We start from the raw sequence: 54,973 nt of genomic DNA, 5'->3' as shown, positions 1-54,973 counted from the left end.
GCCCGGTCGGCGCCGCGATGGTCGGCGGTGGGCACCAGTCCCGTCAGGTCGGGCCAGTAGCGGGCCATGACCTCGGTGGGCATCATCCGCCCGTTGTGCACGCCCTGCGCGCCGGCGGCGGCGGTGACCATGCCGACCACCTCGCCGGTGTCCACCAGGGTGACCGCAGCGCCGCTGAACCCGGGCGCGAGCGGCTGGCCGCCCGGCTGCCACGCCTCCAGCTGGATCCACTCGCGGTTCAGCAACTGCGTGGCGGTGATGCGGTACTCGGCGAGCGTGCCCTCGTCGAAGCCGACCGGGAAGCCGTACACGACGAGTTTGCGGGGCCGGTCGGGGCGGGGTGCGTGCGCCGCTCCGACGGGCGCGAGCGCGGCCGGCGCGACCGGCACCTCCTGCTCCAGCTCCAGTACGGCGAGGTCGCCCAGGTCGGTGGGGCCGCCGGCCCAGCCCCCGTCGGCGACCACCCGTGCCGGTACGGCGGGGGAGCCGGGCCGCTCGGTGAACGTCACCGTCAGCTCCCCGTCCCCTTCGCCCACGACATGCGCGCAGGTCAGCACCCTGCGCGGGGTGACCAGAAACCCCGCCCCGACGACCTGACCGCCACACTCAACCCGGGCATGCCACTCGGCACTCATCATGAGACAGCGGACCCCGCCTCCCTGACGGGGGCCTGTCTGACGGCGGCCTCTGCGTTGGCGACCTGCCCGGCGGGGGCCTCTGCGGCGCTGGCCTGCCCGGCGGCGGCTTCTCCGGCGGGGGCGTGCCCGGCGGTGGCTTCTCCGGTGGCGGCCCTCCCGGCAGCGCCCTGCCCGGCGGTGGCCTCTCCGGCGGGAGCCCACCCGGTGGCGGCCTGCCCAGCGGCGGCTCTCCCAGCAGCGCCCGGCCCGGCAGTGGCTTCTCCGGCCGGGGCCTGCCCGGCGGGGGCCTGCCCAGCGGGGGCCTGCCCGGCGGTGGCCTCTCCGGCGGGAGCCCACCCGGTGGCGGCCTGCCCAGCGGCGGCTCTCCCAGCAGCGCCCGGCCCGGCAGTGGCTTCTCCGGCCGGGTCCTGCCCGGCGGGGGCCTGCCCGGCGGCTGCCTGCCCGACGGCTGCCTGCCCTGCGGCGGCTGTCCCGGTGGCTGGCTCCCCGTTGGTCGGAGGTGACCAGGTCAGTCTCACCACGAGGTGGCCCTCCGCCGTGCCCTTGGCGATGATCGCGCCCGTCTCCGCCGAGAGCTTCACCCCGAACTCGATCTCCACCCCGTCGGGCCGCAGCGACCCGTCCCGGAACACCCGCAGCGCGGACTCGGCAGCCGCGCGCACCCCCTCCAGGGCGCCCTCGAAGGTACGGGCCGCCTGTACCGTGCCGTCGCCGCGGGCCACCAGCCGCGACCCGGGCCGGCGCTGCTCACCCGCCTCGACGGAGACGACGGCCCCGTCGTCGGTCCTGAACTCCACCAGACCTTCCACGCGCCCCTGTAGCCCCTCTCGTCGCCGCTGCGCCTCTGCGCATCCTCATTGTCACGGACGGTACGTGGGGTTGTCCTGTCCCGCCCGCCGTTTTCACCGCTCCGGCCCCTCCCCTGCCCGGATCACCCCCAGTTCGGCCAAGTCCTGTGGCCGGATCCGCAGTTGGCCGGCGGTCAGTTCCACCTCGTCCTCCGGGCGCTTGAGGATCGCGGCGGCCAGCTCCGGGGCGATGACGGAGAAGTAGCTGTCCGGCGCGGCCCAGGTACGGCCCGGCGCGGCGAGCGCCAGCGCACCGCCGGAGCCGCCCTCGCCGATCACCAGCGTGGTGATCGGCGTACGGGCGATGGCGACCGCCCCGAACAGCTCGGCGATCGACGCGCCCACCCCCTCCCGCTCGGCCTCCGCGTCATTGGCCGCGCCCGGCGTGTCCACCAGGGTCAGCACCGGGATGCCCAGCCGGTCCGCGAGCCCGATCAGCCGGGTGGCGGTGCGGTATCCGGCGGGCCGGGTGGCCGCCCCGGTCTGCGCGGCGTACGCGACCGTACGGCCGTCCCGCGCGCCGAACCCGCAGAGCATCCCGTCGGGGTCGGTACCGCCGCAGCGGTCGCCGGAGATCGCGAGACGGCCGTCGAAGTAGGCGTCCAAGTAGCGTGCGGCACGCGGCCGTTCGGGCGCCCGCGCCCGCTGTACGGCGTCCCAGCCGGAGGCCGGCAGATCCCGCGCCCCCAGCGCCTCCGGGACCGGCGCGGGCTCGCCCGACACCCCGGTCAGCAGCCGCAGCCACCGCCCCAGCGTCTCCCGCAGCTCCTCCTGCGCCACGACCGCGTCCGCCGACCCCGCCGCGACCTGCGCCTCCGCGGTGTACGCGGCCGGGTCGGCGTCCGGGGGCCGGACCCGTGACCCCGCGAAACCGACCTGGGCGCCCGGCAGCGCGAGCACCACGTCGGCGCCCGCCCCCAGGGTGGCCCAGCCGCCGCCGGTCGTCGGGTCCCGCAGGACCGCGATCTGCGCCAGCCCGGCCGCCCGCGTCAGCGCCGACTGCCGGGCGACCCGCTGGAGTTGGGTGAGGGCGAGCATGCCCTCCTGCATCCGGCTGCCCCCGGTGGCGACCAACGGCACGACGGGCAGCCGGTGTTCACGGGCGTAGACGTACGCCGCCTCCAGCCGGTCCCCGGTGCGCTCGCCCAGCGAACCGCCCAGGAAGCCGAACTCGAAGGCGATCAGCACGGCTTGGGTGCCCCCGACGCTCGCGGTACCGCAGACGACGGACTCCGTCTCGCCGGTGCGCTGGGCGGCGCGGGCGCGGGAGAGGTCGTAGCCGGGCCAGCCGAGGGGCCCGTCGGGCCGGAAGTCCCTTACCGGACGGGGGAGTTCGTGGAAGCCGTCGGCGACGAGGGCGATGATCTCCCGCGCGCTCGGGCGGCGGCCCTCCGTCATGTCGGCAGCGCCCGCTTCATGATCTTCCCCATGTCGTTGCGGGGCAGGGCGTCGAGGTACCGGACCACCCGGGGCCGCTTGTGGGGAGCGAGCCGCAGGGCCACATGGTCGGCCAACTCATCACTGCCCGGCGGCACTTGTGGATCCACGGGCACCACCCAGGCGACGATCCGCTCCCCGAGATCCGGGTCCGGCTCCCCGGTGACGGCGGCCTCGCGCACTCCCGGATGTTCCAGCAGCGCGTTCTCGATCTCGCCGGCGCCGATCTTGTAGCCGCCGCTCTTGATGAGATCGGTGGCCTTGCGCCCCACGATCCGTACATACCCGTCCGGATCCCGCACGGCCACGTCGCCCGTGCGGAACCAGCCGTCGGCGGTGAAGGCGGCGGCGGTGGCGTCGGGCCGGTTGAGGTACTCGGTGAACAGGTTGGGCCCGCGTACCTGGATCTCGCCGACGGTCTCCCCGTCGTACGCCGCCACGGCCGCCCCCTCCTCGTCGACGAGCCGCAGTTCGACCCCCGGCAGCGGCAGCCCGACCGTCCCCGCGCGGGCCTCCCCGTCCGCCCGCACGGAGGTGTTCATCAGCGTCTCCGTCATGCCGTACCGCTCGACGACCCGGCGCCCGGTCGCCGCCGCGATCCGCTCGTGGTCGTGCACGGGCAGCGCGGCCGAACCGGACACCAGCAGCCGCGCCCCCGCCAGCGCCTTGACCAACTCGGGTTCGTCGGGCAGGGCTTCGGCGATGCGGTGGTACATCGTCGGCACCCCGAACAACATGCTCGCGCCGCTGTTCAGCTCCCGGGCGACGCCCTCGGTGTCGAACCGCCCGAGATGCCGTACGGCACCGCCCCGGCGCAGTGGGCCGAGGATCCCCAGCACCAGCCCGTGCACATGGAACAGGGGCAGCCCGTGCACGAGGACGTCCTCCCCGGTCCACCGCCAGGCGTCGGCCAGCGCGTCCAGGGTGGTCGCGACGGCCCGCCGCGGGATGACGGCGCCCTTGGGCGGGCCGGTGGTGCCGGAGGTGTAGACGACGAGCGCGGGATCCTCGTCGCCGGCCAGGCGGTCGTCCGGCGGGGCGCCGGCACCGTAGGCGTCGACATCGACCCGCTCGATGCCCGCCAGTGCGCCCGGCAACTCCACCCCCGGAGCGGCGAGCACCGCACCCGGGGCGCTGTCCCCCAGGATGTGCCCGAGTTCCTTCTCCCCCGACTTCGGGTTCAGCGGCACGGCGGCGCCCCCGGCGAGCAGCACCCCCACCACGGCGACGGCGGTCTCCAGCGAGGGCGTCGCCCACACGGCCACCCTCCCCACCCCCCGGACCCGCTCCCCGACGGCCCCGGCCGCCGCCGCGAGCTCCGCGTACGTCAGAGCACGCGCACCGAACCGCAGGGCGACCCGCCCCGGGAGTTCGCCCGTCAGGGCGGGAAAGAGAGAAGACACGGGACACTCCTAGTCACTCGTTCGGCCCACCAGAACCCGACACGTCCGCCACCACGCAGGCGATGTTGTCCGGCCCACCGGCGTCGTTCGCGGCACCCACCAGCGCCTCTACGGCCTCGCCGGGCCCGGCCGCACCGGCGAGAAGAGCACGGACGGTGTCGTCGGGAGTGACGACCGGAAGACCGCCGGAACACAGAAGGTAGCGGTCCCCCGCCCGGACGTCGTGCAGCGGAGGTCGGGAATGCCCGGGGTGCCGCCGGAGAGTGCCTTGAGCAGAAGCGTGCGCTGCGGGTGCGCGACGGCCTCCTCGGGGGTGAGGCGCCCCTCGTCGAGGAGGGACTGCACGAGGGTGTGGTCCTGGGTGATGCGGAACAGGGCGCCGTCGCGGAGCAGGTACGCGCGTGTGTCGCCGATGTGGACCAGGGCCAGTTGCGAGCCCGTCCACAGCAGCGCCGTGAGCGTGGTGCCGATGCCGTCCGTGCCGGCGGCCACGTCCCGCACGGCGTCCGCCGCGGCCCGCACCGCGTCCTCCAGCAGCCCGAGCACCCCACCCGCCGGCACCTCCGCCGCGTCGAGAAACTTCAGCGCCTCCACAGCAGCGCCACTCGCGGACCCGCCCGCCTCGCCGTACCCGTCGGCCACGGCGAGCAGCCGGCGACCCGCGTGCACGGTGTCCTGGTTGGCGGGGCGCACCCGGCCCCGGTCGGAGTGGGCGGCGCAGGTGAGTTCCAGCATGGTGGGTTCCCTTTCGCTCGTGCCTGGAGTCGTGCCTGACAGGTGGTCAATCAGGAACGCGGCGAGATCCCGCCGCACAGCCGTCTCCGCCTCCACCCGAGCCCAGAAGGCGCGGATCTCGCGGGCCGCAGTCGCCGGGTCGTCGAGGGCGCAGACCTCGCGGATCCGGGCCGGCGGCATCCCCAGCCGCCGCAGCCACGCCACGAGCCGCGCCTGCTCCAGCTGCTCGGTCGCGTCGTAGCGGTACCCCGTCTCCGGGTCGACCCGGGCGGGCCGCAGCAGCGCCAGCTCGTCGTAGGGGCGCAGTGCCTTCGGCGAGAGCCGGCAGGCCCGGGCGAAGGCCCCGATCGTGAGCATGGACATGGGCTCCTCGGTCTCGTCTCGTTCCCGCCGTCGATGCTGGGGCTTGCCCGAAGGGGAAGGTCAAGCGGCCTGTCGGGGCTCCGGCGGAGATTGTTAGCCTTCCGGGTGATCGGACAGTCGTACGAAGAGGGAGTCCCCCGTGCCCCGAGTCGCGCTCGCCACCTACGACCCCCGGCCGGCCCCCAGCAAGGACGACGATCTTCCGGTGCTGGTGCGGGCGCTGAAGGAGGCAGGGGCCGAGGCGGAGGCCGTGTTCTGGGACGACGCCGAGGCCGACTGGGGGGCGTACGACCTGGTCGTGATCCGGTCGACCTGGGACTACAGCTGGCGCCCGGCGGAGTTCCTGGCGTGGGCGCGGAAGGTCGCGGCGGTGACGCGGCTGGCCAATCCGGTCGAGGTGGTCCGGTGGAACGCCGACAAGCGGTATCTCGGGGAACTCGCGGCGGCCGGGGTGCCGGCCGTGCCCACGCGGTACCTCGCCCCGGAGGGCCCGGTGGATCTGCCCGAGGACCACGAGTACGTCGTCAAGCCGACCTCCGGGGCCGGTGCCCGGTACGCCGCCCGGTACACGCCCGACCGGCGCGAGACGGCCGTACGGCATCTGGCGCGGATGCACGCCGAGGGGCTGACGGCGATGGTGCAGCCGTATGTGCGCGGTATCGACACCGGGGGTGAGCGGGCGCTGCAGTTCTTCGGCGGACGCCTGCTGCACGCCAGCCGAAAGCGCGCCGTGCTGGCTCCCGACACCGCCTTCGACGCGGACAAGGTCGCCCATCCCGGCCTGGAGCCCTGGACCGCGACCCCGGCGGAACTGGCCGTCGCCGAGCGCGCCCTGGCCGCCGTACCGGACCCGTCCGCACTGCTGTACGCCCGGGTCGACCTGGTGGACGGGGACGACGGGCAGCCGAGGGTGATGGAACTGGAGCTGGTCGAGCCGAACCTGTTCCTTTTTCTGCACCCGGGCTCGGTGCCCGCCGTGGTCGCGGCGATCCTGGCGGCCGCCGCTCCGGCAGGCCCTCCCGCTACCCCCTGACCTGCGTCCGCTGGAGCAGGCCCCAGGTGAACTCGGAGACCGCCTCCCGGCCGTCCGGGCTGGTGAAGGCGAGGCCCCAGCGGGTGGGCGCGGTGCCCTCCAGCGGACGAGCGGGGGCGAAGGCGCGGGCGACCTCGTCGACCGTGCAGGACCAGGGCGTGAGATCGGCCAGGGTGCGCAATTCCGGGGCGGGGTGGCCGGGGGCACGCACCAGCCACTCGTTCCATACGGCGCCGTTCCCGGCGACCAGCACCTCGAAGCGCAGATCCGTCCAGAACGGCAACGGCCACAGCCAGGCCTCGCAGTCGAGGTCGCCCACGCGGCGCGGAGTCCTGAACTCCGGCTCGCCCAGGACGGCCCGGTAGCGGGAGAGCGAGCCACGGGAGTGCGGGGAGCGGACCATGGCCTGCCAACGCTTGTTGGCCTCCCTCATCTCCACGAGTGACACGTTCATTTCATGGCGGGCGTCCTCCACCAGCTCGGGGTTGTGGTCGGCCATGCGGCGCAGCAGCACCAGCTGGAAATCCGCAGCGGTGAAGGTGCCGGCGAGGCGTTTGGGGGTCGGCATACCTCCATCCTGGCCCACCACCGGGGCCCGCTGTGCGTTTCACGGCCATTGCCCCCCGATGACGACGGATGCCCGACCGATGCCCGACCATTGCCCGGTGCGACGCCTTATGACTAGCCTGTGTTCGCCATGCCGATCGCCTGTTGAAATTTCGAACACAGGCCAGGGACGAACAGGGAGGGGGCCGGTCGTGGGACGTCTCGTACCAGCCGTGACCCGAGCTCTCGACATACTCGAGCTCTTCCTCGACGGGGACGGGTCGCTCTCCGCCCCCGACATCGTGCGCAGGCTGCAGCTGCCGCGCACCACCGTGCACGAGCTGGTCACCACGCTCGCCGCGCGCTCCTACATCGTCCCCGTACCGGGACAACCCGGACGGTACCGCCTCGGTGTACGTCCCTACCAGCTCGGCAGCCGTTACGCCGAGCAGCTCGACCTCGCCGCCGAGGGCCAGCAGGTCGCCCGCACCGTCGCCGAGACCTGCGACGAGACCGTCCACGTGGCGATCCTCGAGGGCACCGACGTGATCTACATCGCCAAGGTCGACTCCACGCACGCGGTCCGCATGGTCTCCGCCGCGGGCCGCCGCCTCCCGGCGCACTGCACCTCCGTCGGCAAGATGCTGCTCGCCTCCCTCCCGGCGGGCGAGCTCAGCGCCCGGATCCCGGACGACGCCGACCTGATCCGGATGACCCCGAACAGCATCACCGAGCCCGCCGCCCTGCGCGAGGCCCTCGCGGAGATCCGGGAGCGGGGCGTCGCGGTCGAGAGCCGTGAGTCGAACCCCGACGTCAGCTGTGTGGCGGCCCCGGTCCGTGACCGCACCGGCCAGGTCGTCGCGGCCCTCTCCATCTCCGTCCCGATGATCCGCTGGAGCGACGAGCGCCGCACCGAACTGGAACAGCTCGCCGCGAAGGGCGCCGCCGAACTGTCCGAGCTGCTGGGCTACCGGAGCGTGGCATGACGAGCGTGACGACGACGACGTACGACGTGGCGGTGCGGGCCGAGGCCACCCTCGGCGAAGGCCCCACCTGGGACCCGGCCACCGGCCGCCTCCTGTGGATCGACATCCTCGGCGCGCGCCTCCACTCGTACGACCCCTCGACCGGCCGGCGCACGGTCCGCGTCACCGACCAGCACGTGGGCGCGGCCAAACCCCGCGCGGGCGGCGGCCTGGTCCTGAACCTCCGCGACGGCGTCGGCCTCCTCGACCCCGACGACAGCTTCCGCTGGCTCCACCACGAGCCGGTCCCCGGCCGCCGCGCCAACGACGCCGCCGTCGCCCCCGACGGCTCCCTCTGGGCCGGCACCATGCGCTACGACGAGGCCCCGGGCGGCGGCACCCTGTCCCGCCTCACCGCCGACGGCACGGTGCACGTCGTCCTCGACGACGTGGCGGTCAGCAACGGCACGGGCTGGAGCCCCGACAGCTCCCTCATGTACTACGTCGACTCACCGACCCGCCGAGTGGACGTGTTCGACTACGACCCCGCTTCGGCCGGTATCTCCGGCCGCCGCGCCTTCGTCGAGATCGAGGAGGGCGCCGGCTTCCCCGACGGCCTCACGGTCGACGCGGAGGGCTGCGTCTGGGTGGCCCTGTGGGACGGCGGAGCGGTCCGCCGATACACCCCAACGGGCGACCTCGACCGCGTCATCACCCTCCCCACCCCAAGAGTGACGGCCTGCGCTTTCGGCGGCCCCGACCTGACGGACCTCTACATCACCACAGCGAGGATCGGCCTGACCGCTCCCCACCCGGTAGCGGGCTCACTCCTGGTGGTCCCGGGCGCAGGAAAGGGCGTACCCCAACCGGCCTTTCCGGCCTGACTGCGGGCAGTCGTGCCTCCCCCAGTGCCTCAAGGGCCTGGGGGGACCCCCAGGGCGGCACGGGTGGGCGCAGGCTGCACCCCGCAAGCGCGGGCAAGCACCCCCACCCCCGCCCAGCCCCAGCAGACAGCGCCTACCGAACCCCCGTCCGATCAAGCCCCCGCAGAACCTCCCGCTCGGACGGAGTCAACGGCGCCCCCACAGCCGGAGGCAACGGCGGCCCCCCGAGCGTCGCCAACACCGCCCCCGGCCGCAACAACCGCTCCGGCCCCGAGTTCAGACTCGTGACGTCCCACAGCGCCGAGGCCGCCCGGTAGGACCCGGTGGCCGTACGGATCAGCCGCCGCGTGTACTTCGTGACCAGCCGGTCGGCCGCGGTCGGCGCCCCACCCCGAGTCCCGGGGAACCAGACGTCCTGGCTGACCGCCATCGTCCAGGCCGCGTTGACCGAAGCGGCGGCGCCCCGCTGGACCCGCCGAGCCAGCCCCGGCGCGGTGACCCCGGTACCGGCGGCCAGCTCCCGGCCCAGTACCCCCGCCCCCAGCGCCGCCACCGCCATGCCCTGCCCGTACGCCGGGTTGAAGGTGGCCAGCGCGTCGCCGAGGACGACGAAACGTTCCGGCCACTGCCGGGACTTCTCCAGATAGCGCCGGTGGTTGCTGGTGGAGCGGCTGACGTGGATGTCGGTGAGCGGCTCGGCGCCGGAGATCAGCCGGCCGACGATGGGGTCGGGCAGGTCGAGGGTGTACTGGAGGAAGCCCTCGGGGTCCGACGGGGGTTCGCCGCCGCCCCGGGTCCCGGCCAGGCTCACCATCCAGCGGTCGCCCTCGATGGGCATGACCATGCCGCTGCGCCCCGGACGCGACAGATACGGATTGGCCTGCACGATGGTCAGCGGAAAGCGGTCCGCGCCTTCCGGAGTCCGGTAGACACGCGTGGCGTTGACCAGCCCCGCGTCCACCGACTTCTCCTCGATACCGGAAATCCCCAACCCCGCCAGCCACGTGACGACCCGTGAGCCACGTCCGCTCGCGTCGACCACGAAATCGGCGGTAAGTTCCTCGTCCCCGGCGGCCGTTGAGACCCGTACGCCCTCGACTCGTGCCGCGCCGCCGGTGAGTTCGGCCACCCGCCCCTGGCGCACGGTCACGTCCGTGTGCGTCAGCACCGCGTCCCGGACCGCCCAGTCGAGGAGCGCCCGGCTGCACGTCAGCATCTGCGGACCCTCGTGGCGCCAGCGCCGGAACCAGCCCTCGGGCGTCAGGGCGATCATGCCCGAACTGAGCGAGACCTCCCGGGCGCCCGCGGCGAGCAGATGCTTGCGCATGCCCACCCCCGGCACCAGGTCCTCCATGGCGGCCAGCCCGCCGGCCATCAGGAGGTGGGCGTGGCGTCCCTGCGGCAGGCCCTTGCGGTGCTCCGGCCCGCCGGGCAGCTCGTCGGACTCCAGGACGACCACCTCGTCCACGACGGTGGACAGGGCCGCCGCGGCCAGCATGCCGGCCAGCCCGGCACCGATGACGACAGCTCTACGCGACATGGGGCTCCTCGGACGGCTGTTCAGCCATGAAAGTCAGCAGGCGGAATCGGGTGGGATCACACAGGAAAGACCTTCACCGTACCTTCACGCGCCGTGTCCGAGGCGGGAGTTCGGGCCAGAGCCTGCGCAAGCTCGACCAGGCCACCGGCCCCGGAGACCTCCGTCGCGTGCATCCGGTACGTGCTCGGCTTCGCCTGCGGCTCCTCCCGCGCCGCGGCCCGCCGGGCGGCCTCGGCCAGCATCGCCGCCTCCGAGGCGACCCGTGCCTCGTGGCCGGTACGCCCCTCCCGCAGGGCCGCCGCCCGCGCCCCCTCCCGCACCTTGTCGTCGAAGTACGGCGCGAGCGCGAGCAGCGCGTCGTGGATGGCGACCTCACGCCAGTGCAGCCGTTCGTCCGGCAGCCGCCACCAGGACGCGGGCGGCTTCGGGGCCGTCGACACGAACCGCACCCGGGACCACAGCGGCCCCAGCCGCCGGTGGTCGCGCAGCCCCTGCCAGTGCGCCCCGGCCGCCGGCACCAGCCGGGGCAGCACGAACCCGGCGGAGCAGACCAGCGCGGCCAGCGAGGCCATCGGCGGGGCGACGGTCGTGGACAGGAAGTCCAGGTCGTGGCCCGTCCAACGGGCCGTGATCGCCGTGTACTTGGTCATCTGGAAGCCCACCAGGTCCAGCAGCGCGCCGACGACGATCAGCCGCAGCCCGGTCCGCAGCAGCCCGGTGACCTCGCGTCCCCAGCGCACGCACACCACGGACGTCGCGACGATCACGGCGGTGTGCCCGAGCAGATAGAGCAGGATCATCTCCCGCATGTACGGCGTGTTCGCGTAGTACGTGTCGAGGTCGGTGAGCCGCTCGACGGGCGCGTCGGCCAGCGCGAACAGCACCACCACGGCCACCACCAGCGGCCCGTAGACGGCGATCGAGCGCAGTACCGTCCGCCGCACCAGATCGGGCGGCCCGCCCCGCCAGTTGATCAGCAGGATCAGCAGCGAGCAGGAGTACGCGGTGAGCATCCCGTACGTCAGCGGCGCCCCGAAGTTCGGTATGCCGGTGAGGGAGTTGACGGCCGACAGGGTCATCGGCGCCGAGCAGGCGAAGACCACCGCGCCGAGCAGGATCGCCACGCAGGTCGACACGGTCAGCGGGTTGCGGACGGCCGTACGGGGGCGCCGGAAGAGCAGGGCGGAGGACAGCGCGAGCACCCCGGCCGCGAGATAGACGACGGCGCTCATGCCCAGGAGCTCCGTCCGGCCGGTGCGGTCCGGGCGCCGCTCGCGGCGGCGCGGACCAGCGGGGAGTCGGCCAGCGCGTCGGCGATCCGCTCCAGCGCCGCCGGTTCGGGCGCCCGCTCCAGGAACCACTCGGCGTCACCGGAACGCCGCACGGCCGGCCGGCCGGTCTCACGCCGGGCCGCCGTCGCGATGACCGCCGCCCACGCGGTGGCCGAGGCCCGCTGCGGATCACCCGTCAGCCGCAGCGCGGCCCGCAGGATCCGGTCGTACAACTCCCGGTCGGCGTAGGCGTCCAGATGACTCAGCGCGTTGTGGATGCTCGTACGGCGCCACACCAGCCGGGTGACGGGGGAGGCCCAGCGCGGCCGGGGCAGGCGCAGGGCACGGCGGGCGAGGACGTCGTCCAGTTCGCGCTCCAGGGGTTCGAGACGGACGTACGTCCGCCAGGCCCGCCACCACTCCGTCAGCCGGGGTCCGGCGAGCGGGACCAGGACGCCGGCGACCGTCAGCAGCGCGCCCGCCCCGGCCGCCGTCGCGGAGAAGTCCGCGCCGAGCGCCGACCAGTCGCGGCCGCACCAGTGGGCGACCACCGCGGCGAGCTTGGCCGAGCTGAACCCGGCCCCGCACAGGGTGCCCAGGCCCAGCGCGGTCAGCCCCGCCCGCAGCCAGCCGCGCACCTGGCGGGCCCAGCGCAGCGCCGACACCGTGGCGGAGCCGACGGCGACGAGGTGCGCGAGCAGGTAGAGCAGGATCATCTCCCGGATGTACGGGGTGCTCGCGTAGTAGGTGTCCAGGTCGGTGCGGCGCTCCACCGGGGCGTCGCCCAGCGCGAACGCGACCACGATGCCGACGACGACGCACGCGTACGCCACGATCCAGCGCCGCGCGGTACGGCACATCCGCTCCCCGCCCCGCCAGCGCACGATCAGCACCTGGGAGGCGGCGCCGTACGCGGTGATCGCGGCGTACGTCAGCGGCGCCGCCAGGTTGGGCACCCCGCTGAGGTCGTTGATCGCGCCGACAGTGGGCGGGGCGCCGAGCAGGAAGCACAGGCCGGCCAGGCCGAGGACCGCGCAGATGGCCCGCAGAGAGGGATCGCGGCGGTGGCGCAGCAGTTCGGGGGCGCGGACGGTGAGGCCGAGCCAGAGGACGCCGGCGCTGACGTAGTGGGAGGCCGCGTTCACCGGTGTTTCCCACGGTAGTTGAGCGCGGCGCCGATACGTCCGGCCAGGTCCTGCTCCTCGTCGCCGCGGGCCGCGTACACGGAGTCCGGCGCGGCCTCCAGCCAGGTGCGCAGCCGACGGCCCATCAGAATGCCGAAGCGGTCCGCCTCCTGCTCGTCGGCCAGGGTGAAGTCGGAGCGGGCGGCGGTGTGCAGACCGGTGCCGGCCGGGTCCGCCCGCCGCTGGTGCATGTGCCACACCTCGTGGCAGAAGATGACGATCTGGTGCCAGACGGCGGCCCGCTTGTCCACGATGACGTCGTCGTGGGCCTCGCGCTCCAGCCAGAGCCCGCTCGCGGTGTGCGGCGGGAACACCTCCCGGTGGACCACGATCCGCCGTCCCCGCCACCGCTCGGCCGCCTCGACGACCGCCTCGAACAGAACCTCGGGATCGGCCGGTACCGGCACCTGGACGGCGTCCATGAGCACGTCGGCGAGACGACGCATCTCCCTGTTCGTACGCACGGTCCTCCCCGTGGCCGGCCGACGGGTCTTTCGGTCCCGTGCAGGATGCCAAGACCCCCGCGGCTTCAGCTACCTCGGTCCGGCCCGGCACGGGTCGCCGAAGGGGAGGAAAGGTGTGCAACGGATGAAGTGCGTGCGACGCCCGGCCGAACATGGCCGAAAGCCGCCCGTGACCGGGCGCTCACAGGTCGTCGTCGCCCGTCGGGTTCCGCTCGGTGACCATCTCGGCCCACTCGGCCAGGGCCTGCAGCTTGCGCGGCGACATATGGGGGGCACGGCGGGCCAGCCGGTAGAAGCCGGGGGTGCGCAGCGGGGCCAACGGGTCGGCCTTCGCCTCCAGTTCGCGCAGCACCGGCTGGAGGGCGGTGTGCAACGCCTCGGCGTCGTCCGCGGTGAGGAAGCCGGCCGCCAGTCCGAAGAAGCGGCGGATCCGGTCCGCGTGCTCCAGGCTGGGCAACCCGCTCGTCCGCCACTCGCTCAGCCACTGCCGGCTGGTGCCCGCGATCCGGGCGAGTTCGTCCAGCGAGTACCGCTTGCCGTCGGGCCGACGCCGGGTCTCGCGTATGAAATCCAGCCGTTGTCGCACCCGTTCGCCCAGGTCCGTCTCCCGCACCACCGCGTCGCCCGCCAGCAGTGCGGCGACGGTCTCGGCGGGAACACCGGTGCGGTAGGACAGGTCGGCGACGTCCAGGCTCTCGGCCAGCCGGCCAGGCCGTCCGGTCAGCTCCTCGAGGCGTTCGCGCGCCTCGGAAAGAGCGGTGTGGGTGTCGCTCACAGAGTCCCCCCACTCTCCCCGTGCTTCCTGGTACTTCCTGCCGCACTTCCTGCACCGGCTGACGGGGAGGCTACCGGTTGGCTCCCGCCCGCGACAGTGATCGCAGCTATAACTGCCCTTTTTGGCAGGCATAGTTGACACTCGCAGTGCCCGAAGGAAAGATCGCCCTGCGGCGCGGGGACGTGCCGCGGCCGGGCCCGGTGCCCCGGGCGGTGCCACGGGGGAGTGGCGCGCGGGGCGCCGGGGCCCAATGCCTCTGCCCGGTCGGTCAGTTGGAGATGCGTACGCCGTCGCTCGGGGCGCCCGCACGGTCCCGCACCCGGCGGATGTCGTCGCCGTGCCGGAGCTCCCGGGACACCGCGCCGATCTCCCGCAGCAGATCCGTGGTGTCCGGGACGGTCCCGTCGCTCTCCCGGCCCCGGCCCCTCGCGTCCGCCGCGGCCAGGATGGTCACCGCCGTGGCCAGCCCCTTCGCCCGTTCCGCCGGGAAGCCGAGGCTCGACGCCGCCCGGTACGACCGCCGTTGCAGATCCTCGTCGACGAACCGGGCCAGCGAGAGCAGCGCGTCCCGGATGAACGTCTCCCGGCGGATCAGCCGCAACTCGGCGCCGGTGCGCAGCACGAAGGGCACGCCGCGGCCGTTGACGGACCGCATCAGCAGGTACAGCGGACGCAGTTCGTGATGGGCCAGCTGCACCCGCCAGCGGTCGTGCAGGTACTGGCCGGCGTGCGGCAGGATGAAGCCCACCGCGATCAGGACGGCCGACAGACACGCGAGCGGCGGCGCCACCGCCGTACTCAGCCAGTCCAGGTTCCGCCCGCTCCAACGCGCCCCCACGGCCGTCAGCTTGGCCGCGTCGAACACCAACTGCGCGGTGTAGCCCACGCCCAGGGACTTCAGCCCCCAGCGCAGCCAGGCGTCCAGCCCGTCGGCACGCACCCAGTTCCAGATCAGCCCGTTGGTGATCACCGTGGCCACGGTGTGCGCGAGCAGATAGAGCAGGATCATCTCGCGCGCGTACGGGGTGTTGGCGTAGTAGGTGTCCAGGTCCCGCAGCCGCTCCACCGGCATCTCGGCCAGCGCGAACAGCACCCACAGCGCCACGATCACCGAGGAGTAGATCCCGATCACCCAGCGCATCGCGGAGCGGGTCCGCGCCGAACGGTCGGACAGCCCGGAGCGCCAGGTGATGATCAGCAGCAGACAGGACCCGCAGAACGCCGTCAGCAGCGAGTACACCCAGGGCGCCGAGATGTTCGGCACGCCGGTGATCCGGTTGACCCACGCGATCGTCGACGGCGCCACGAACACGAACACCGCCAGCGCGAGCAGCAGCAGCCCGCCCACGGCGCGCAGCAGCGGGTCCTTCCAGAGCCGGATGACACTGGGCAGCTTGATCGCCAGCGCCGCGGCCAGGATCCCGGCCGGGATCCACCAGAAGGTCGGATAGAACTCGTTGACGAACCCGGCGGGGCTCATCGCGAGCGGCGTCAGCACGGCACGCCACCCCCGCGTCCCTGGTACCCGAGGGACCGCTGTACGCGCTGTACGGGATCCGGCGTCACCCCGGCCGTCCCGGCCGACCCGGTCTTCCGGCCGCCGGACAGCAGCGGCCGGAACGCGGCGGCCAGCCGGTGCCCGAACTCGTCGGCCTCCGCCTCCTCCCGCTCCCGGGAACCGTCGCGGGCGGCCACCGTCAGCACGGCGTCCCGCCACCCCGGCTTACGGACCAGCGCGTCGGCCGCCGCCGCCCGGGCCGTGTGCTGGTCGCGGTGTCCCGCGTGGAGGTGCCACAACTCATGCCCGAGGATGACCAGTTGCTGTACGGCCTCGGCCCGCTCCTCGACGATGACCAGGTCGAAGTCGTGGAACTCCACCCACAGCCCGGTCACTTCGAAGGCGTCGGGAAACCGCTCGAACCGCAACTCGACGGGCCGTCCACCTCGCCGGGCGCCCATCTCCTCGCACAGCGCCGCGCCCAACTCGCGTACCCCGGTGGGCGGGTGGGGCCGCGCCCGGATCGCGGCGGCCAGCTCGACGGCCAGCTCGTGCATACCGGAGGCCGCACGGGGACGGAGCAGCGCCGCAGCGGCCCGGGCCACCTTCCCGCGCACGCCCGCGATGTCCATCAGCCCCTGGCCTCCTTCTCACCGCCGCACGGCAGCGCTTCGAGCGTACGCGGGCGGTCGTGCCCACGTCACCCAAAACCACCACGCCCCCATTGACGAGCAAAGCGCAAGGATCTTACGGTCCGGTTCGAGGAGACGAGCACTATTCGACCCACCGAACGATAGTGAGGTCAGGGGCGCGGGGCTGTACCGAAATGCGGCTCCGCCGCGTGAGCGCGACCAGCCACAACGCACCCGCACCCGAAAGCGCACCGAAAGGCACCCATGCACCCCGCACGTTTCACCCTCGACCCCGCCTTCACCGTCGGCCAGGTCAACCCCCGAATCTTCGGCTCCTTCGTGGAACACCTGGGCCGCTGCGTCTACACCGGCATCCACGAACCCGGCCACCCCACCGCCGACGCCGAAGGCCTCCGCACCGACGTCCTCGACCTCGTCCGCGAACTGGGCGTCACCACCATCCGCTACCCCGGCGGGAACTTCGTGTCCGGCTACAAGTGGGAGGACTCCGTAGGCCCCGCCGAGGACCGCCCCCGCCGCCTCGACCTGGCCTGGCGCTCGACGGAGACGAACCGCTTCGGCCTCTCCGAGTACATCGCCTTCCTCCGCAAGCTCGGCCCCCAGGCCGAACCGATGATGGCGGTCAACCTCGGCACCCGGGGCGTCGCCGAGGCCCTCGAACTCCAGGAGTACGCCAACCACCCGGCCGGCACCACCCGCTCCGACCTCCGCGTCGCGCACGGCGACAAGGACCCCTTCGGCATCCGTCTGTGGTGCCTCGGCAACGAGATGGACGGCCCCTGGCAGACCGGCCACAAGACGGCCGAGGAGTACGGCCGGCTCGCCGCCGAGACGGCCCGCGCGATGCGCCAGATCGACCCGGACGTCGAACTCGTCGCCTGCGGCAGCTCCAGCCAGTCGATGCCGACCTTCGCCGACTGGGAGGCGAAGGTCCTCGCCGAGACCTACGACCTCGTCGACTACATCTCCCTCCACGCCTACTACCAGCCGCACGACGGCGACCTCGACTCCTTCCTCGCCTCGGCCGTCGACATGGAGTCCTTCATCGAGAACGTCGTCGCGACCTGCGACCACATCGGCGCCCGTCTGAAGTCGAAGAAGAAGATCGACCTCTCCTTCGACGAGTGGAACGTCTGGTACACCTCCCACTGGGAGGAGCACACCCGCACCACCGACCCGGGCGAGTGGCCGGAGGCCCCCCGTCTCCTGGAGGACAACTACAGCGTCCTGGACGCCGTCGTCTTCGGTTCCCTCCTCATCGCGCTGCTCCGGCACGCCGACCGCGTGACGGTCGCCTGTCTCGCCCAGCTCGTCAACGTCATCGCGCCGATCCTCACCGAGCCCGGCGGCCCGGCCTGGCGGCAGACCACCTTCTTCCCCTTCGCCCAGGCCTCGAAGCACGGCCGCGGCGAGGTCCTGGACGTACGGGTCGACTCACCGACGTACGAGACGAAGAAGTACGGCGAGGCGGACCTGCTGCACGCCACCGCGGTCCGCGCCGAGGACGGCTCGGTGACCGTCTTCGCCGTGAACCGCAGCCGCACCGAGCCGCTGCCGCTGGAGGTCGCCCTGAGCGGACTGGACCTGACGGCACTCGTCGAGCACAGCGTCCTGGCCGACGCCGACCCGGACGCCCGCAACACCCTCGCCGACCCCGAACGGGTCGCCCCGCACCCGGCCGACGGCACGACGCTGACCGCCGACGGCAGGCTCACCGCCACCCTGGAACCGCTCTCCTGGAACGTGATCCGCCTGGCCTGAGCGGGCCCGATGCGAGGCACGTCACAATGAGGGCATGAGGATCTCGGCACGGGCGGACTACGCGGTGCGGGCGGTACTGGAGCTCGCCGTACGGCAGGGCGGGGACGACCCCGTCAAGGCGGAGACGATCGCCGCCGCGCAGGACATCCCGCACAAGTTCCTGGAGGGGATCCTCGGCGACCTCCGCCGCGCCGGTGTGGTCGACAGCCGGCGCGGCGGCGGGGGCGGCTACCGCCTCGCCCGCGCCGCCGAGTCGATCACGGTCGCGGACGTGATCAGGGCGGTCGACGGCCCGATCGTCTCGGTCCGCGGCGAACGCCCCACCGGCCTCACCTACACCGGCTCGGCCCAGCCCCTCCTTCCCCTCTGGATCGCCCTGCGCGCCAACGTCCGCCGGATCCTGGAGGGCGTCACGGTCGCCGACATCGCGGCCGGCGCCCTCCCGGAGCCGGTGAACGCCCTGGCGGCGGAACCGGCGGCGTGGGAGAACCCGTAGCAAGAATTTCCTCGACCTTGCCGATTCCTGGGTTTCACCGGCCTCGCCGGTAATGGAATCTCTGAGAAGTGACAGAACAGAACAAGCCGACGGCACGGCGCGCGGCGGGCACGGAGACGGCGACGGATGTGCTGCTGCGCTGGACCCGGATTCGGCGGCGTACCCCCGCGCAGGACATCCAGGACTTCCGGGGCGGGCTGCCGCTGAAGGTCGTCGGGTACACACGGAGCATGGGCGGGGCGGCCATGGTCCCGGTCGGGGGCGGCCGGCGGATCGCCAGGCTCAGGATGGGCTATCTGCGCCTCGCCTTCGGAGAGGCCCCCGTGTGGAGCGACCGGCGAGGAAACCGCAGCGCGAGCCTGAGGTCGCCCTTCAGGCTGGAGCCCAGGTCCGAGAAGGTGCGGATGGGGCCGAAGTTCGAGCGCTACGAACTCGTCACGGCCGACGGGACGTACGACCTCGCGGTGCCCAGGAAGGACGGGGAGCTGGTGCGCTATGTCTTCGGGGCGGCGCAGGGCGGAGAGACAGCGCGGTAGCCGCCGCGCGGCGGCGGTCCGAACCACCGTCTGAACTACCCCAGCACGTACACCCCCGCGCGCGCCGCAGTCGCGGCGGCCTCGGCGGCCCGGTCGGCCGCCGCTTCGTCGAGACCGTCGCCGCAGGTCAGCAGGCGGTAGTAGAGGGGGGCGGAGACAGCGCGGATCACCTCGTGGACGTCGGTTCCCGCAGGCACCTCGCCCCGGTCGACGGCCTGCTGGACGCAGGGCGCCCACTCCTTGACGCGCGTGTCGTAGAAGCGGTGCAGGGCCGCGGCCGTCTTCGACTCGCAGGTGGCGGCCGCGATCACCGCCTTGAACAGCGCCCCCTGCCGCGGGTCGGCCAGGGTGCGCTGCACCAGCCGGGCGTTGGCCTTGAGATCGCCGAGCAGGGAACCGGTCTCGGTCCGCGGCAGTGACTGCTCGGCCATGTCCGCCAGCAGGTCGGCCACCAGGCCGGTCACCGTGCCCCAGCGGCGGTAGACGGTCGTCCTGCCCACCTCGGCGCGGCGCGCGATGTCGGCGAGGTCCAGGTGGGCGAAGCCCCGCTCCGCCAGGGTGTCCCCGGCCGCCCGCAACACCGCTGCCCTCACCCGCGCCGTGCGTCCGCCGGGTCGGACGGTTCCCGGGTCCGCAGCCGAAAACTCCATAACGGGACTCCAGTTTCGTTAATCGCTCGCACCTGCTACCTTGACGCATCTTAACGGAACTATGGAACCGTTAGTGACTCGGTCGACGAGAGAGGAACACCGCCATGGAGTACAGGAGGCTGGGCGCATCCGGACTCAAGGTCTCCGCGCTGAGCTTCGGTGCCGGCACCTTCGGAGGCCGAGGACCGCTGTTCGGCGCCTGGGGCACCACCGATGCGCGAGAAGCACGCCGTCTCGTGGACATCTGCCTCGACGCCGGTATCACGATGTTCGACACCGCCGACGTCTACTCCGGCGGCGCGTCCGAGGAGGTGCTGGGCGAGGCGATCAAGGGCCGCAGGGACCAGGTGATCGTGTCCACCAAGACCAGCCTGCCGACAGGGGACGGTCCGGGCGACGCGGGCTCCTCCCGCTCGCGTCTGATCACCGCGTGCGAGGACGCCCTGCGCCGGCTCGGCACCGACCGCATCGACCTGTTCCAGCTGCACGCCTTCGACGCCGGCACGCCGATCGAGGAGGTCACGGCCGCACTCGACGATCTCGTACGCGCGGGAAAGATCCGCTACCTCGGTGTCTCCAACTTCTCCGGCTGGCAGGTGATGAAGTCCCTTGCCATCACGGAGCGGTACGGCCGTACGCGCTACGTCGCGCAGCAGGTCTACTACTCCCTGATCGGCCGCGACTACGAATGGGAACTGATGCCCCTCGGGCTCGATCAGGGACTCGGTGCCGTCGTCTGGAGCCCACTCGGCTGGGGACGGCTCACCGGCAAAGTCCGCCGCGGCCGGCCGCTGCCCGTCGAAAGCCGGCTGCACCACACCGCCGACTACGGGCCGCCGGTCGAGGACGAACACCTCTACCGCGTGGTCGACGCCCTGGACGAGATCGCCCGGGAGACCGGCAGAAGCGTTCCGCAAGTCGCCATCAACTGGCTGTTGGGGCGGCCGACCGTCTCCTCCGTCATCCTCGGTGCCCGCAACGAGGAGCAACTCCGTCAGAACCTCGGCTCCGTCGGCTGGACACTCACACCCGACCAGATCGCAGAACTCGACGCGGCGAGCGCCAGAACGGCGCCCTACCCGTACTTCCCCTACCGGCGCCAGGAGGGCTTCGCCCGGCTCGACCCACCCGTGGATGCCCTTGGGCCGTCACCCCGCAGTCGTACGGAGTGACGGCCCGACGGGTGGGGGATCAGGCGGAGTTGACGCCCACCGTGAGGGTGGCCTGGTAGCCGTCGGAGACGCTGGAGCCCAGCGCGGTCAGGGTCAGCAGGCCCGAGGAGGCGCCTCCGTCGTCGTAGATGCTGTCGTTCGCGAGGGCGGTCTCCGGGGTGGTGTTCTCGGAGTACGGCGAGGTGGCCTGGACCTCGGTGTTGATGTCCGCGTCGAAGAAGAGCTGCCCGGTGTGGATGGTCTCGCCGCCGGTGTACGAAGTGTCGGTCAGGGTCACGTCCGTGTGCACTCGCATATGGACGTGGACCGCGCGGGAGACGTAGTGGCCGGGCCAGATGGAGGTGATGCTGCACTGGCCGTTGGAGTCGGTCAGCTGACCGCCGCGCAGCCAGGTGCCGTTGTCGTCCTCCTCGTGGCCGTTGCCGCCGACGAAGCCGGAGTACTCGCCGAGGGCGTCGCAGTGCCAGATCTCCACCAGGGCGTCGGCGAGCGGTGCGCAGTCGTTGGCCTGGTCGACGACCGTGAAGGTGTACTGGACCTCGAAGCCCTCCTTGTCCTCCCGGATGTCCTCCCGGACGAGAGCGCCGTCGAGGGAGTAAGGACCCTCTGTGACTTCGGCGTTCAGGGTGCAGACGCCGGAGGTGGCGTCGGACGTGGCGGAGGCCGTGGCTTCCGTCGCGGCCTCGGTGGTGCCGGAGCCGGTGTCCGCCGACGCCATGCCGGCTATCGCGAGTCCGCCGGCCGCGGCGACCGCGCCGCCACCGATCAGGACGCGCCGCCGTTTCATGCTCTTGTCGAGCCGGTGCTTCCCCGGCTGGTTGTTGTCGTTGTGGTCGAGGATCTCGTGGTGCTCCGTGTTTCCCGTCATGGGCAAGAAGTTAGGAGCGCATCTGAGGAAATCCTTAATGTGCGGCTGTGAAGGGCCTGGGGATCCATCGCCCAGCATCGCCCAACTGCCATCGATTGCTGGCGAGTTCGGACATCGTGAACGGGATCCCCAGGCGCTCAGTCGCCGTCCTCCTCGTCGGGGTGCGCCCCATCGACGAGTGCCTGGAACATGTCCACGGCGCTGCCGTCGTGGTCACTGCCGGCGGTACCGCTGCTGCCGCTCTGGACGTTGGCCGTCCGGTCGACCTCCAGGATGGAGTCGGCGTGCGAGTTGTCGATCACCGTGATCAGGCTGCCGGCGGCCACGGCGGGCGTCGCGCCGCCGCCCGCCAGCAGGGCCAGGGCGACAGCGGCGGCGGCCCGGGTCCGGGCGTGGGTCATACGCTCACGCTCTCGCGTGCGGCGGGTACGTCCTGGTTCCGCGCGATGTTCTTGGCCAGCAGCCCGGTGGACTCGCTGACGCCGATCCCGCCCGACTCGTCCGCGGCCGGCAGCCGTCCGTCGGCGAGCCGCAGCTCGGTCAGGGCCGTGTCCATCGCCCGGTGCGCCGCGAAGAGACACGGCGTGCTGTAGATCGCGACGTCGATGCCGAGCTCGGACAGCTCGCTGAGCGAGAGGCGCGGCGACTTGCCGCCGGCGATCTGGTTGAACAACAGCGGCTTGCCGCCCACGACTTCGCGGATCCGCTGGATCCACTCCACGCTGCGGACCCCGTCGACCAGGACGACGTCGGCGTCCGTCGCGGCCAGCGCCTCGGCCCGGTGGAGGATGTCGGCCTCCTCCGTGGCGTCCGTGCGGGCGACGACGACCATGTCCCTGCGGGTCTCCAGGACGGCGTGCAGCTTCTCCAGGTACTCCGTGAGCGGCAGGATCTGCTTGCCGTCCGCGTGCCCGCAGCGCCGGGGCCGCTTCTGGTCCTCCAGGATGACGCCGGAGGCGCCGATGCGCTCCAGGCCCTCCACGACGTGACAGGCGACCTCGGCGTCGACGTAGCCGTCGTCGATGTCGACGAGCAGGTGCTGCCGGGGGAAGGCGCCGCGCAGGCGCTGGACGAAGGCCACCATGTCCGGCCAGGCGATGAAACCGATGTCGGGCAGCCCGTAGTACGAGGCCGCGAAACCGAAGCCGGAGACGAACATCCCGTCGTAGTGCCCGGCCGCGACCGATGCCGAGTACATGTCGTACACGCCGATGAGAGGGGTCGTGCCCGGCTCGGCGATCGCTCTGCGCAGCTTGTTTCCGTATGTCATCGTCCAGCTCCTCGGGAGACACGGCGGTTCTTTACCGAAAACAGATCATTTCGTGCCCGTACCGATAGCCGCTCCCTACGCGGGCTTTACTCACCCCAACGGCGTATCCCGTTCACCGGGGAAACGTCACGCCTCGCTGTGAACCGGCCGGGGTGAATGGCCGGAGTTCGACCTGTCCCCGCCCCGGTGCTCTTCCTACGATTCCCTCGCCGCGGTGCTTCACAGAAACTCCACAGGTTCTCCATGCTTCAAGGAAGAGGAGAGACCCCCCATGGCAAGTGGACTGCTCCTGGGCGGCGCGATCGCCGCCCTCGTCGGTGCCGCGGTACCCGCGCACAGCACCTCGGGCGGGTTCGTCGACCCGCCCCCGGACAGGATCGTCATCGACGTCGCCACGGTGAACGGCTCCGGCTGTCGCCCCGGCACGGCGGCCGTCGCCGTCTCCGAGGACAACACCGCGTTCACGGTGACCTACAGCGAGTACCTCGCCCAGGTCGGCGGCAACTCCGACCCGACCGCCTTCCGCAAGAACTGTCAGCTCAGCCTGGTCGTCCATGTCCCGTCGGGCTTCACGTACGCCATCGCCCAGGCGGACTACCGCGGCTTCGCCGCGCTCCAGTCGGGCGCGAACGCCGTACAGCGGGCCTCGTACTACTTCCAGGGCTCGTCGCAGACGGTGTTCAAGAACCACACCTTCAACGGCGCCCTGAACGACAACTGGCAGGCGACCGACACCACCGACTGGGCCAACCTGGTCTACGCGCCCTGCGGAGTCCAGCGCAACTTCAACATCAACACCGAGCTCCGCGTGAACGCCGGCAGCTCCTCGGCGAGCAAGGTCAGCTTCATGACGATGGACTCGACCGACGGTGACATCAACACCACGTACCACATGACCTGGATGCAGTGCCCGGCCAAGTAGGCCGTAACGGCCGCCCGAACCCCACGGGGCTCGGGCGGCCAGCCCTGCTCTCCATCGGCGGGTTCGCCGCCGCGATCGGGCGTTGGACGCGCTCGGTGTCGGTGAGGCGCTGAGGGCCACCGCACGCCCCCCTGCACACGGGCGGCACCCGCACCCCCGCCGACCTCCGGCACGCCGACCGGGCGCCACCGTGGCTACGGTGACGCCCGGCCGGACAAGGGGGCGGGGTCAGCTCTGCTCGACGCCGAGCGTCAGTGTCCCGGCGTACCCGGAGGACGTGGAGCTGCCCAGGGCCGTCAGGGTCAGCAGGCCGCTCGCGGCGCCTCCCTCGTCGTAGATGGAGTCCTGGGCGAGGGTGGTGCGGGCGACCGTGTTGGCGGTGTACGGGGAGATCGCGGCGACCCTGGTCGAGATCGTCTCGTCGAAGAAGAGCTGGCCGGTGTGGATCTCCTGGCCGCCGGTGAAGGAGCCGTCCGAGGTCAGGGTGACGTTCGTGTGGACCTTGATGTGGATGTGGATGCAGCGGCCGCGGTACCAGCCGGGGTAGACCGTGGTGATCGCGGCGACACCGCTGGAGTTCGTCAGCACGCCGCCGCGCAGGAACGTACCGCTGTCCGGTTCGCTGTGGCCGTTGCTGCCGACGAAGCCGGAGTACTCGCCGAGGACGTCGGCGTGCCAGATCTCGACGAGCGCGTTGCCGAGCGGGACGCAGGTGTCGTCGTCGACGACGGTGAGGGCCAACTTCAGCGGGATGCCCGTCTTTCCCTCGGTGATGTCGGCGCGGACGTACTGGCCGTCGAGGTAGTAGGGGCCTTCGGTCATCTCCTTCGTGAGGGTGCAGACGGCCGCCGCGGCGACCGGAGCGGTGTCCGCCGTGCGGGCTGTGGGGGCTTCGGTCGTCGCGGCGGCGCCCACGGCGAGGGTGGCGGCGGTGGCGCCGGTCGCCACGAGCACCGTACGGCGTCCGATGGGGCTGCGGGTTTCCGAGGTTTCTGTCATGGACACGGCACCGTAGAAAGGGTTTCTGTCCGAGGGCTGTCAGTTGGGCAAAGCGTCGACACGTCAAGTCCCTTGCAGGACAAGGAAGGACGGCCGGCCGCTTGGGTGTCGACCGACCGTCCTGTCCCGGAACTCCTGCGGAGTGGCTAGCCCGTCTGCCCCATGCCCGCCGCGTTCGGCCAGCTCTGGGCGTTCGGCCAGCCGGTGGCCGCCGCCGGGGCGAGGCCGTTGGTGCCGCGGACCTGGGCGGCGGTGAGGCCGCCGCGGGCCGGGACGCCGGGCGGGGTCTGGGCGGCGGGAGCCATCTGCTGGGCGGGCGCCATCTGCTGGGCCGGAGCCATCTGCTGGGCCGGAGCCATCTGCTGGGCGGGAGCCATCTGCGGCACGGGCATCTGGCCCATCGCCGGGGCCATCTGGGCCGGAGCCATCGCGGCCGGGGCCATCGGCATCATGGCCGGGACCGGCGCCGGGGCCATTGCGGGCGCGGGCACAGACTGGGGGAAGATCTGTGCAGCGGCCGGCATTGGCATCCCGGCGCCGTTGGACGGGGCGGCCTGCGCCATCGCGGGCATCGGCATGCCCATGGCCTGAGCGGCAAGGCCCGGCATGCCCGCCCCGTTGGTGGCCTCGACCAGCAGCCGGTCCACGGCCGCCGTACCCGAGCTGTAGCCGGCCCCTGCGCCGAGCTCGGGCACGGCGGCTCCCCTCCTGGTCCCGTAGAGCACCTGTTCCAGGCCGGACACCAGGCGACGCACGTCCACCTGGGGGCGCACCACGAGCCGCAGGAAGCGGCTGGAGGAGCCGATCTTGTTGCCGCACTCACGGACCAGGATCCGGTGGTCGGTGAGCATCCGGTCCCGGACCACGGTGCCCTCGGCGCCGACGGGAAGCCGTACGAAGAGGAAGTTCCCCTGGGACGGGTAGACCGTCAGACCGGGGAGCGCGGAGAGCTGGCTGGCCATGTCGAGACGGTCCCGGCGCACCTGGAGCAGGCTCTGCGCGTACTCGGGGCCGTGCTCCTTGAGCATGAACACCACGTACTCGGCGAAGGCGTTGAGGTTCCACTTCGGCAGCATCGAGCGGACCTTGCCGGCCAGCGCGGGGTTGGCGACCATGTAGCCGAAGCGGATGCCGTGCAGACCGAAGTTCTTGCCGAGGCTGCGCAGCACGATCACGTTCGGCCGGATCATCGCCTCCTGCACGACGCTGGGCTCCTGCTCGGCGTCGGCGAACTCCAGGAACGACTCGTCGATGACGATCAGGTCCAGGTCGGCCATCGCGTCCATGAACTGCACGAGCGCGTGCTTGTGCAGGAAGCCGCCGTCGGGGTTGTTCGGGTTGCAGATCACCGCGACCTTCGTGCCCCGGGTGCGGATGAACTCGGCGTACTGCGCGAGGTCCAGGGCGAAACCGCTCGACTCCTGGAGCGGGAACATGTCGACCCGCTTGCCGGTCTCCATCGGCTGGTCCGTCCACCGGCCGAAGGTGGGGACCGGGATCGCGAGGGACTCACGGACGAGCAGATGGTCGATCCAGGTGATCAGCTCGGTCGAGCCGTTGCCCATGGCCACGGCCTGCGGCGGGAGCTGGAGCAGGTTGCACAGTTCGGCGGTGATCGTGTCGGCGCTGCTCGGGTAGTACGTGACGATGTCCCGCAGCCGCGCGGACATGGTGTCCATCATGGCCGGGGTGGGGAAGTACGGGTTGCACGGAATACAGAAGTCGACCGGGCCGGTGCCGTCCCCGCCCTCGCGCGTCAGCGCCGCCATCGACGGGCTGTGAGCCGCCGTACTGCGGAACAACGAGGTGACGTTGTCGGCCATGGAACCTCCGTATGGGGCGGACCCGGTGGGGACGTCCGGGTCCGTCGTCTTGGGTGGCCCGCGCGGGGGAGCGCGGGCCGCTCATACATACGCAGGTGTGAGTGACCCCGTTCAACGGGTGTGAAAAAAATGTGAGTTACGGAACCGGGGGCCGATGTTTCGCATCGGCCCCCGGTTCGCGGTTACGTCCTGACCGCTATGCGTCGAACGTGTGGATCGTCGTCGTGCGGTACGTCTGTCCCGGGCGCAGCACCGTGGACGGGAACGACGGCTGGTTCGGCGAGTCCGGGAAGTGCTGCGTCTCCAGGCAGAGCGCGTCACCCTGGCGGTAGGTGCGGCCGCCCGTGCCGGTCAGGGTGCCGTCCAGGAAGTTGCCCGAGTAGAACTGGAGCCCCGGCTGGTCGGTGGCGATCTTCAGGGTGCGGCCGGAGCGCGGGTCGCGCAGCGTGGCCACGTGCACCGGCTTGGCGGTGATGCCCTTGTCCAGGACCCAGTTGTGGTCGTAGCCCTTGGCCTGCACCTGCTGCGGGTGCGCGGCCCGGATGTCGCGGCCGATCGCCTTCGTCTTGCGGAAGTCGAAGGGGGTGCCGGAGACCTTCGCCAGCTGGCCCGTGGGGATCAGCCCCGAGTCGGTGGGCGTGTAGCGGGCGGCGGCGATCGTGAGCTCGTGGTCCTCGATCGTGCCGCTGCTCTCGCCGGCCAGGTTCCAGTAGACATGGCTGGTGAGGTTGACGACGGTGGCCTTGGTCGTGGTGGCCTCGTAGTCGATGCGCCACTCGCCGCGCTTGGTGAGGGTGTACGTCACCTTCACCTTCAGCGTGCCCGGGTAGCCCATCTCGCCGTCGACGCTGGTGTAGTGCAGGTACAGGCCGACGTCGGAGCCCTTCACGAACGGCTCGACGTTCCACACGTGCTTGTCGAAGCCCTTGATGCCGCCGTGCAGGCTGTTCACGCCGTCGTTGACGTTGACCTGGTACTTCTTGCCGTCGAGGGTGAACTGCCCCTTGCCGATGCGGTTGCCGTACCGGCCGATCAGGGCACCGAAGTACGGCGTCTTGGCGACGTAGTCCTCGATGTTGTCGAAGCCGAGGGAGACGTTGGCGTACCGGCCGTGGCGGTCGGGGAGCTCCAGGGACTGGACCACGCCGCCCCAGGAGAGGACCTTCAGGCGGGTGCCGCCGTTCTCCAGGGCCCAGCTGTAGATCTTCGTGCCGTCGGCGAGCTTGCCGAACAGCGTCTTCACGGGCCGCCGCCCGGAGGAGGCCTCGGCCGTCCCGCCGAGGGCGGTCGCGGCCACTCCCGCCGCCGCGGTGCTTGCTATGACCGTGCGTCTGCTCAAGTTCATGTGCGGCTCCTAATGGGGGGACGGGGATGGGGATCCCCGCATGCGCAATGAGTAGTCGTGCGGTGTCTTTGTGTTGCTCCTGCGGGAGCCGGTTCGGGCTGGACCGCAGTCTCCGGGCTGGAAGCCTGCCGCTTCCGGCGGTGGGCGGAGTCACGTGCGGCTCTCCATGTGAGAAAGCCGAGTCCGATAAGGACAATGGGCCCCGCCGGTTGGCGGGGCCCCAGTCGTTTACGAACCGGACTTGCGCTTGTTCCAGACATCGAAGCCGACCGCGGCCAGCAGGGCCATGCCCTTGATGACCTGTTGCCAGTCGGTGCCGACGCTCAGGAGGTTCATGCCGTTGTTCAGCACACCGAGGACGAGACCACCGATGATCGCGCCGAGGACGGTTCCCACACCGCCGCTCATGGACGCGCCACCGATGAACGACGAGGCGATCGCCTCGAGTTCGAAGTTCAGGCCCGCCTTCGGCGAGGCCGCGTTCAGACGGGCGGCGACCACCATGCCCGCCAGGGCCGCGAGCACGCCCATGTTCAGGAAGACAAGGAAGGTGACCTTCTTGTCCTTGACGCCGGACAGCTTCGCCGCCGGCAGGTTGCCGCCGATCGCGTAGATGTGGCGGCCGAAGACGGCGTTGCGCATGATGTAGCCGTAACCGACCACCAGCACGCCCAGGATCAGCAGCACGATCGGCGCGCCCTTGTAGCTGGCGAGCAGCATCGTGACGGTGAGGATCGCGGCGACGATGGCGACGAGCTTGAGCAGGAAGAGGTTGCGCGGCACCACGTCCAGCTCGAACTCCTGCTGGCGCTTGCGGTCGCGGACCTCCTGGAGCACCACGAACACCAGCAGGACGATGCCGAGGAGCAGCGTGATGTTGTGGTAGTTGGTGTCCGGGCCGACCTCCGGCAGGAAGCCGTTGCCCATCTCCTGCAGGCTGTCCGGGAACGGGCCGAGGGTCTGGCCCTTCAGCAGGATCTCCGTCAGACCGCGGAAGAGCAGCATGCCCGCGAGGGTCACGATGAACGACGGTATGCCGAGATAGGCGATCAGGAAGCCCTGCACCGAGCCGGCCACCGCGCCCACCACCAGGCACAGCACCAGCGCGAGGAACCAGGGCACGTCGTGCTGCACGGTCAGTACGGCCGCGAAGGCGCCCACGAACGCCGTCAGTGAGCCGACCGAGAGGTCGATGTGACCCGCGATGATCACCAGCATCATGCCGATCGCGAGGATCAGGATGTAGCTGTTCTGCAGCACCAGGTTGGAGACGTTGCGCGGCAGCAGCAGGTCGCCGCCGGTCCACACCTGGAACAGGATCACGAGCAGACCGAGCGCGATCAGCATGCCGTACTGGCGCATGTTGCGGCGCAGACCGCCCAGCACCAGCTGGAGCAGGCTGCCGTCGGCCGATCCGCCGCTCTTGCCGGGCGGCGCGGCGGCCGGGCTCTTGTCGGTCACATCGGTGCTCATCGCGTTACCTCTTTGTCCTTCGTCATCTGACGCATCAGCACTTCCTGCGTGGCCTCGGCACGCTGGACCTCGCCCGTGAGCCGCCCGGCGGCCATGGTGTAGATGCGGTCGCACATGCCGAGCAGTTCGGGCAGCTCGGAGGAGATGAAGACGACCGCCTTGCCCTGGGCGGCCAGCTGGTCGATGACCGTGTAGATCTCGTACTTGGCGCCCACGTCGATACCGCGGGTGGGCTCGTCCAGGATCAGCACGTCCGGACCCGCGAAGATCCACTTGCTGAGGACGACCTTCTGCTGGTTGCCGCCGGACAGCTTGCCCACCGGCTCGAAGACCGTCGGCGCCTTGATGTTCATGGACTTGCGGTAGCCCTCGGAGACCTGACGCTCCTGGTGCTCGTCGACCACGCCCCGCTTGGCGACCTTGTTCAGGGCCGTCAGGGAGATGTTGCGGTTGATCGTGTCGATGAGGTTGAGGCCGTAGTGCTTGCGGTCCTCGGTGACGTACGCGATCCCGTGGTCGATCGCCTCCGCGACCGTCTTCGTACGGATCTCCTTGCCGTCCTTGAGGACCGTGCCGCCCGCGTGCCGGCCGTAGGCCCGCCCGAAGACGCTCATCGCGAGTTCGGTGCGCCCCGCGCCCATCAGGCCCGCGATGCCGACGATCTCGCCCCGGCGCACGTTGATCGACACCTCGTCGACCACCTTGCGCTGCTGGTCGATCGGGTGGAACACGGTCCAGTCGCGGATCTCCAGGGCCGGCGCCGAGTCCGACTCGCCGTCGAACGGGGTGCGTTCGGGGAAGCGGTGGTCGAGGTCGCGGCCGACCATGCCGTTGATGATCCGGTCCTCGGTCGTCTCCGGCGCCTTCACGTCGAGGGTCTCGATGGACCGGCCGTCGCGCAGGATCGTCACCGAGTCCGCGACCTTGCGGATCTCGTTGAGCTTGTGGGAGATGATGATCGAGGTGATGCCCTGCTTCTTCAACTCCAGGATGAGGCTGAGGAGTTTGCCGCTGTCCTCGTCGTTCAGCGCGGCGGTGGGCTCATCCAGGATGAGCAGCTTCACCTTCTTCGACAGCGCCTTCGCGATCTCCACGAGCTGCTGCTTGCCCACGCCGATGTCGGCGACGCGGGTCTCCGGGTGGTCGTCGAGACCGACCCGGCGCAGCAGCTGGGTGGCGTGCCGCAGGGTCTCCCGCCAGTCGATGAACCCGCCCTTGGCGTGCTCGTTGCCGAGGAAGATGTTCTCCGCCAGGGAGAGATACGGCGACAGCGCCAGCTCCTGGTGGATGATCACGATGCCGTGCTGCTCGCTCGCCCGGATGTCCTTGAAGTGGACTACCTCTCCCTCGAAGAGGATGTCGCCCTCGTAGGTGCCGTGCGGATGGACGCCGGAGAGCACCTTCATCAAGGTGGACTTCCCGGCGCCGTTCTCACCGCAGATGGCGTGGACCTCGCCCTGACGGACGGTCAGTGTGACGTCCGACAGCGCTTTGACGCCGGGAAAGGTCTTGACGATCGAGCGCATTTCCAGGACGGGTCCCGCCATGGTCGTGCCTTCCAATCCGTGAGGTTCGACGCTTACTTGAGCTGGTCGGCCGTGTAGTAGCCGTCGTCGACAAGCTCCTTCTCGTAGTTCGTCTTGTCGACGCTGACCGGCTGCAGCAGGTAGGCGGGAACGACCTTGGTGCCGTTGTCGTAGGACTTGGTGTCGTTGACCTCGGGCTTCTTGCCGTTGAGGGAGGCGTCGACCATGTCCGTGGCGACCTGGGCGAGCTTGCGCAGGTCCTTGTAGACCGTCATCGACTGCTGGTCGGCGATGATCGACTTCACCGACGCGAGCTCGGCGTCCTGGCCGGTGATGACCGGCAGCTTCTTGCTGCCGGAGCCGTAACCGTCCGACTTCAGCGCGGCGAGGATGCCGATGGAGATGCCGTCGTACGGCGAGAGCACCGCGTCGACGTTGCCGCTCTTGTACGTCGAGGTGAGGATGTCCTCCATGCGCCGCTGGGCGGTGGCGCCGTCCCAGCGCAGGGTGGTGACCTGGGTGAGCTTGGTCTGGCCGGACTTGACCACCAGCTTCTTGCTGTCGATGTACGGCTGGAGCACGCTCATCGCACCGCCGAAGAAGTACTTGGTGTTGTTGTCGTCGTTGGAGCCGGCGAACAGCTCGATGTTGAAGGGGCCCTTGCCGCTCGCCAGGCCCAGCTTGTCGACGATGTAGGTCGCCTGGAGCTTGCCGACCTTCTCGTTGTCGAAGGACGCGTAGTAGTCGACGTTCTTCGTGCCGAGGATCAGGCGGTCGTAGGAGATGACCGGGATCTTGGCGTCGGCGGCCTGCTGGAGGACGTTGTTCAGGGACTTGTTGTCGATGGCGGCGATGACGAGTGCCTTGACGCCCTGGGTGATCAGGTTCTCGATCTGGTTGACCTGCTGGTCGGGGTCGTCCTCGCCGTAGACCAGCTTGGTCTTGTAGCCCTTGGCCTTGAGGTCCTTCACGACGTTGGCGCCGTCGGTGATCCAGCGCTCGGAGGACTTGGTCGGCATCGAGATGCCGATGGTCCCGCCCTTGGAGTCCCCGGCCTTCTCCTCGCTGCCGCCCTCACCGGACTGCCCGCAGGCGGACAGGGTCAGGGCGAGAGAGGCGGCTCCGGCTATGGCGGCGAGGGCGGCTCTGCGGTTACGCATGGTCATCATCCTTGATGTGTGTGCAGGGATCGGTCTCGCGGTGCGAAGGGAGCTCCCGGCGGTGACGCCGGGAAGACCGAGAAGGGGTGTGTGGGATTCTGCGCGCCTGTGTCGGCTTGTGTGAAGCGAGGTTTCCGGAACGTTATGACCGGGTGTCGAACCTGTTCAGTTCGCCGGGCAGACGCGAGCCGAGCGGAGCCATGTCGCCGTCCGCGCCGTGGCGCGCGAGCAGGTCCAGGGCGAGCCGGCCGCGCCGCACCCGCTCCCGTGCCGTGGACAGCGTCAGATCCCGCATGTGGTGCCCGTAGGGGTAGATCCCCGGGGCCTTGGACAGCCCGAACTTCAGATAGAGCGGTGCGCCGCGCCGGATCAGCTCGGCGACCTCGTACATCCGGATGTAGCCGCCCAGATCGTCGGGCGCTTCGATGTACATGTCCATGGGAGCGCCGGAAACCCGGCGGATCTCGGTGAGGTGATCCAGCGTCAGATCGCTGGGCACGTTGACGGAGTCGGCGCCGAGCCGCTCGTAGACGGCGTACGAGGCCGGGTTGACGGGGCCGATCAGCGCCGACACCTTCAGCGTCGTGTCGGCCGGGATGACCCCGGCCACGCGCGCCCGGTGCAGCGTCCACAGCACGCCCTCGTCGGCGACGAGCAGGCACTTGACGCCCAACTCCGTTGCCCGGACGGCGTCTTCGACGCAGCCGGCCACGGCGTCATGGCCACGGGCGCGCAGCCCGCCGCCCCGCGAGTCGGTCCGGGTCGAGCCGCCGATGTCCCACGTGCCGCGCGGGCCGGTGAACAGGCAGAGCTCGATGTCGCGCTCGCCCGTCGCGTCGACCATCTCGGTGATCTCGTCGTCGGTCAGCATCCACACGCCGCTGCCCTGGCTGATCCGGTGGATCGGCACGTCGAGCCGGGAGGCCTCCTTCAGGATGACGGCCAGCGCTTCGGGACCCTCGCACGAAGGGACCTCGGTGCGCCAGCGGCCACCGCCCGGGAAGGAGTGGGCGGAGGTGTCGGCGGGGTCGAGGGCGGGCGCGCCCAGGCCGAGCTCGGCGAGCGCCTGCTCACCGGGGCGGCGGGCTGCCGTTGCGGAAGCGTCGGTGGTCACAGGGAGTCCTTCGTGTTCGGTATTTCGGACAAGGTTCGCGGCTCATGGCGTACGCGGCTGTCGTACGAGGTGGGGATGTACGCCGGTACGGGGACCGTCAGGTCGCCCCCGTACCGGCGTACGGCTTGGGGGCGGCCTACGGCCTGAGCAGCACCTTGCCCACCTTCGGGTCACCGGAGCCGACCAGCTCGATGGCCTCGGAGAACTCGGCCAGCGGCAGCTCGTGCGTGACCAGCGGCAGCGGATCCAGCAGCCCGGCCCCGAACACCCGCACGGTGTGCGACCAGGCGTCCGGCGGTGCCCCGAAGACGGTGTGCACCTCCAGCTGCCGTACGACGAGATCCGTCGGGTCGAGCCCGTCGGCGCCCGGCGCCGGGATCCCCGTCAGCACCAGCCGTCCGCCGCGCCTCAGCAGCGAGGCGGCGGTCCGCGCGGCCGACGCCGACCCGGCGGTCTCGATCACGACGTCGAAGTCGTCGGGCAGCTCCTGGATGGGGGTCCCCCCGCTCGAGCGAAGCCGAGAGTGGGGGAGGGTGCGGAAGTCGGTGGCGCCGAACTGCCGGGAGAGCGTCTCCCGGTCGTTCCGCGTGCCGACCACCAGCAGCTCGGCCGGCGAGCCCGCCTTCAGGAACTGCACGGCGAACATGCCCAGGGTGCCGGTGCCCACCACGGCCACCCGCTCCCCGGGCAGCGCGTTCGCCTTGATCGCGGCGGCGGCGATGCACGCGGCGGGCTCAAGGAGGGCGGCGGAGGTGAGGTCGGCGTCGTCCGGGAGGGGGTGCAGCAGCCGGGCCGGGAGGGTGAGGGTGGCGGCCATCGCACCCGGCTGGGTGAAACCGGTCTCCTCGTACCCGTCCGTGCACAGCGTCGTCTCGCCCGCGTGGCAGCGGTCGCAGACCTGGCAGTTGCGGAAACCCTCTCCGACGACCTTGCGGCCGACGAGGGAGGTGGGGACACCGGCGCCCACGGCGGAGACGGTTCCCGACCACTCGTGCCCCGGGGTGAGCGGGTAACGGACGTACCCCTCGGGCCGGTTGCCCTGGTACACCTCGCGGTCGCTGCCGCAGATGCCGACGGCGTGGACCCGGACCAGCGCCTCGCCGGGACCGGGCTCACGGGGCGTGTGCGCGGTCAGCCGGTGCTCGCCGGGCGCCTCGATGACGACGGCGGTGCTCACTTCTCGGTGCCCTTCGGCTTGCGCTGCTCCCAGCCCTCGGCCCACAGGTCGAAGCGCGCCTGCTGCTGGGGGAACTCGGCGGCGGCGTCGACGTCCAGCTCGACACCCAGGCCGGGCGCGTCGGAGAGGTGGAAGTACCCGTCGATCACCTCGGGGGCACCCTTCACGACCTTCTTGATCTCCGAGTCGGCGAAGTCGTTGAAGTGCTCGAGGATCTTGAAGTTGGGGGAGGTGAAGCCGACCTGGAGGGAGGCGGCGGTGAGCACGGAGCCGCCCACGTTGTGCGGGGCGACCAGTACGTAGTGCGCCTCGGCGGTCGCGGCGAGCTTCCGGGTCTCCCAGATGCCGCCGATGTGGCCGACGTCCGGCTGGATGATGTCGACGGCCTGGCTCTCGAAGAGCTCTCGGAACTCGATGCGATCGTGAATGCGCTCACCCGTGGCGACCGGGATGTCCACCTTCGCGGCGACCTTCTCCAGCGCCTTCAGGTTCTCCGGCGGGCAGGGCTCCTCCAGCCAGGCGGGCTTGAAGGGGGCCAGCTCCTTGGCCAGCCGGACGGCGGTGGCGGGGGAGAAGCGGCCGTGCATCTCCAGCATCAGCTCGGCGTCCGGACCGATGGCGTCCCGCACGGCCTCGATGAGGGAGACGGCGTACAGCGTCTGCGCGTGGTCCAGCTCGAAGTGCCCGGTCCCGAAGGGGTCGATCTTGAGCGCCCGGTAGCCGCGCTCGACGACCCCCTGGGCGGCCTTGTGGTAGGCCTCCGGGGTCCGCTCGGTGGTGTACCAGCCGTTGGCGTAGGCCTTGACCTTGTCGGTGACCTTCCCGCCGAGCAGCTGCCAGACGGGCACCCCGAGGGCCTTGCCCTTGATGTCCCAGCAGGCCATCTCGACGATCGCGATGCCGGACATCACGATCTCACCGGCCCGGCCGTAGTCGCCGTACTTCATGCGGCGCGCGAGGTCCTCGACAGCGAACGGGTCCGAGCCGAGAATGTGGTTGGCCTCGGCTTCTCTCAGGTAGCCGATCAGCGCGTCGGTGTGGCCCAGCATGCGGGTCTCGCCGACGCCCGTGATGCCCTCGTCGGTGTGCACGAGGACGTAGGTCAGGTTGCGCCACGGCGTCCCGACCACGTGCGTGCTGATTCCGGTGATGCGCACGGATGATGCCCCTCAGCTGTTCGAGATTTCGTCACTCGTTCGAAATGCTGGCGTGACAGTAAGGACGGGGTGAGGGGAGTGTCAATGGGTCGAACAGGTAACGGTTTCGATAGTTTCGATACCGTGTTCAAGGTTTGGAACTGCTGTTCCCACACAACCTTCACAGCCGGACCTAGGAACGTGACCCTCCGGGAACTTAGTCTTCCCGCGTCATGGACTACTGCCACCCGTGCCGACGGCACCTCAACGGCGCCCTCGCCTGCCCGGGGTGCGGCACGCCCGTCGAAGCGCCACGCGCGTACGCTCCGGAAGCGGAACAGGAACCGGAAGCCGCGCCGGAGCCCGAGCCGAGGCCCGATCCGGACGAGCCCCAGGGCCGTGCCGCGCGCCGCCGGGAACAGGGCCGGGGCAGTCGTAGGGGTCCCGTCGCCGTCGCGGAGGCGAGTCGTCGCGATCGCAAGGCCACGGCACACCGCCGGCGCCGCAGGCGCACCATGCTGATCACCGCCGGCTTCGTCCTGGCGGCGGGCGGTCTGAGCCTGGCCGAGCTCGGCGTGGACGCGCCCGGCTTCTCCTCCTCCCCGAACCCGGCGGCGGCCGGCGGCGAGTCGGCGGAGGTGGACGGCTCGGTGCCGAAGCCGAGCGCGTCGGCGCGGCCCCTGGATGACAGGAGGGGCGACGCGAAGGGCAAGGCCTCGCCGTCCCCCGACGCCTCGGCCTCCGCCTCCCCGTCGGCGTCGCAGTCCGAGGACGACGGGTCCGACCCCACGCTGAGCCCGTCCGGGGAACCCCAGTCGGCCACCCTCCCCGGCGGCTCGGGCTCCACCTCCTCCTCGACCCCGACGGACCCGGCCACCACCCCGGCGGCCGACCCGACGACCACGGACCCGTCCCCGGATCCGTCGCCGTCGGAAACCTGCAATCAGTTCCTCTGGTGGTGCACATGACCGTGGCCCTGGTGGTCGCGCTGCTGGTCCTGGTACTCGTCGTGGGCGGCTGCGTCTGCGTGGTCTGGGCGTCCCGCGGCGGCCCGCGCTGGGTGCGCTGGATCGCCACGGCGACCCTGCTGCTGGGCGAGGTGGTCCGCGCACCGGGACGCGGGAACAATCAGTCGGGCGGCGACGGCGACTAGGCCCTGGGGAGCCGGTAGACGGAGACGTGGGACCGTGACTCCGCGGTGAACTCGGTTCCGTCCCAGTCCGCGTGTCTGCTCTCCAGCTCGAACCCGGCGAGCTGGGCCATGAGATCGAGCTCGCCCGGCCAGATGTACCGGTGCGGGCTGCGGAACACCTCGGCCTGCCGGCCGTCGCCGAAGCGGAAGTGGTGCGACACGACGCGCTGCCGCAGCACGTCGTACGTGTCCAGCCCGATGTACCCCGGCTCGCTGTGCCAGACCGTCGCCTCGTGCCCCTGCGGCTGTCTCCGCAGCTCGGGTATCCAGAGCTCGATCACGAACCGCCCGCCCGGCCCGAGATGCCGCGCGGCGTTCCGGAAGCACGCGACCTGTCCGGCCTGGGTGAGGAGGTTGGAGATCGTGTTGTAGACGAGGTAGACGAGCGAGTACGTCCCCGGCGCCCGGGCCGTCGCCATGTCCCCGATCACCACGGGGATCGTCGCCTCGTCGGCCTTCGTCCGCAGCTGCTCGGCCATCGGCGGCGACAGCTCGATCCCGGTCACCGCGACCCCGTGCTCCGCGAGCGGCACGGCCACCCGTCCGGTTCCGATCGCGAACTCCAACACCCGCCCGCCGTCGGCGAGTTCGGCCAGCCGCCGCACCGTCGGGCCCAGTACCTCGGCGGCGAACATGCCGGTGCCCGGAGAGTCGTACCGCCGGGCGGTCTCGTGATCCCAGATCGATGCCTGATCCGTCTCGGGGTTCTGCTCCGTCTCCATGCGGTCCACGATCACCACGCGACGCGCCCGCTGTCCAACGAATTCAGTCGGCGGTCGCCGCGGGCGTCAGCATCCGGCGCAGCAGCCCCCGCAGCGCCACCCGCTCCTCCTCGCCCAGCCCGGCCAGGGGCTCGTGGGCGAAGCGGAGGGACTCGCGGAGGCTCTTCGCCGTCCTGCGGCCCTCTTCCGTCGCCGCCGCCAGTTTCACGCGGCGGTCGGCCGGGTCGGGGCGGCGCTCGACCAGGCCGCGTGACTCCAGGCGGTCGACGATGCCCGTGACGTTGGACGGCTCGCACTTCAGTTTCTGGGCCAGCTTGCGCATGGGAAGCGGTTCCAGGGAGAGCAGGCTCAGCAGGCGGGCCTGGGCGCCGGTGAGGGAGTGATCGGAGGCCGCGTCCTCATAGTCCTCGTAGAACCGCGCCACGACGTCGCCGATCAGCTCGACGACCTCCATGGTCAGGGGGTCGGGGCGGCGGGTCTTCTCCGGTGTGGCCATGGACTTCAGCGTACCCCTTTACTTGACATCATGAAATATTCAGGGGCATGGTTGTTTCAGGTACTGAAGTATTTGAACCATGTGAGCCCTCTGTACGAGGAAAGGCGCTTGTGATGATCAACCGCGAATGGCACCTGCTCAGCCGCCCGGTCGGCTGGCCGAAGCCCGAGGACTTCGCCCTGGTGGAGACCGAGGTCCGGACCCCGGGCGAGGGTCAGGTGCTGGTGCGGAACAAGTACCTGTCGGTCGACCCGTACATGCGCGGCCGCATGAGCGCCGCGAAGTCGTACACCGACCCCTTCGAGCTGGGCAAGGTCATGCAGGGCGGTGCGGTCGGCGAGGTCGTCGAGTCCGGCGCCGAGGGCATCGCCGTAGGCGACCATGTCCTGCACTTCGGCGGCTGGCGCGAGTACGCCACCATCGACGCGAAGCACGCCGTCAAGGTCGACCCCGAGGCCGCGCCCCTCTCCGCCTACCTCGGCGTCCTCGGCATGACCGGCCTCACCGCCTACGCCGGCCTCCTGCGCACCGCCGCCCTCAAGGAGGGCGACACCGTCTTCGTGTCCGGCGCGGCCGGTGCCGTCGGCAGCCAGGTCGGACAGATCGCCAGGCTGAAGGGCGCCTCGCGCGTCATCGGCTCGGCCGGTTCGGACGACAAGGTGAAGCTGCTCGTCGAGGAGTACGGTTTCGACGCCGCCTTCAACTACAAGAGCGGGCCGGTGAGCGAGCAGCTGCGCGCCGCCGCTCCCGACGGCATCGACGTCTACTTCGACAACGTCGGCGGTGAGCACCTGGAGGCCGCCATCGGGTCCCTCAACCAGGGCGGCCGGATCGTCGTCTGCGGCATGATCTCCGTCTACAACAACACCGAGGCCGCCCCCGGGCCCCGCAACCTCGCCCGGCTCATCCAGACCCGCGGCCGTATCGAGGGCTTCCTGGTCGGCGACCACTTCGACCTCCAGCCGCAGTTCGTCCAGGAGATCGGCCCCTGGATCCGCTCGGGCGAGCTGAAGCACCGCGAGACCGTCGTCGAGGGCATCGAGAACAACCTCGAGGCGTTCTTCGGCGTGCTGCGCGGCGACAACACCGGGAAGATGATCGTCAAGCTCTGAGAGTCCCCCCAGGCCGAGGGCCGCACCCCTGGACGTGGGGTGCGGCCTCCTCCCTCGAGGTCAGCAGGCCAGCGCCGCCCGGTGCACCGCCCCCGCCAGCCGGTCGTTCTCCGGCGCCGCCCCGCCCGGGAAGGCGAACCGGCGCCGCGTGTAGCCGTACGCCAGCCCGCTGCGCGGATCCGCGAACGCCTGACAGCCGCCCGCACCGCTGTGCCCGAACGCCCCGGCGCCCAGGAACGGGTGCCAGGTGTCGGCGGTCGCCTGGAAGCCCAGCCCGAACGATTTGTGCGCCCGCGCCACCAGGTCGTATCCGACGGAGTGGAACTGCCCGAACTCCGCCGCGGTGTCCTCCTTCAGCAGCGGCGCCTTCCCCTCCACCTCGCTGATCGCCGCCGCGTACAGCCCCGCCAGCCCGCGCGCCGAGGCGACCCCGCCCACCGAGGCCGGCCCCTTGGCCCGGATCAGCGGGTCGTTCGGCAGGAGTTCGAGGTCGGTGGGCTCGGCGGCGTGCCGGTTGAAGGCGATCGAGGCCAGCGTGTGCGGACCGCTCGGCAACGAGTCGAGCAGCGCCCGCTGCTGCGCCGTCGGCGCCATCGGCCGCGTGCTGCGGAACCGCGGCTCGTGCCGGGCGGGCAGCCCCAGGAAGAAGTCCAGCCCGTAGGGGGCGCGTACCCGCTCCTCGTACACCTCCTGGAGCGTACGGCCCGTGGCACGCCGTACGACCTCGCCGGTGAGCGCGCCGATGACCAGCGCGTGGTAACCGAACGCGGTGCCCGGCCGCCAGAACGGACGCTGGTCGGCGAGGCGTTCGGCGAGCTGCCGGTCGTCGGCGAGCTCCTGCGGTGAGAAACCGGTGTCGGTGCCGACCACACCGGCCCGGTGCGCGAGCAGCTCGCGCAGGGTCAGCTGGCCCTTGCCCTCGGCCGCGAACTCCGGCCAGTAGTAGGTGACTTTGCGGTCGAGTTCCAGGGTGCCGTCCTGCACCAGCAGCGCGACCACCAGATGGGCCGCGCCCTTGGTGGACGAGTACACGCCGTAGAGGGAGTCGGGTCCCGCGTCCGTGCCGGTCCACAGGTCGACGACCTGCCGGCCGTGCACGTACGCCGCCAACTGCCCCTCGTAGTCGGGCTGTTCGTCCGCCACGAACGCGGCGAACTCCTCGCGCACCGCGTCGAATCCGTCCGCCACGGTGCCGTGGATCTCCCCAGCCCTCTGAGTCATCTGAGTCATCCGCTCTCCTCAACCAGCCCGCTGCCTGCCTGTGCCCATGGTGATCGACGCCTGTGCGACCTGCGGCTTCCGCAGATCGGTACGGCGTGGCGTGCCCGTTCGACTCAACGGATGGAGGCAACCGGTGGCCACGGGTGAAATGCACACGGCCGATAGAGTTCGGCCATGCGAGATCTCCGGGCCGGTTTCCAGTACCTCCTGCAGGGCCAGCGGTGGGTGGCACGACACGGCAAGCAGTACGGGTTCGGGCTGCTGCCCGGGCTGATCACGCTCGTGCTCTATCTGGCGGCGCTCGTCGCGCTCGGCGTGTGGGGCACGGACTTCGTGTCGTGGGCGACCCCCTTCGCCGACGACTGGTCGAGCCCCTGGCTGGGACTCTTCCGCGGCTTCCTGCTGGTCGTGCTGTTCGCGCTCGGCCTGCTCCTGGCCGTCCTCACCTTCACCGCCGTCACCCTGCTCATCGGCCAGCCCTTCTACGAGACCCTCTCCGAGACGGTCGACCGGGACGTGTCCCCGGACGGCACGGCCCCGAAGTCCGGGCTGCCGCTCTGGCGCGAGCTGTGGATCTCGGCCAGGGACAGTCTGCGGATCCTTCTCCGGGCGGCGCTGTGGGGCGTGCTGCTGTTCGCCTGCGGGTTCATCCCCTTCCTCGGGCAGACGGTCGTCCCCGTCGTCGGTTTCCTCGTCACCGGCTTCTTCCTCACCGAGGAGCTCACCGCGGTCGCCCTCCAGCGCCGCGGTGTGGACCTGCGCGCCCGGCTCGCGCTGCTGCGCTCCCGCAAGTCCCTGGTCTGGGGCTTCGGCACGCCCCTGGGCCTGGCCTTCCTGGTCCCGGTCGTCGCGGTGTTCCTCATGCCGGGCGCGGTCGCCGGCGCCACCCTGATGGCCCGTGACCTCCTCGGCGAGGAGACCCGGGACGGCGCCGACGACCAGTACGACGACGAGGCGGCTACCGCCCTGCCGCACCCAGCGCGACAGCCAGGATCGAACGTACCTGGGCGATGATGTCCAGCCGGTTGCGCAGGAAGTCCGGGTCGGTGACCTCGGTGGTGTTCCCGGCGCCGAACTCCAGTACCGGGGTGTGCACATGGCCGCCCGGCAGCGTGTCGTGCAGCCCGAGCCGGTCCCGCAGCAGCGTCGCGCGGTAGGCGATCTCGTTGGAGAGGTAGTTCCCGCCGCCCCCGGACCGCGCCGTCGACCCGGACGTCGGTCCGTCCGGCCGTACGACGGCCGCGGTGCCGCCCGCCGGGATCTCGGTGACGCTCGTGTTGTCGTACACCGGGAAGCGGCCGGTGGCCGCCGCGACGATCGCCGGGTACGGCAGGGTCGTCGTCGTCCACTGCGGCTGCGAGGCCGGGTCGGTCACCGGGACGGTCTCCGTCCGGCCGATGTTGTCGTTGTCGAGGGAGCCGCCCCGCCAGGCCCCGTTGGTGCGCTCCACGTCGAAGCGGCCGATCCGGCCCTGACTGACCGTCGTGAACAGGTCCACCTCGGGCAGATACGGCCGCAGGGTCCGCTCGACCGTGCCCTCCGCGAAGTCCTGCCAGCGCACCGGGAACACGGCCGTCTCCACCCGCGCCGGACCCTCCGCCGTCTCGATCACCGTGCCGTCCAGGGCGAGGGCGCTCGCGCCTGAGGGGTTGGAGATCCGGATGTCCCGGTCCAGGGTGAACGGGTCGAAACCGGTGACGAGCACCCGCTTCAGCCGCTTGCCCGCATGGGGATACCGGATGTCCGTCTGACCGCGCGACGTCCGCTCCAAGCCGTCGAGCAGCGTGGCCCGTTGGGCGTCCGTGAGCCCGAACTCCGGCTCCCATGTCCGGACTTCACGCGTCATGCCGAGCCGCGCCCAGTACAGCGGCCGGTCGTCGTCCCGGCTGAGGTCGCCGCCGGCCGGACCCCGCCCCTGCACCCGGTCCACCGCCCGCCGCCACAGCTCCGCGCCCTCGCGTACGACGATCCGGCGGGCCTTCGCGTAGGAGTGCGCGGAGTCGAGGGCTCGGGCCAACTCCGGGGCCACGGAGTCGAATCCGGAGCGTTCGAGGATCTCCTGCGGTACCGCGCGGTCCAGCCGCTGTTCCTCCACGGTGGGGGAGGGGGCCGCCTCGGCGGCGGTCGCGGCCGTGGGGGCGGAGAGCCCGGCCAGCAGGGCCAGTCCGAGAACTCCGACACGAACTCGTATGGAATGCAAGGGGGTTCAGGTCCTTCCGTCGCCGTGGGGAAGCGTGGTGCGGGACGAACGTGCTGTGGGACGACGGAAGTATGACGTGACAGAAGTGGTCTACGCCATGGCACGCGGCACGCCCGCCGCGGCCTCCCGCAGCGCGTCCACGAACCCCTCCACCGCCGCCGTACGCGACCGCCCCCGGACGGTCGCCGCGTACACCGCCCGCGCCGGGGCGCCCTCCTCCCGCACCGGCAGCAGCACCACGTCCGGCCGCACGGAGCCGGCGGCGAGCGCCGGGACCAGGGCGACGCCCAGCCCGGCCGCCACGTACCCCTGCTTGGCGGTCCACTCCGCGACGACATGCGCGACGCGCGGCCGGAAGCCCTCGCGCAGCGCCGCGTCGAGCAGGGTGCCCTCGGGGCGGGAGCCGCCGGAGATCCAGTCGGCGTCGGCGAGTTGCCGCAGCCGCACGGGTCCGGCGTGCCCGGCCAGGGGGTGGGCGGCCGGGACGGCGACGTACAGCGACTCGTCGAGGAGATGGCGCAGGTCGTACGGCTCCAGTGCGGCCCGGCCGGTCGTCGACACCACCGCCACGTCCAGATGACCGTCCGCCAGCCGGTCCAGCAGGGCGGGGGTCAGCCCCTCCTCCCGCGTGACCCGGACACCGGGGTACCGCGTCCGGAACCCGCCCAGGGCCTGCGGCACCAGCGCCGCGTCCGCCGTCGGAAACGCCCCGAACCGCAGCCGCCCGCCCAACCCCTCCCGCAGCGCGGCCAGTTCGTGCCGCGCCCCGCCCAACGCCTCGACGACGGACTCGGCGTACGGCACGAGCACCTGCCCGGCCTCCGTCAGCCGCACCCCGCGCGGCAGCCGGTCGAACAACGGGCCGCCGCCCAACGCCCCTTCCAGCGAGGAGACCTGCCGGGACACGGCCGACTGCGTCCAGCCCAGCCTCCGCGCGGCGACCGTGAAGGACCCCTGGCGGGCGACCTCCAGGAACGCCCGCAGCCAGACGGTGGAGAGATCGGGCACGTCCGTGCGGTGCGGTTCCGGCATGACAGCCATGCTGGACATTCGCTTGTAGCATCGCAAGCCCGGTCCTAGCGTCGAGGCATGGAGATCACCCTCGACAGCCCCGCCTCCGCACCCCAGCCCCTCAGCCCGTACTACTCCCAGGTCGCCCGCGTCCAACACGCCGACGGCAGCGCCCTGTTGTTCCTCTCCGGCCAGATCGCCGAGGGCGCCACACTGGCCGAGCAGAGCCGGGGTGTCTTCGAGACCATCGACGCCCTGCTGAGGGCGCACGGCGCCAGCCTGGCGCACGTCGTCAACATCCGGACCTACCTCACGGACATCGGCGGGCTCGCCGAATACGCCGCCGTACGGCGGGAGTTCCTCACCGGCACCCCGCCGACCAGCATGACCTTCGAGGTACCCCGGCTGTTCCGCCCGGAGGCCCGGATCGAGATCGAGGTGGTGGCCGCCGTACCCGCCGGCTAGGACCTGTCCGGTTTCTCGCCCAGCAGGTGCAGGAAGTCCCGGAAGGCCTCCGGCATGTCGACCGACTCCGGGTCGAGGAGCCACTGGTACTGGAGCCCGTCCATCACCGCCACCAGCAGCGGTGCGGTGCGCTCGGGGGTGAGGCCGTTCGGGAGGCGGTCGCCGTACTCGGTGCGCAGCACCGCCGCCATGTTCGCCCGCACCCGCGTGTACCGGTCGGTGAAGTACTCCCGCGCCGGATGACCCTCCGTCACGCTCTCGCCGAGCAGCGCCGAGAAGGTCTGGATGATGCCGGGGCGCATGGAGTTGTACTCGACGAGGGCGGTGAGCAGGTCCACCCGCCACTGGGTGTCCGGTACCGCGTCCCACTGGTCCCGTTCCTTCAGGACGGCCACCAGCAGCGCCTCCTTCGTCGGGAAGTGGTGCAGCAGCCCCTGCTGGGTCAGCCCGACCCGCTCGGCCACCGCCGCCAGGCTCGCCCCCCGGTACCCGCGCTCGGCGATCGCCTCCAGGGCGGCCCGGACGATCTCGGCACGCCGCCCCTCGCTCCTGGCCCTCATGCCGTCACGGTACGGCATCCGACCGTCGAAAAATAACGTCGGGGTAACGAAACCTACCGTTCGACAGGTAAACGGGGCACGATGGAGGCAGAGCACACGCACTCAACGAGGAGGCACCCCATGGCGGGAACGGAAGCAGCCGTCGAGGCGGCGCTCGGCAAGCTCGACCTGGACGCCAAGGCCCGGCTGCTGGCCGGCCAGGACATGTGGTCGCTGCCCGAGCTGCCGGAGATCGGCCTGCGGTCCCTCGTCATGTCCGACGGCCCGGTAGGCGTCCGGGGCGTGCGCTGGACCGCCGACGACCCCTCCGTCGCCCTGCCCTCCCCGACCGCCCTCGCCGCCACCTGGGACCCGGAACTGGCCCGCCGCGCGGGCGTCCTGCTCGCCCAGGAGGCCCGCCGCAAGGGCGTAGACGTCCTCCTCGCCCCCACCGTCAACCTGCACCGCTCCCCGCTCGGCGGACGCCACTTCGAGGCCTACAGCGAGGACCCGTATCTGACGGGCCGGATCGGCACCGGATACGTGACCGGTGTGCAGGAGGGCGGCGTCGGCACCACCGTCAAGCACTTCGTTGCCAACGACGCCGAGACCGACCGCTTCACCGTGAACAACCTGGTCGGCGAACGCGCCCTGCGCGAGCTGTACCTCGCCCCCTTCGAGGCCATCGTCGAACACGCCCGCCCCTGGGGCATCATGACCGCCTACAACTCGGTCAACGGCCCCACGATGACCGAGCACCACCAGCTGGTGAACGAGGTCCTGCGCGGCGAATGGGGCTTCGACGGCTACAACGTCTCCGACTGGATGGCCGCCCGCGACACCGTCGGCGCGCTCCGGGGCGGCCTCGACGTCGCCATGCCCGGCCCGCGGACCGTGTACGGCCCCGCCCTCGCCCAAGCCGTACGCGACGGTCTGCTCGAGGAGTCCGAGGTCGACGAGGCCGTACGCCGTGTCCTGCGCCTGGCCGCCCGGGTCGGCGCCCTCGCCGACGCCGAACCCGCCGTCCCCGAACCGCCCGCCCCCGTCGACGGCGCGGCCCTGGCCCGTGAACTCGCCCGCCGCGCCTTCGTCCTCGTCCGCAACGAGAACGCCGCGCTGCCCCTGAAGCCCGGCACCGTCGCGCTCATCGGCGCCGCCGCCCGCGACGCCCGTATCCTCGGCGGCGGCTCCGCCACCGTCTTCCCGGACCAGGTCGTGTCCCCGCTCGACGGCCTCACCGCGGCCCTCCCCGACGGCACCCTCAGCTACGCCCTGGGCGCCGACCCCACCACCGAACTCGCCGTCGCCGACAAGGGTTTCGAGCTGCGGGCCGTCTGCCGCGACGCCGCAGGGAACATCATCGGCAGCGGTTTCGCGCCCAACGGCCAGATCCAGTGGATGGGCACCGACCTCCCCGAGGGCGTGACCCACGATCGCCTCCACACCGTCGAACTCACCGGCACCTTCACCCCGCGCGCGACCGGCACCCACACCTTCGGCATCAAGGGCACCGGCGCCTTCACCCTCGCCGTCGCCGGGACGACGTACTTCGACGGCCCCCAGCCGCCCGCCGACGGCAGCGACCCCTTCGAGGCGTTCTTCGGCGCCCCGGTGACCCGCGCCGAGACCGGACTGACCGCCGGCCGGCCGGTCGAGGTCTCCCTGACCCATGTCTTCGAGCTCCCCGAGGACGTCCCGTTCAAGGTCGTCGCCTTCGCCCTCGCCCACCAGGAGCCGCAGCGCGACCCCGACGAGCTGATCGCCGAGGCGGCCGAGGCCGCCCGCGCCGCCGACACGGCGATCGTGATCGTCGCCACCACGGACCGGGTGGAGTCGGAGGGCTTCGACCGCAAGGACCTGACCCTCCCCGGCCGCCAGGACGACCTGGTCCGCGCCGTCGCCGCCGCCAACCCCAACACCGTCGTGGTCGTCAACTCCGGCTCCCCGGTCGAACTGCCCTGGCGGGACGAGGTCGCCGCGATCCTGCTGAGCTGGTTCCCGGGCCAGGAGGGTGGCGCGGCCCTGGCCGACGTCGTCATCGGCGCCCACGAGCCCGGCGGCCGGCTCCCCACCACCTGGGGCTCCCTCACCGACGCCCCGGTCACCCGGGTCGCCCCGGCCGACGGCGAACTGCCCTACACCGAGGGCGTCTTCATCGGCTACCGCGCCTGGGAGAAGGCGGGCCGCACCCCGGCGTACCCCTTCGGCCACGGCCTCGGCTACACCGACTGGGCCTACGAGTCCGTCGAGGTGGCGGGTACGACGGTGAAGGTGCGCGTCCGCAACACCGGCGAGCGGGCCGGACGCGAGGTCGTGCAGATCTATCTGGCACCGGTCGAGCGAGACGGTGACCGTCCCGCACGCCCCGTCCGCTGGCTCGCCGGGTTCGCCGGCGCCGAGGCCGGGCCGGGGGAGACCGTGGACGTCACCGTCGAACTCCCGCGCCGCGCCTTCGAGGTGTGGGACGAGGCGGCCCACCGGTGGCTCTTTGTGAAGGGTTCGTACGAAATCCAGGTGGGTAGGTCCATCGCGGACCGCAGGATCACCGCGACGACTAACGTCTGACGCGGGTACTCCTCACCCCATGAACAGCCCCGGTCCGGGACCTGACCCCTGGACCGGGGCTATCTACTGCCGTACCCCGAAGCCGTACACCGTCTCCGACCGGTACACCCCGCCCGGCCGCAGCTCGGTGCCCGGGAACTCCGGGCGGTTCGGGGAGTCCGGGAAGTGCTGGGTCTCCAGCGCGATCCCCTCGCACGGGGTGAACGGCTCGGACAGATGGTCCGCGGTGTACACCTGGAGCCCCGGCTCGGTCGTCGCCACCGTCAGCACCCGCCCACTCGCCGGGTCGTGCAGCTCCGCCACCTCCACCGGAGCGTCCGTGACGCCCTTGTCGAGCACGAAGTTGTGGTCGTAGCCGGCGCCGACCTTGCGGGCCGTACGGAAGTCGAAGCGGGTGTCGGCCACGGGGGCCGGTTCGCCCGTCGGGATCAGATCGGAGTCGACCGGCGTGTAGCGGCCGGCCGCCAGCCGCAGCTCGTGCCCGCTCGCCGCCCCGCTGCCAGGACCGCCCAGGTTGAAGTAGCTGTGGTTGGTCAGGTTCACCACCGTCGGCGCGTCGGTGACCGCCTCGTAGACGAACCGCAGCGCGCCCGACGCGTCCAGCGTGTACGTCGCCGTGACCTCCAGACGGCCCGGGAAGCCCTCCTCGCCGTGCGGACTGACCCGGCTCAGCCGGAGCCCGTGCTCGACCGGCTCCACCTCCCACACCCGCTTGTCGAAGCCCCGCGGGCCGCCGTGCAGGGAGTTCGGCGCGTTGTTGGGCTCCAGCGCGTACGTCAGCCCGTCCAGCGGGAAGCGGGCGTGCGCGATCCGGTTCGCGTACCGGCCGATCAGGGCGCCGAGGAAGGGCTCCGGATGGGTGAGATAGCCGTCCAGGTCCGCGAACCCCAGCACCACGTCCGCCGTCCGCCCGTCCCGGTCCGGGACCTCCACGGACTGCACGATCCCGCCGTACGACAGCACCCGCACCCGGGTGCCGGACCGCTCCAGGGTCCAGCGGTGCACCGGGGTGCCGTCGGAAAGTGTTCCGAAGTGTTCGCTCATGGTCGAAACTTTAAGTCACGAGATCGTCGCCGTGACTCTCCGATACGCGATCTCCGCCAGCCGCGCCTGTCCGTCCTTGCTCGGATGGAACCAGTCCCAGTGACTCAACTGGTCCGTGCCGAACCGGAAGCCGTACACCGCGCCCCCGTCGAACCGGCACCGCCGGTCCTTCGCGCACACCTCCCGCAACACCTTGTTGTAGTCCTCCACCCGCTGCTGCACGGTGTCGCGCCGCTTCGTCGCCGCCGCGTCCAGCGCGTCCGCGTCGCCCAGCATCGACGGGCAGATCCCCAGCTTCCACACCTGCTTGCCGAGCGCGCTGGTGCGCCCCTGCGACCACAGCCGCTTCAGGTTCGGCACGCTCGCCACGTACACCTGGGCCTTCGGCGCGCCCCGGCGCAGCGTGCTCATCGCCTCCGCGAACTCCGTCCGGAAGCCCGCCACCGACGTCATCGCCGACACCGATGTCCGGCACGCGTCGTTCGCGCCCGTCATCACCGTCACCAACTGGGGCTTCCGCGTCGCCGCCTGCGCCATCTGGCCCGGAAGATCCGCCATCCGGGCCCCCGTCACCGCGTAGTTCCAGCTGTGCGTGACCGCCTTCGACGCGCCGAGCAGCCGGACGGCGAGGCTGTTCACCTCGGCGCTGTCGCCGGTCGCCCAGGACACCTCCGGGCAGTCCGACAGGACCGTACAGGCGTCGAAGCCACGGGTGATGGAGTCGCCCACCGCCGCCAGCGAGGCCGGGCTGGTGTCCCACAGCGGGGCGCTCGGCGGCTTCGCCCGCGCCTTGGTGCCCGTGGTGTCCGACGAGCCGCCACCGCCCAGCGCGTCACAGCCGGACAGGCCCACGACGGCCGCGGCCGTGACGGCCAGCACCGCCCGCGCGCGCCGGTTTCGCATCCGCATCCCCGTTCCCTGGACAGACGACTGGACAGACGAGTGGAGTGACGACCGGAGAGACGACCCCGCCAACGACCCCACCCATGACAACGCACGGGAGTTCCCGGCCCGGCGCGACCCGTCCGCAAGAGATGACCCACAAGATGCAACGCTTCACACCCGTACAGGCGTCCTGCCGAGTGAAAGGCGGACGTTCACGGCACCGGGACAGACGGTACGTCACACTCCTCGCGCCGCCGCACGGTAGCCTCGCCATCAACGCGGCTGCCTGCCACCGCCGCCATTGCCAGCCAGCAAGACTGTCCCGCTCTGCCCGGAGGTCCCGGTGACGACACGTGGAGTTCTGTACGTGCACTCCGCGCCGCGCGCGCTGTGCCCGCACGTCGAGTGGGCCGTCGCCGGGGTGCTCGGCACACGCGTCAACCTCGACTGGATCCGGCAGCCCGCCGCGCCCGGCACCTGGCGCTCGGAGTTCTCCTTCAAGGGCGAGGTCGGCACCGCCTCCAAGCTGGCCTCCGCGCTGCGCGGCTGGCACCTGCTGCGCTTCGAGGTGACCGCCGAACCCTGCGCCACCGCCGAGGGCGAGCGCTACAGCTGCACCCCCGACCTCGGCATCTTCCACGCCGTCACCGGTATCCACGGTGACATCCTCATCCCCGAGGACCGCCTGCGCGCGGCGCTGCTGCGCAGCCAGCGCGGCGAGACCGACCTGGAAGCCGAACTGGCCAAACTCCTCGGCAAGCCCTGGGACGACGAACTGGAACCGTTCAGATACGCGGGCGAGGGAGCACCGGTGCGCTGGCTCCACCAGGTGGTCTGAGGCGGCGGCGAAGCCCGAAGGGGCCCCACCTTCCGAGGTGGGGCCCCTTCAGTCGCGTACGGGCAGGTCTCAGACCGTGCGGAACGCCAGTACCACGTTGTGGCCGCCGAACCCGAACGAGTCGTTCAGCGCGGCGATCCGGCCCTCGACAGGCAGCTTGCGGGCCTCGCCACGGACGACGTCCGCGTTGGCCTCCGCCTCCGGGTCGAGGTTCTCGACGTTGATGGTCGGCGGAGCCACCCGGTGGTACAGCGCGAGCACCGTGGCGACGGTCTCGACACCGCCCGCGCCGCCCAGCAGATGCCCCGTCATCGACTTGGTCGCCGAGACGGCCATGTGGTCCGCGTCGTCGCCGAAGACCTTGCGCAGCGCCTTCAGTTCGGCGACGTCACCGGCCGGCGTGGAGGTCGCGTGCGCGTTGACATGCATGATCTCCGCCGGGTTCAGGTCGGTGCGGTCCAGCAGGTTCTGCAGGGCGTGCGAGATACCGCGCCCCTCGGGCTCCGGCTGCACGATGTCGTGGCTGTCGGCCGAGATGCCCTGCCCGACCGCCTCGGCGTAGACGCGGGCGCCGCGCTTGGCGGCGTGCTCCGCGGACTCCAGGACGATCACACCGGCGCCCTCGCCCATGACGAAGCCGTCGCGGGCGATGTCGTAGGGACGCGACGCGCCCTGCGGGTCGTCGTTGTTCTTGGACATCGCCATCATGTTGCCGAACGCGGCGATGGGCAGCGGGTGGATCGCCGCCTCCGTACCGCCCGCGACGACGACGTCGGCGCGGCCCGTACGGATCATCTCGATGCCGTAGCCGATGGCCTCGGCGCCCGACGCGCAGGCGGAGACCGGGGTGTGCACGCCCGCGCGGGCACCCACGAGGAGACCGACGTTGGCGGACGGGCTGTTCGGCATCAGCATGGGCACGGTGTGCGGGGAGACGCGGCGGACGCCCTTCTCCTTCAGCACGTCGTACTGGTCGAGGAGGGTGGTCACGCCGCCGATGCCGGAGGCGATGACCGTGCCGAGCCGGTCGGGGTCGACGGACGGGTCCTCACCGGCCTTGGCCTCGAAGCCGGCGTCGGCCCACGCCTCCTTGGCGGCGATCAGCGCGAACTGCGCGGAACGGTCCAGCTTGCGGGCCTGCGGCCGGGGGATGACCTCAAGGGGCTCCACGGCGATCGGAGCCGCGATGCGGACGGGCTGCTCGGCCGCCCACTCGAACTCCAGGGCCTTGACCCCGGACTTGCCGGCGATCAGGCCTTCCCAGGTAGAGGTTGCGTCGCCACCCAGCGGTGTGGTTGCGCCGATACCGGTGACGACCACGGTGCGATTGGTCGGGCTCACGGATTTTTTCTCCAGTTGCGAGGAGGACTACCCCCGGCTGTGCGGGGAGAGCGGCGCCACCGCCGGGTGGCGGGGCAGTTCAGCCCAGGGGCTCGGAAGATCAGCCCTGGTTCTTGAGGATGTACTCGGTCGCGTCGCCCACGGTCTTGAGGTTCTTGACGTCGTCGTCCGGGATCTTGACGTCGAAGCGCTCTTCGGCGGCGACGACGACCTCAACCATGGACAGCGAGTCGACGTCCAGGTCGTCGGTGAAGGACTTGTCCAGCTGGACGTCCTCAACCGGGATGCCGGCGATCTCGTTCACGATGTCGGCGAGACCGGCGACGATCTCTTCCTGAGTGGCGGCCATGACGGCGCTCCTTCGTTGTGTTCCAGAGGGTGTGGCGGTGGTGCTTTCCCGAGCCGGACCGCATGATCCGGCACGGAGTGCCTAGGGGAGGGTAACGACAGTCGCGGCGTACACGAGACCCGCCCCGAATCCGATGACGAGCGCGGTGTCGCCGCTCTTCGCCTCGCCGGTCGCCAGAAGCCGCTCCATCGCGAGCGGGATCGAGGCGGCCGAGGTGTTGCCGGTGGTGCGCACGTCACGGGCGACCGTGACGGACTCCGGCAGCTTGAGAGTCTTCACCATCGAGTCGATGATCCGCTCGTTGGCCTGGTGCGGAATGAAGACGTCGAGTTCGTCGGCGGTGATGCCGGCGGCGTCCAGCGCCTCCTTGGCGACCTTCGCCATCTCGAAGACGGCCCAGCGGAAGACCGCCTGGCCCTCCTGCGTGATCGCGGGGAACTTGACGTTGCCCGCTCTGTCGAGCGGCAGCTTGGAGACGTCGCCGACGTGGTACTCGTTCCACGGCACGGTCTGCTTGATCGTCTCGGACTTGTCGCCCTCCGAGCCCCACACGGTCGGGCCGATGTGCGGCTCGTCGGACGGGCCGACCACGACCGCGCCGGCGCCGTCGCCGAACAGGAAGGCCGTCGCCCGGTCCTCCAGGTCGGTCAGGTCGCTCAGCCGCTCCACGCCGATGACGAGGACGTACTCGGCGGAGCCCTCGACGACCATGCCCTTGGCGAGCGTCAGGCCGTAGCCGAAGCCCGCGCAGCCGGCCGAGATGTCGAAGGCGGCGGCCTTGTGCGTGCCCAGCCTGTCGGCGATCTCGGTCGCGACGGCCGGGGTCTGCTTGAAGTGCGAGACGGTCGAGACGACCACGGCGCCGATCTGCTCGGCGGCGATACCGGCGTCGGCGATCGCCTTGCCGGACGCCTCGATCGACATCGCGGCGACGGTCTCCTCGTCGTTCGCCCAGTGCCGGGTCTCGATGCCGGAGCGCGAGCGGATCCACTCGTCGGAGGAGTCGATCGTCTCCAGGATCACCTCGTTGGGCACCACCCGGGTGGGCCGGTATCCGCCGACGCCCAGGATGCGCGCGTACGGGTGGCCCTTGCTGGGCTTGATCTTCGCCATCAGGGCTCCTACTCAGGCTCCGTGCTCGGCGATGAGCTCGCGAGCTGCGTCGAGGTCGGCGGGGGTCTTCAGCGCGAGCGTCTGCACACCGGGCAGGGCACGCTTGGCGAGGCCGACCAGCGTGCCGCCGGGGGAGACCTCGATGATCGCGGTGGCGCCGAGCTCCTTGAAGGTCTCCATGCACAGGTCCCAGCGGACCGGGTTGGCGACCTGGCCCACCAGCCGCTCGAGCACCTCGGCACCCGTGGCGACGGTCCGGCCGTCCTTGTTGGAGACGTAGGTGATCTTCGGGTCGCCGGGGGACAGTTCCTTGGCGGCCTGGGCCAGCGCCTCGACCGCGGGGGCCATGTGCCCCGTGTGGAAGGCACCGGCGACCTTCAGCGGGACGACCTTGCGGACGCCCTCGGGCTTGTCGTCGTTCAGCGCGGCGAGCTGCTCCAGCGTGCCCGCGGCGACGATCTGGCCCGCGCCGTTGACGTTCGCCGGGGTCAGGCCGAGCTTCTCCAGATGCGGCACGGTCACCTCGGGGTCGCCGCCGAGGAGCGCCGACATCCCGGTCGCGGTGACCGCGGCGGCCTCCGCCATGGCCAGGCCGCGCCTGCGTACGAGGGTCAGTGCGGCGGTGTCGTCGAGGACGCCCGCGAAGACGGCCGCGGTGATCTCGCCCACGCTGTGGCCGGCGACGGCGCCGGGCGAGATGGCACCCAGTGCCGTCGCGGAGACGATTCCGGCCGCCACCAGCAGCGGCTGGGCGATCGCGGTGTCACGGATCTCGTCCGCGTCGGCGTGCGTGCCGTAGTGCACCAGATCGAGGTCCGCGGCGGCCGAAAGGGCACGCAGACGGTCCTCGACACCGGGGAGGTCGAGCCAGGGGGTCAGGAAGCCGGGCGTCTGGGCGCCCTGGCCGGGAGCGACGAGTACGAGCACTCTCACACTCTCTCTTGGGGACGGCCCAAGCCGCCCGTGGGGACAGGGACGAAGAACGGCAGGGGGTTTTGTGGACCCCCGACAAAAACCCGGGACGCCCTAGGACTGGGGATCCCCGTCGACCAGGCGCCCCAGGATCAGCGCGATCCGCAGGGTGAATGCGGAGCGTACATCCGATGGGGACCAGCCGGTGACGTCAGTCACACGTCGAAGCCGGTAGCGCACGGTGTTGGGATGCACGAACAGCATCCGGGCGGCGCCCTCGAGACTGCTCGCCTGTTCGAGATAGACGGCCAGCGTCTCCAGGAGCGCGGAGCCCGCCTCTTCGAGTGGTCTGTAGATCTCCTCCACCAATTGCTCACGCGCGCTGGGATCGCCCGCGATCGCGCGTTCCGGGAGCAGATCGTCCGCCAGAACCGGGCGTGGCGCGTCCTGCCAGGCGGAACACGCCTTGAGCCCGGCGGCGGCGGCCTGCGCCGACCGGGTCGCGGCCAGCAGATCCGGTACGACCGGCCCGGCGACCACCGGACCGGCGGCGAAGGGCCCGATCAGCGACTTGGCGACGGCGAGCGGATTGTCGCTGCCACCCGCGATGACGACCAGCCGCGAGCCGAGCACCCCGGTCAGCACCTGGAGCTTGGCGTGTCGCGAGGCCCGCCGGATGGCTTCGACGGTCAGCTCGGAGTCACCGTCCGGAGCGGTCCCCAGGACGACACACACATGTTCGGGCGCGCTCCAGCCGAGCGCGGCGGCCCGGCTCACCGCGCCCTCGTCGGCCTCCCCGCTGAGCACCGCGTTCACGACGAGCGACTCAAGCCGCGCGTCCCAGGCGCCGCGCGCCTCGGCGGCCTGGGCGTAGACCTGGGCGGTCGCGAAGGCGATCTCCCGGGCGTACACCAGCAGCGCCTCGCGCAGCACGCCCTCGTCGCCCGGCGCCGCGACCTCGTCGATCGCGGACTCCATCACCTCGATCGTCGTCCGCACCATCTCCACGGTCTGGCGGAGCGTGATGGCCCGGGTCAGCTCGCGCGGCGCGGTCCCGAACACATCGGTCGAGATGGCCTGCGGGGCGTCCGGATGCCGGAACCACTCCGTGAAGGCGGCGATGCCCGCCTGGGCGACCAGCCCGATCCAGGAACGGTTCTCCGGGGGCATCGCCCGGTACCACGGCAGCGACTCGTCCATGCGCGCGATGGCCTGCGCGGCGAGACTCCCGGCGGACTTCTCCAGGCGCCTCAGCGTCGCGGAGTGCGGGTGGACGGCACGCGCCGCGGCTCGGGGGTGGGTT

General features: G+C 71.3%; 53 protein-coding genes and 1 pseudogene (2 of these 54 running past the window's edge). 15 read left to right on the top strand and 39 right to left on the bottom strand.

What is annotated here, in order from left to right; all coding sequences use genetic code 11:
• The 5 genes and pseudogenes from ACFPIH_RS22965 to ACFPIH_RS22945 all read right to left on the bottom strand — a co-directional run.
• On the bottom strand, positions 1–638 hold the 5' portion of the coding sequence (locus tag ACFPIH_RS22965; protein ID WP_381163994.1) for a VMAP-C domain-containing protein. It extends 1,099 nt beyond the left edge of the window; only the first 638 of its 1,737 coding nucleotides appear in the window; the start codon lies at positions 636–638; its stop codon lies off the left edge, out of view.
• A complete protein-coding gene (locus tag ACFPIH_RS22960; protein WP_381163997.1) occupies positions 635–1,435 on the bottom strand; it encodes a CU044_2847 family protein in 801 nt (266 codons plus the stop codon). The genes ACFPIH_RS22965 and ACFPIH_RS22960 overlap by 4 nt, the downstream gene beginning before the upstream one ends.
• A gap of 105 nt (positions 1,436–1,540) precedes the next feature.
• Entirely contained in the window at positions 1,541–2,884 is a 1,344-nt protein-coding gene (locus ACFPIH_RS22955; RefSeq protein WP_381164000.1) for a carboxyl transferase domain-containing protein, read from the bottom strand.
• Complete coding sequence (locus tag ACFPIH_RS22950; RefSeq protein ID WP_381164003.1) at positions 2,881–4,326, bottom strand: acyl-CoA synthetase; 1,446 nt, start codon at positions 4,324–4,326, stop codon at positions 2,881–2,883. The genes ACFPIH_RS22955 and ACFPIH_RS22950 overlap by 4 nt, the downstream gene beginning before the upstream one ends.
• A 13-nt stretch (positions 4,327–4,339) precedes the next feature.
• Positions 4,340–5,424 (bottom strand): annotated as a pseudogene (locus ACFPIH_RS22945) (MerR family transcriptional regulator).
• A gap of 139 nt (positions 5,425–5,563) precedes the next feature.
• On the opposite strand from ACFPIH_RS22945, the gene ACFPIH_RS22940 reads away from it, so the two are divergent.
• Positions 5,564–6,457, top strand: coding sequence for an ATP-grasp domain-containing protein (locus tag ACFPIH_RS22940; protein ID WP_381164006.1), 894 nt, complete (start codon positions 5,564–5,566; stop codon positions 6,455–6,457).
• Here ACFPIH_RS22940 and ACFPIH_RS22935 read toward each other — a convergent pair.
• A complete protein-coding gene (locus tag ACFPIH_RS22935; protein WP_381164009.1) occupies positions 6,447–7,025 on the bottom strand; it encodes an RNA-binding protein in 579 nt (192 codons plus the stop codon). The two genes, ACFPIH_RS22940 and ACFPIH_RS22935, sit on opposite strands and share 11 nt — an antisense overlap.
• A gap of 190 nt (positions 7,026–7,215) precedes the next feature.
• Here ACFPIH_RS22935 and ACFPIH_RS22930 point away from each other — a divergent pair, with 190 nt between their 5' ends.
• Positions 7,216–7,989, top strand: coding sequence for an IclR family transcriptional regulator (locus ACFPIH_RS22930; protein WP_381164012.1), 774 nt, complete (start codon positions 7,216–7,218; stop codon positions 7,987–7,989).
• On the top strand, positions 7,986–8,852 hold the full coding sequence (locus tag ACFPIH_RS22925; protein WP_381164015.1) for an SMP-30/gluconolactonase/LRE family protein: 867 nt from the start codon (positions 7,986–7,988) through the stop codon (positions 8,850–8,852). Before ACFPIH_RS22930 ends, ACFPIH_RS22925 begins: the two co-directional genes overlap by 4 nt.
• A 133-nt stretch (positions 8,853–8,985) precedes the next feature.
• Here ACFPIH_RS22925 and ACFPIH_RS22920 read toward each other — a convergent pair whose 3' ends face one another.
• The 7 genes from ACFPIH_RS22920 to ACFPIH_RS22890 form a co-directional block, all read right to left on the bottom strand.
• Positions 8,986–10,392, bottom strand: a complete 1,407-nt coding sequence (locus tag ACFPIH_RS22920) for an FAD-dependent oxidoreductase (protein ID WP_381164018.1) — start codon at positions 10,390–10,392, stop codon at positions 8,986–8,988.
• Between the two features lie 56 nt (positions 10,393–10,448).
• The gene (locus ACFPIH_RS22915) at positions 10,449–11,624 is read right to left on the bottom strand and encodes an MAB_1171c family putative transporter (protein WP_381164021.1); all 1,176 of its coding nucleotides are present in this window, start codon (positions 11,622–11,624) and stop codon (positions 10,449–10,451) included.
• Positions 11,621–12,808: an MAB_1171c family putative transporter gene (locus ACFPIH_RS22910; RefSeq protein ID WP_381164024.1), complete on the bottom strand. Its 1,188-nt coding sequence runs from the start codon at positions 12,806–12,808 to the stop codon at positions 11,621–11,623. Before ACFPIH_RS22910 ends, ACFPIH_RS22915 begins: the two co-directional genes overlap by 4 nt.
• Positions 12,805–13,311: a toxin gene (locus ACFPIH_RS22905; RefSeq protein ID WP_381164027.1), complete on the bottom strand. Its 507-nt coding sequence runs from the start codon at positions 13,309–13,311 to the stop codon at positions 12,805–12,807. Before ACFPIH_RS22905 ends, ACFPIH_RS22910 begins: the two co-directional genes overlap by 4 nt.
• Positions 13,312–13,492: 181 nt before the next feature.
• Positions 13,493–14,086, bottom strand: a complete 594-nt coding sequence (locus ACFPIH_RS22900; protein WP_381164030.1) for an XRE family transcriptional regulator — start codon at positions 14,084–14,086, stop codon at positions 13,493–13,495.
• A gap of 268 nt (positions 14,087–14,354) precedes the next feature.
• A complete protein-coding gene (locus ACFPIH_RS22895) occupies positions 14,355–15,566 on the bottom strand; it encodes a DUF6545 domain-containing protein (protein WP_381164629.1) in 1,212 nt (403 codons plus the stop codon).
• A gap of 11 nt (positions 15,567–15,577) precedes the next feature.
• The gene (locus ACFPIH_RS22890; protein ID WP_381164033.1) at positions 15,578–16,216 is read right to left on the bottom strand and encodes a toxin-antitoxin system, toxin component family protein; all 639 of its coding nucleotides are present in this window, start codon (positions 16,214–16,216) and stop codon (positions 15,578–15,580) included.
• Between the two features lie 264 nt (positions 16,217–16,480).
• Between ACFPIH_RS22890 and arfA the strand changes: the two genes are divergently transcribed.
• The 3 genes from arfA (at position 16,481) to ACFPIH_RS22875 (ending at position 19,030) form a co-directional block, all read left to right on the top strand.
• Complete coding sequence (arfA, locus tag ACFPIH_RS22885; RefSeq protein ID WP_381164036.1) at positions 16,481–17,998, top strand: arabinosylfuranosidase ArfA; 1,518 nt, start codon at positions 16,481–16,483, stop codon at positions 17,996–17,998.
• A 34-nt stretch (positions 17,999–18,032) separates the two neighbouring features.
• The gene (locus tag ACFPIH_RS22880; RefSeq protein ID WP_381164039.1) at positions 18,033–18,494 is read left to right on the top strand and encodes an RrF2 family transcriptional regulator; all 462 of its coding nucleotides are present in this window, start codon (positions 18,033–18,035) and stop codon (positions 18,492–18,494) included.
• Between the two features lie 68 nt (positions 18,495–18,562).
• A complete protein-coding gene (locus tag ACFPIH_RS22875; RefSeq protein WP_381164042.1) occupies positions 18,563–19,030 on the top strand; it encodes a hypothetical protein in 468 nt (155 codons plus the stop codon).
• A gap of 35 nt (positions 19,031–19,065) precedes the next feature.
• Here ACFPIH_RS22875 and ACFPIH_RS22870 read toward each other — a convergent pair whose 3' ends face one another.
• Positions 19,066–19,680, bottom strand: coding sequence for a TetR/AcrR family transcriptional regulator (locus ACFPIH_RS22870; RefSeq protein WP_381164045.1), 615 nt, complete (start codon positions 19,678–19,680; stop codon positions 19,066–19,068).
• Between the two features lie 104 nt (positions 19,681–19,784).
• Between ACFPIH_RS22870 and ACFPIH_RS22865 the strand changes: the two genes are divergently transcribed.
• Complete coding sequence (locus ACFPIH_RS22865) at positions 19,785–20,852, top strand: aldo/keto reductase (RefSeq protein ID WP_381164048.1); 1,068 nt, start codon at positions 19,785–19,787, stop codon at positions 20,850–20,852.
• A 19-nt stretch (positions 20,853–20,871) separates the two neighbouring features.
• Here ACFPIH_RS22865 and ACFPIH_RS22860 read toward each other — a convergent pair whose 3' ends face one another.
• The 3 genes from ACFPIH_RS22860 to ACFPIH_RS22850 form a co-directional block, all read right to left on the bottom strand.
• Complete coding sequence (locus tag ACFPIH_RS22860; RefSeq protein WP_381164051.1) at positions 20,872–21,720, bottom strand: intradiol ring-cleavage dioxygenase; 849 nt, start codon at positions 21,718–21,720, stop codon at positions 20,872–20,874.
• Between the two features lie 137 nt (positions 21,721–21,857).
• Complete coding sequence (locus tag ACFPIH_RS22855) at positions 21,858–22,121, bottom strand: hypothetical protein (RefSeq protein WP_381164054.1); 264 nt, start codon at positions 22,119–22,121, stop codon at positions 21,858–21,860.
• Positions 22,118–22,990, bottom strand: coding sequence for an isocitrate lyase/PEP mutase family protein (locus ACFPIH_RS22850; protein WP_381164056.1), 873 nt, complete (start codon positions 22,988–22,990; stop codon positions 22,118–22,120). The genes ACFPIH_RS22855 and ACFPIH_RS22850 overlap by 4 nt, the downstream gene beginning before the upstream one ends.
• A 271-nt stretch (positions 22,991–23,261) precedes the next feature.
• Here ACFPIH_RS22850 and ACFPIH_RS22845 point away from each other — a divergent pair, with 271 nt between their 5' ends.
• Complete coding sequence (locus tag ACFPIH_RS22845; RefSeq protein ID WP_381164059.1) at positions 23,262–23,912, top strand: DUF4360 domain-containing protein; 651 nt, start codon at positions 23,262–23,264, stop codon at positions 23,910–23,912.
• A gap of 228 nt (positions 23,913–24,140) precedes the next feature.
• Here the strand turns inward: ACFPIH_RS22845 and ACFPIH_RS22840 are convergent, their stop codons facing one another.
• From ACFPIH_RS22840 to ACFPIH_RS22800, 9 genes are all read right to left on the bottom strand, one after another.
• Complete coding sequence (locus ACFPIH_RS22840; protein WP_381164062.1) at positions 24,141–24,911, bottom strand: intradiol ring-cleavage dioxygenase; 771 nt, start codon at positions 24,909–24,911, stop codon at positions 24,141–24,143.
• Positions 24,912–25,057: 146 nt separating this feature from the next.
• Positions 25,058–26,734 (bottom strand): pyridoxal phosphate-dependent aminotransferase, encoded by a 1,677-nt coding sequence (locus tag ACFPIH_RS22835; protein ID WP_381164064.1) that lies wholly within the window; start codon positions 26,732–26,734, stop codon positions 25,058–25,060.
• 196 nt (positions 26,735–26,930) lie between these two features.
• Positions 26,931–28,079, bottom strand: a complete 1,149-nt coding sequence (locus ACFPIH_RS22830) for an aldose epimerase family protein (protein WP_381164067.1) — start codon at positions 28,077–28,079, stop codon at positions 26,931–26,933.
• A gap of 228 nt (positions 28,080–28,307) precedes the next feature.
• Positions 28,308–29,552 (bottom strand): multiple monosaccharide ABC transporter permease, encoded by a 1,245-nt coding sequence (gene mmsB, locus ACFPIH_RS22825; RefSeq protein WP_381164070.1) that lies wholly within the window; start codon positions 29,550–29,552, stop codon positions 28,308–28,310.
• Positions 29,549–31,099, bottom strand: coding sequence for a multiple monosaccharide ABC transporter ATP-binding protein (gene mmsA / locus ACFPIH_RS22820; protein WP_381164073.1), 1,551 nt, complete (start codon positions 31,097–31,099; stop codon positions 29,549–29,551). The genes mmsB and mmsA overlap by 4 nt, the downstream gene beginning before the upstream one ends.
• Positions 31,100–31,131: 32 nt before the next feature.
• Entirely contained in the window at positions 31,132–32,238 is a 1,107-nt protein-coding gene (gene chvE / locus ACFPIH_RS22815) for a multiple monosaccharide ABC transporter substrate-binding protein (RefSeq protein WP_381164076.1), read from the bottom strand.
• Between the two features lie 142 nt (positions 32,239–32,380).
• Positions 32,381–33,352 carry a hypothetical protein gene (locus ACFPIH_RS22810; protein WP_381164079.1) on the bottom strand — a complete coding sequence of 324 codons (972 nt, stop codon included), beginning with the start codon at positions 33,350–33,352 and terminating at the stop codon, positions 32,381–32,383.
• Positions 33,353–33,488: 136 nt separating this feature from the next.
• Positions 33,489–34,529, bottom strand: coding sequence for a zinc-dependent alcohol dehydrogenase (locus tag ACFPIH_RS22805; RefSeq protein ID WP_381164082.1), 1,041 nt, complete (start codon positions 34,527–34,529; stop codon positions 33,489–33,491).
• Positions 34,526–35,686: a mandelate racemase/muconate lactonizing enzyme family protein gene (locus tag ACFPIH_RS22800; protein ID WP_381164085.1), complete on the bottom strand. Its 1,161-nt coding sequence runs from the start codon at positions 35,684–35,686 to the stop codon at positions 34,526–34,528. The genes ACFPIH_RS22805 and ACFPIH_RS22800 overlap by 4 nt, the downstream gene beginning before the upstream one ends.
• Before the next feature lie 212 nt (positions 35,687–35,898).
• On the opposite strand from ACFPIH_RS22800, the gene ACFPIH_RS22795 reads away from it, so the two are divergent.
• Together ACFPIH_RS22795 and ACFPIH_RS22790 are read left to right on the top strand one after the other, a co-directional pair.
• Positions 35,899–36,633 (top strand): SCO2400 family protein, encoded by a 735-nt coding sequence (locus ACFPIH_RS22795; RefSeq protein ID WP_381164088.1) that lies wholly within the window; start codon positions 35,899–35,901, stop codon positions 36,631–36,633.
• A complete protein-coding gene (locus tag ACFPIH_RS22790) occupies positions 36,630–36,818 on the top strand; it encodes a hypothetical protein (protein WP_381164091.1) in 189 nt (62 codons plus the stop codon). Before ACFPIH_RS22795 ends, ACFPIH_RS22790 begins: the two co-directional genes overlap by 4 nt.
• On the opposite strand, the gene ACFPIH_RS22785 is transcribed toward ACFPIH_RS22790, so the two are convergent.
• Both ACFPIH_RS22785 and ACFPIH_RS22780 read right to left on the bottom strand, forming a co-directional pair.
• Positions 36,815–37,579 carry a class I SAM-dependent methyltransferase gene (locus tag ACFPIH_RS22785; RefSeq protein WP_381164095.1) on the bottom strand — a complete coding sequence of 255 codons (765 nt, stop codon included), beginning with the start codon at positions 37,577–37,579 and terminating at the stop codon, positions 36,815–36,817. The two genes, ACFPIH_RS22790 and ACFPIH_RS22785, sit on opposite strands and share 4 nt — an antisense overlap.
• A gap of 43 nt (positions 37,580–37,622) precedes the next feature.
• Positions 37,623–38,075: a MarR family winged helix-turn-helix transcriptional regulator gene (locus tag ACFPIH_RS22780; RefSeq protein ID WP_381164098.1), complete on the bottom strand. Its 453-nt coding sequence runs from the start codon at positions 38,073–38,075 to the stop codon at positions 37,623–37,625.
• 113 nt (positions 38,076–38,188) lie between these two features.
• On the opposite strand from ACFPIH_RS22780, the gene ACFPIH_RS22775 reads away from it, so the two are divergent.
• Positions 38,189–39,187: an NADP-dependent oxidoreductase gene (locus tag ACFPIH_RS22775; RefSeq protein WP_381164101.1), complete on the top strand. Its 999-nt coding sequence runs from the start codon at positions 38,189–38,191 to the stop codon at positions 39,185–39,187.
• 60 nt (positions 39,188–39,247) lie between these two features.
• Here the strand turns inward: ACFPIH_RS22775 and ACFPIH_RS22770 are convergent, their stop codons facing one another.
• Positions 39,248–40,408: a serine hydrolase domain-containing protein gene (locus ACFPIH_RS22770; RefSeq protein ID WP_381164632.1), complete on the bottom strand. Its 1,161-nt coding sequence runs from the start codon at positions 40,406–40,408 to the stop codon at positions 39,248–39,250.
• A gap of 174 nt (positions 40,409–40,582) precedes the next feature.
• Between ACFPIH_RS22770 and ACFPIH_RS22765 the strand changes: the two genes are divergently transcribed.
• On the top strand, positions 40,583–41,422 hold the full coding sequence (locus ACFPIH_RS22765; protein ID WP_381164104.1) for an EI24 domain-containing protein: 840 nt from the start codon (positions 40,583–40,585) through the stop codon (positions 41,420–41,422).
• Here ACFPIH_RS22765 and ACFPIH_RS22760 read toward each other — a convergent pair.
• Together ACFPIH_RS22760 and ACFPIH_RS22755 are read right to left on the bottom strand one after the other, a co-directional pair.
• Positions 41,367–42,608 (bottom strand): pyroglutamyl-peptidase I, encoded by a 1,242-nt coding sequence (locus ACFPIH_RS22760; RefSeq protein ID WP_381164107.1) that lies wholly within the window; start codon positions 42,606–42,608, stop codon positions 41,367–41,369. The genes ACFPIH_RS22765 and ACFPIH_RS22760 overlap by 56 nt on opposite strands.
• Before the next feature lie 90 nt (positions 42,609–42,698).
• Positions 42,699–43,649, bottom strand: coding sequence for a LysR family transcriptional regulator (locus tag ACFPIH_RS22755; RefSeq protein WP_381164635.1), 951 nt, complete (start codon positions 43,647–43,649; stop codon positions 42,699–42,701).
• Between the two features lie 48 nt (positions 43,650–43,697).
• On the opposite strand from ACFPIH_RS22755, the gene ACFPIH_RS22750 reads away from it, so the two are divergent.
• Entirely contained in the window at positions 43,698–44,084 is a 387-nt protein-coding gene (locus ACFPIH_RS22750; protein WP_381164110.1) for a RidA family protein, read from the top strand.
• On the opposite strand, the gene ACFPIH_RS22745 is transcribed toward ACFPIH_RS22750, so the two are convergent.
• On the bottom strand, positions 44,081–44,662 hold the full coding sequence (locus ACFPIH_RS22745) for a TetR/AcrR family transcriptional regulator (RefSeq protein ID WP_381164113.1): 582 nt from the start codon (positions 44,660–44,662) through the stop codon (positions 44,081–44,083). The two genes, ACFPIH_RS22750 and ACFPIH_RS22745, sit on opposite strands and share 4 nt — an antisense overlap.
• Positions 44,663–44,764: 102 nt before the next feature.
• Here ACFPIH_RS22745 and ACFPIH_RS22740 point away from each other — a divergent pair, with 102 nt between their 5' ends.
• Entirely contained in the window at positions 44,765–47,188 is a 2,424-nt protein-coding gene (locus tag ACFPIH_RS22740) for a glycoside hydrolase family 3 protein (RefSeq protein ID WP_381164116.1), read from the top strand.
• A gap of 63 nt (positions 47,189–47,251) precedes the next feature.
• Here ACFPIH_RS22740 and ACFPIH_RS22735 read toward each other — a convergent pair whose 3' ends face one another.
• On the bottom strand, positions 47,252–48,232 hold the full coding sequence (locus ACFPIH_RS22735; RefSeq protein ID WP_381164119.1) for an aldose epimerase family protein: 981 nt from the start codon (positions 48,230–48,232) through the stop codon (positions 47,252–47,254).
• Between the two features lie 15 nt (positions 48,233–48,247).
• Positions 48,248–49,141: an SGNH/GDSL hydrolase family protein gene (locus ACFPIH_RS22730; protein WP_381164122.1), complete on the bottom strand. Its 894-nt coding sequence runs from the start codon at positions 49,139–49,141 to the stop codon at positions 48,248–48,250.
• Between the two features lie 319 nt (positions 49,142–49,460).
• Between ACFPIH_RS22730 and ACFPIH_RS22725 the strand changes: the two genes are divergently transcribed.
• Positions 49,461–49,955 carry a DUF3145 domain-containing protein gene (locus ACFPIH_RS22725; protein ID WP_381164125.1) on the top strand — a complete coding sequence of 165 codons (495 nt, stop codon included), beginning with the start codon at positions 49,461–49,463 and terminating at the stop codon, positions 49,953–49,955.
• A 69-nt stretch (positions 49,956–50,024) separates the two neighbouring features.
• On the opposite strand, the gene ACFPIH_RS22720 is transcribed toward ACFPIH_RS22725, so the two are convergent.
• From ACFPIH_RS22720 to ACFPIH_RS22700, 5 genes are all read right to left on the bottom strand, one after another.
• Positions 50,025–51,296, bottom strand: coding sequence for a beta-ketoacyl-[acyl-carrier-protein] synthase family protein (locus ACFPIH_RS22720; protein WP_381164129.1), 1,272 nt, complete (start codon positions 51,294–51,296; stop codon positions 50,025–50,027).
• A 100-nt stretch (positions 51,297–51,396) separates the two neighbouring features.
• A complete protein-coding gene (locus ACFPIH_RS22715; RefSeq protein WP_152168415.1) occupies positions 51,397–51,645 on the bottom strand; it encodes an acyl carrier protein in 249 nt (82 codons plus the stop codon).
• 81 nt (positions 51,646–51,726) lie between these two features.
• Entirely contained in the window at positions 51,727–52,758 is a 1,032-nt protein-coding gene (locus ACFPIH_RS22710; protein ID WP_381164133.1) for a ketoacyl-ACP synthase III, read from the bottom strand.
• Between the two features lie 12 nt (positions 52,759–52,770).
• On the bottom strand, positions 52,771–53,685 hold the full coding sequence (locus ACFPIH_RS22705) for an ACP S-malonyltransferase (protein WP_381164136.1): 915 nt from the start codon (positions 53,683–53,685) through the stop codon (positions 52,771–52,773).
• 99 nt (positions 53,686–53,784) lie between these two features.
• Positions 53,785–54,973, bottom strand: partial view of a PucR family transcriptional regulator gene (locus tag ACFPIH_RS22700; protein ID WP_381164139.1) — the 3' portion only. 14 nt of this gene lie beyond the right edge of the window; the window shows 1,189 of its 1,203 coding nt (coding positions 15–1,203); the start codon falls outside the window, past its right edge; the stop codon is at positions 53,785–53,787.

It is taken from the genome of Streptomyces vulcanius, from assembly GCF_042653945.1.
GTDB classification, from domain to species: Bacteria; Actinomycetota; Actinomycetes; order Streptomycetales; family Streptomycetaceae; genus Streptomyces; species Streptomyces mangrovi.
This window is presented reverse-complemented; position numbering and strand designations above follow the sequence as displayed.

What these genes read in the sequence shown, in the direction of transcription:
- ACFPIH_RS22855 (WP_381164054.1), bottom strand. Translation starts at nt 22,121, where the DNA reads ATGACCCACGCCCGGACCCGGGCCGCCGCCGCTGTCGCCCTGGCCCTG.
- ACFPIH_RS22850 (WP_381164056.1), bottom strand. Translation starts at nt 22,990, where the DNA reads ATGACATACGGAAACAAGCTGCGCAGAGCGATCGCCGAGCCGGGCACG.
- ACFPIH_RS22780 (WP_381164098.1), bottom strand. Translation starts at nt 38,075, where the DNA reads ATGGCCACACCGGAGAAGACCCGCCGCCCCGACCCCCTGACCATGGAG.
- ACFPIH_RS22870 (WP_381164045.1), bottom strand. Translation starts at nt 19,680, where the DNA reads ATGGAGTTTTCGGCTGCGGACCCGGGAACCGTCCGACCCGGCGGACGC.
- ACFPIH_RS22880 (WP_381164039.1), top strand. Translation starts at nt 18,033, where the DNA reads ATGAGGATCTCGGCACGGGCGGACTACGCGGTGCGGGCGGTACTGGAG.
- ACFPIH_RS22740 (WP_381164116.1), top strand. Translation starts at nt 44,765, where the DNA reads ATGGCGGGAACGGAAGCAGCCGTCGAGGCGGCGCTCGGCAAGCTCGAC.
- mmsB (WP_381164070.1), bottom strand. Translation starts at nt 29,552, where the DNA reads ATGAGCACCGATGTGACCGACAAGAGCCCGGCCGCCGCGCCGCCCGGC.
- ACFPIH_RS22750 (WP_381164110.1), top strand. Translation starts at nt 43,698, where the DNA reads ATGGAGATCACCCTCGACAGCCCCGCCTCCGCACCCCAGCCCCTCAGC.
- ACFPIH_RS22735 (WP_381164119.1), bottom strand. Translation starts at nt 48,232, where the DNA reads ATGAGCGAACACTTCGGAACACTTTCCGACGGCACCCCGGTGCACCGC.
- ACFPIH_RS22755 (WP_381164635.1), bottom strand. Translation starts at nt 43,649, where the DNA reads ATGGCTGTCATGCCGGAACCGCACCGCACGGACGTGCCCGATCTCTCC.
- ACFPIH_RS22845 (WP_381164059.1), top strand. Translation starts at nt 23,262, where the DNA reads ATGGCAAGTGGACTGCTCCTGGGCGGCGCGATCGCCGCCCTCGTCGGT.
- chvE (WP_381164076.1), bottom strand. Translation starts at nt 32,238, where the DNA reads ATGCGTAACCGCAGAGCCGCCCTCGCCGCCATAGCCGGAGCCGCCTCT.
- ACFPIH_RS22860 (WP_381164051.1), bottom strand. Translation starts at nt 21,720, where the DNA reads ATGACGGGAAACACGGAGCACCACGAGATCCTCGACCACAACGACAAC.
- ACFPIH_RS22920 (WP_381164018.1), bottom strand. Translation starts at nt 10,392, where the DNA reads ATGTCGCGTAGAGCTGTCGTCATCGGTGCCGGGCTGGCCGGCATGCTG.
- ACFPIH_RS22890 (WP_381164033.1), bottom strand. Translation starts at nt 16,216, where the DNA reads ATGGACATCGCGGGCGTGCGCGGGAAGGTGGCCCGGGCCGCTGCGGCG.
- ACFPIH_RS22935 (WP_381164009.1), bottom strand. Translation starts at nt 7,025, where the DNA reads ATGCCGACCCCCAAACGCCTCGCCGGCACCTTCACCGCTGCGGATTTC.
- mmsA (WP_381164073.1), bottom strand. Translation starts at nt 31,099, where the DNA reads ATGGCGGGACCCGTCCTGGAAATGCGCTCGATCGTCAAGACCTTTCCC.
- ACFPIH_RS22715 (WP_152168415.1), bottom strand. Translation starts at nt 51,645, where the DNA reads ATGGCCGCCACTCAGGAAGAGATCGTCGCCGGTCTCGCCGACATCGTG.
- ACFPIH_RS22775 (WP_381164101.1), top strand. Translation starts at nt 38,189, where the DNA reads ATGATCAACCGCGAATGGCACCTGCTCAGCCGCCCGGTCGGCTGGCCG.
- ACFPIH_RS22745 (WP_381164113.1), bottom strand. Translation starts at nt 44,662, where the DNA reads ATGCCGTACCGTGACGGCATGAGGGCCAGGAGCGAGGGGCGGCGTGCC.
- ACFPIH_RS22840 (WP_381164062.1), bottom strand. Translation starts at nt 24,911, where the DNA reads ATGACAGAAACCTCGGAAACCCGCAGCCCCATCGGACGCCGTACGGTG.
- ACFPIH_RS22795 (WP_381164088.1), top strand. Translation starts at nt 35,899, where the DNA reads ATGGACTACTGCCACCCGTGCCGACGGCACCTCAACGGCGCCCTCGCC.
- ACFPIH_RS22790 (WP_381164091.1), top strand. Translation starts at nt 36,630, where the DNA reads ATGACCGTGGCCCTGGTGGTCGCGCTGCTGGTCCTGGTACTCGTCGTG.
- ACFPIH_RS22785 (WP_381164095.1), bottom strand. Translation starts at nt 37,579, where the DNA reads ATGGAGACGGAGCAGAACCCCGAGACGGATCAGGCATCGATCTGGGAT.
- ACFPIH_RS22830 (WP_381164067.1), bottom strand. Translation starts at nt 28,079, where the DNA reads ATGAACTTGAGCAGACGCACGGTCATAGCAAGCACCGCGGCGGCGGGA.
- ACFPIH_RS22730 (WP_381164122.1), bottom strand. Translation starts at nt 49,141, where the DNA reads ATGCGGATGCGAAACCGGCGCGCGCGGGCGGTGCTGGCCGTCACGGCC.
- ACFPIH_RS22770 (WP_381164632.1), bottom strand. Translation starts at nt 40,408, where the DNA reads ATGACTCAGAGGGCTGGGGAGATCCACGGCACCGTGGCGGACGGATTC.
- ACFPIH_RS22915 (WP_381164021.1), bottom strand. Translation starts at nt 11,624, where the DNA reads ATGAGCGCCGTCGTCTATCTCGCGGCCGGGGTGCTCGCGCTGTCCTCC.
- ACFPIH_RS22955 (WP_381164000.1), bottom strand. Translation starts at nt 2,884, where the DNA reads ATGACGGAGGGCCGCCGCCCGAGCGCGCGGGAGATCATCGCCCTCGTC.
- ACFPIH_RS22865 (WP_381164048.1), top strand. Translation starts at nt 19,785, where the DNA reads ATGGAGTACAGGAGGCTGGGCGCATCCGGACTCAAGGTCTCCGCGCTG.
- ACFPIH_RS22835 (WP_381164064.1), bottom strand. Translation starts at nt 26,734, where the DNA reads ATGGCCGACAACGTCACCTCGTTGTTCCGCAGTACGGCGGCTCACAGC.
- arfA (WP_381164036.1), top strand. Translation starts at nt 16,481, where the DNA reads ATGCACCCCGCACGTTTCACCCTCGACCCCGCCTTCACCGTCGGCCAG.
- ACFPIH_RS22765 (WP_381164104.1), top strand. Translation starts at nt 40,583, where the DNA reads ATGCGAGATCTCCGGGCCGGTTTCCAGTACCTCCTGCAGGGCCAGCGG.
- ACFPIH_RS22925 (WP_381164015.1), top strand. Translation starts at nt 7,986, where the DNA reads ATGACGAGCGTGACGACGACGACGTACGACGTGGCGGTGCGGGCCGAG.
- ACFPIH_RS22895 (WP_381164629.1), bottom strand. Translation starts at nt 15,566, where the DNA reads ATGAGCCCCGCCGGGTTCGTCAACGAGTTCTATCCGACCTTCTGGTGG.
- ACFPIH_RS22710 (WP_381164133.1), bottom strand. Translation starts at nt 52,758, where the DNA reads ATGGCGAAGATCAAGCCCAGCAAGGGCCACCCGTACGCGCGCATCCTG.